General features: G+C 67.3%; 54 protein-coding genes (2 of these 54 only partly in view). 14 read left to right on the top strand and 40 right to left on the bottom strand.

Annotated features, from left to right (window positions below):
- Positions 1-203 carry the 5' portion of a hypothetical protein gene (locus tag AC1DS0_RS25650; protein WP_476817047.1) on the bottom strand. The gene continues 64 nt to the left of window position 1, outside the view, so the window shows 203 of its 267 coding nt (coding positions 1-203); it begins with the start codon at positions 201-203; its stop codon lies beyond the left edge, outside the window.
- Positions 204-339: 136 nt separating this feature from the next.
- Entirely contained in the window at positions 340-1,113 is a 774-nt protein-coding gene (locus tag AC1DS0_RS25645) for an SDR family oxidoreductase (RefSeq protein ID WP_476817046.1), read from the bottom strand.
- A 130-nt stretch (positions 1,114-1,243) separates the two neighbouring features.
- On the opposite strand from AC1DS0_RS25645, the gene AC1DS0_RS25640 reads away from it, so the two are divergent.
- Positions 1,244-2,146: a LysR family transcriptional regulator gene (locus tag AC1DS0_RS25640; protein ID WP_476817069.1), complete on the top strand. Its 903-nt coding sequence runs from the start codon at positions 1,244-1,246 to the stop codon at positions 2,144-2,146.
- On the opposite strand, the gene AC1DS0_RS25635 is transcribed toward AC1DS0_RS25640, so the two are convergent.
- From AC1DS0_RS25635 to AC1DS0_RS25620, 4 genes are all read right to left on the bottom strand, one after another.
- Positions 2,147-4,351: a 3-hydroxyacyl-CoA dehydrogenase NAD-binding domain-containing protein gene (locus AC1DS0_RS25635; protein ID WP_476817045.1), complete on the bottom strand. Its 2,205-nt coding sequence runs from the start codon at positions 4,349-4,351 to the stop codon at positions 2,147-2,149.
- 11 nt (positions 4,352-4,362) lie between these two features.
- A complete protein-coding gene (locus AC1DS0_RS25630; RefSeq protein ID WP_476817044.1) occupies positions 4,363-5,571 on the bottom strand; it encodes an acetyl-CoA C-acetyltransferase in 1,209 nt (402 codons plus the stop codon).
- A 135-nt stretch (positions 5,572-5,706) separates the two neighbouring features.
- Positions 5,707-7,503 (bottom strand): acyl-CoA dehydrogenase C-terminal domain-containing protein, encoded by a 1,797-nt coding sequence (locus tag AC1DS0_RS25625; RefSeq protein WP_476817043.1) that lies wholly within the window; start codon positions 7,501-7,503, stop codon positions 5,707-5,709.
- A 259-nt stretch (positions 7,504-7,762) separates the two neighbouring features.
- Entirely contained in the window at positions 7,763-8,224 is a 462-nt protein-coding gene (locus AC1DS0_RS25620; RefSeq protein WP_476817042.1) for a MerR family transcriptional regulator, read from the bottom strand.
- 354 nt (positions 8,225-8,578) lie between these two features.
- On the opposite strand from AC1DS0_RS25620, the gene AC1DS0_RS25615 reads away from it, so the two are divergent.
- From AC1DS0_RS25615 to AC1DS0_RS25605, 3 genes are all read left to right on the top strand, one after another.
- Entirely contained in the window at positions 8,579-12,004 is a 3,426-nt protein-coding gene (locus AC1DS0_RS25615) for a hypothetical protein (RefSeq protein WP_476817041.1), read from the top strand.
- 234 nt (positions 12,005-12,238) lie between these two features.
- The gene (locus tag AC1DS0_RS25610; protein ID WP_476817040.1) at positions 12,239-13,171 is read left to right on the top strand and encodes a sulfite exporter TauE/SafE family protein; all 933 of its coding nucleotides are present in this window, start codon (positions 12,239-12,241) and stop codon (positions 13,169-13,171) included.
- A complete protein-coding gene (locus AC1DS0_RS25605) occupies positions 13,168-13,938 on the top strand; it encodes a TIGR02186 family protein (protein WP_476817039.1) in 771 nt (256 codons plus the stop codon). The genes AC1DS0_RS25610 and AC1DS0_RS25605 overlap by 4 nt, the downstream gene beginning before the upstream one ends.
- 60 nt (positions 13,939-13,998) lie before the next feature.
- Here AC1DS0_RS25605 and AC1DS0_RS25600 read toward each other — a convergent pair whose 3' ends face one another.
- The 12 genes from AC1DS0_RS25600 to AC1DS0_RS25545 form a co-directional block, all read right to left on the bottom strand.
- Positions 13,999-15,252 (bottom strand): molybdopterin molybdotransferase MoeA, encoded by a 1,254-nt coding sequence (locus tag AC1DS0_RS25600; protein ID WP_476817038.1) that lies wholly within the window; start codon positions 15,250-15,252, stop codon positions 13,999-14,001.
- A 2-nt stretch (positions 15,253-15,254) separates the two neighbouring features.
- Positions 15,255-15,785 (bottom strand): molybdopterin-guanine dinucleotide biosynthesis protein B, encoded by a 531-nt coding sequence (mobB, locus tag AC1DS0_RS25595; RefSeq protein WP_476817037.1) that lies wholly within the window; start codon positions 15,783-15,785, stop codon positions 15,255-15,257.
- A gap of 94 nt (positions 15,786-15,879) precedes the next feature.
- Positions 15,880-16,884, bottom strand: coding sequence for a formate dehydrogenase subunit gamma (locus AC1DS0_RS25590; RefSeq protein ID WP_476817036.1), 1,005 nt, complete (start codon positions 16,882-16,884; stop codon positions 15,880-15,882).
- Positions 16,885-16,973: 89 nt separating this feature from the next.
- The gene (gene fdh3B / locus AC1DS0_RS25585; RefSeq protein ID WP_326873147.1) at positions 16,974-17,570 is read right to left on the bottom strand and encodes a formate dehydrogenase FDH3 subunit beta; all 597 of its coding nucleotides are present in this window, start codon (positions 17,568-17,570) and stop codon (positions 16,974-16,976) included.
- A gap of 14 nt (positions 17,571-17,584) precedes the next feature.
- A complete protein-coding gene (locus AC1DS0_RS25580; RefSeq protein WP_476817035.1) occupies positions 17,585-20,563 on the bottom strand; it encodes a formate dehydrogenase subunit alpha in 2,979 nt (992 codons plus the stop codon).
- Positions 20,564-20,576: 13 nt separating this feature from the next.
- A complete protein-coding gene (locus AC1DS0_RS25575) occupies positions 20,577-20,771 on the bottom strand; it encodes a formate dehydrogenase (RefSeq protein ID WP_100961909.1) in 195 nt (64 codons plus the stop codon).
- Positions 20,772-20,794: 23 nt separating this feature from the next.
- On the bottom strand, positions 20,795-21,586 hold the full coding sequence (locus AC1DS0_RS25570) for a Cro/CI family transcriptional regulator (RefSeq protein ID WP_476817034.1): 792 nt from the start codon (positions 21,584-21,586) through the stop codon (positions 20,795-20,797).
- Positions 21,587-21,691: 105 nt separating this feature from the next.
- Complete coding sequence (locus tag AC1DS0_RS25565) at positions 21,692-22,408, bottom strand: DUF3306 domain-containing protein (protein ID WP_476817033.1); 717 nt, start codon at positions 22,406-22,408, stop codon at positions 21,692-21,694.
- On the bottom strand, positions 22,408-22,914 hold the full coding sequence (locus tag AC1DS0_RS25560) for a DUF3305 domain-containing protein (RefSeq protein WP_476817032.1): 507 nt from the start codon (positions 22,912-22,914) through the stop codon (positions 22,408-22,410). The genes AC1DS0_RS25565 and AC1DS0_RS25560 overlap by 1 nt, the downstream gene beginning before the upstream one ends.
- A gap of 10 nt (positions 22,915-22,924) precedes the next feature.
- Positions 22,925-23,935, bottom strand: a complete 1,011-nt coding sequence (locus AC1DS0_RS25555; RefSeq protein WP_476817031.1) for a DUF6352 family protein — start codon at positions 23,933-23,935, stop codon at positions 22,925-22,927.
- Positions 23,932-24,483 carry a DUF6505 family protein gene (locus tag AC1DS0_RS25550; RefSeq protein ID WP_476817030.1) on the bottom strand — a complete coding sequence of 184 codons (552 nt, stop codon included), beginning with the start codon at positions 24,481-24,483 and terminating at the stop codon, positions 23,932-23,934. Before AC1DS0_RS25550 ends, AC1DS0_RS25555 begins: the two co-directional genes overlap by 4 nt.
- On the bottom strand, positions 24,480-25,223 hold the full coding sequence (locus AC1DS0_RS25545) for a biotin/lipoate--protein ligase family protein (RefSeq protein ID WP_476817029.1): 744 nt from the start codon (positions 25,221-25,223) through the stop codon (positions 24,480-24,482). Before AC1DS0_RS25545 ends, AC1DS0_RS25550 begins: the two co-directional genes overlap by 4 nt.
- Before the next feature lie 128 nt (positions 25,224-25,351).
- Here AC1DS0_RS25545 and AC1DS0_RS25540 point away from each other — a divergent pair, with 128 nt between their 5' ends.
- The gene (locus tag AC1DS0_RS25540; protein WP_476817028.1) at positions 25,352-27,391 is read left to right on the top strand and encodes a 4Fe-4S binding protein; all 2,040 of its coding nucleotides are present in this window, start codon (positions 25,352-25,354) and stop codon (positions 27,389-27,391) included.
- A 1-nt stretch (position 27,392) separates the two neighbouring features.
- Here AC1DS0_RS25540 and AC1DS0_RS25535 read toward each other — a convergent pair whose 3' ends face one another.
- Positions 27,393-28,622, bottom strand: a complete 1,230-nt coding sequence (locus AC1DS0_RS25535; RefSeq protein ID WP_476817027.1) for a c-type cytochrome — start codon at positions 28,620-28,622, stop codon at positions 27,393-27,395.
- 253 nt (positions 28,623-28,875) lie between these two features.
- Here AC1DS0_RS25535 and AC1DS0_RS25530 point away from each other — a divergent pair, with 253 nt between their 5' ends.
- A complete protein-coding gene (locus AC1DS0_RS25530; protein ID WP_476817026.1) occupies positions 28,876-29,106 on the top strand; it encodes a sulfurtransferase TusA family protein in 231 nt (76 codons plus the stop codon).
- Between the two features lie 29 nt (positions 29,107-29,135).
- Entirely contained in the window at positions 29,136-30,266 is a 1,131-nt protein-coding gene (locus tag AC1DS0_RS25525; protein ID WP_476817025.1) for an Mrp/NBP35 family ATP-binding protein, read from the top strand.
- Between the two features lie 9 nt (positions 30,267-30,275).
- Here the strand turns inward: AC1DS0_RS25525 and AC1DS0_RS25520 are convergent, their stop codons facing one another.
- Positions 30,276-30,764: a VOC family protein gene (locus AC1DS0_RS25520; protein WP_476817024.1), complete on the bottom strand. Its 489-nt coding sequence runs from the start codon at positions 30,762-30,764 to the stop codon at positions 30,276-30,278.
- 104 nt (positions 30,765-30,868) lie between these two features.
- Here AC1DS0_RS25520 and AC1DS0_RS25515 point away from each other — a divergent pair, with 104 nt between their 5' ends.
- Positions 30,869-31,327, top strand: coding sequence for an SRPBCC family protein (locus AC1DS0_RS25515; RefSeq protein WP_476817023.1), 459 nt, complete (start codon positions 30,869-30,871; stop codon positions 31,325-31,327).
- A 10-nt stretch (positions 31,328-31,337) separates the two neighbouring features.
- Here the strand turns inward: AC1DS0_RS25515 and AC1DS0_RS25510 are convergent, their stop codons facing one another.
- The 4 genes from AC1DS0_RS25510 to AC1DS0_RS25495 form a co-directional block, all read right to left on the bottom strand.
- Positions 31,338-31,460, bottom strand: coding sequence for a hypothetical protein (locus AC1DS0_RS25510; protein WP_284168445.1), 123 nt, complete (start codon positions 31,458-31,460; stop codon positions 31,338-31,340).
- Positions 31,461-31,530: 70 nt separating this feature from the next.
- A complete protein-coding gene (gene mobA, locus AC1DS0_RS25505) occupies positions 31,531-32,163 on the bottom strand; it encodes a molybdenum cofactor guanylyltransferase MobA (RefSeq protein WP_476817022.1) in 633 nt (210 codons plus the stop codon).
- Positions 32,156-33,046, bottom strand: a complete 891-nt coding sequence (locus AC1DS0_RS25500) for a formate dehydrogenase accessory sulfurtransferase FdhD (RefSeq protein ID WP_476817021.1) — start codon at positions 33,044-33,046, stop codon at positions 32,156-32,158. Before AC1DS0_RS25500 ends, mobA begins: the two co-directional genes overlap by 8 nt.
- A gap of 21 nt (positions 33,047-33,067) precedes the next feature.
- A complete protein-coding gene (locus tag AC1DS0_RS25495) occupies positions 33,068-33,586 on the bottom strand; it encodes a DUF2478 domain-containing protein (RefSeq protein ID WP_476817020.1) in 519 nt (172 codons plus the stop codon).
- Positions 33,587-33,762: 176 nt separating this feature from the next.
- On the opposite strand from AC1DS0_RS25495, the gene AC1DS0_RS25490 reads away from it, so the two are divergent.
- Positions 33,763-35,022, top strand: a complete 1,260-nt coding sequence (locus AC1DS0_RS25490) for a peptide ABC transporter permease (RefSeq protein ID WP_476817019.1) — start codon at positions 33,763-33,765, stop codon at positions 35,020-35,022.
- 74 nt (positions 35,023-35,096) lie between these two features.
- Positions 35,097-35,411, top strand: coding sequence for a hypothetical protein (locus AC1DS0_RS25485; protein ID WP_476817018.1), 315 nt, complete (start codon positions 35,097-35,099; stop codon positions 35,409-35,411).
- 73 nt (positions 35,412-35,484) lie between these two features.
- Here the strand turns inward: AC1DS0_RS25485 and AC1DS0_RS25480 are convergent, their stop codons facing one another.
- The 6 genes from AC1DS0_RS25480 to argE form a co-directional block, all read right to left on the bottom strand.
- On the bottom strand, positions 35,485-36,477 hold the full coding sequence (locus AC1DS0_RS25480) for an ABC transporter ATP-binding protein (protein WP_476817017.1): 993 nt from the start codon (positions 36,475-36,477) through the stop codon (positions 35,485-35,487).
- The gene (locus AC1DS0_RS25475) at positions 36,474-37,475 is read right to left on the bottom strand and encodes an ABC transporter ATP-binding protein (RefSeq protein ID WP_476817016.1); all 1,002 of its coding nucleotides are present in this window, start codon (positions 37,473-37,475) and stop codon (positions 36,474-36,476) included. The genes AC1DS0_RS25480 and AC1DS0_RS25475 overlap by 4 nt, the downstream gene beginning before the upstream one ends.
- 4 nt (positions 37,476-37,479) lie before the next feature.
- Positions 37,480-38,427 carry an ABC transporter permease gene (locus AC1DS0_RS25470; protein WP_476817015.1) on the bottom strand — a complete coding sequence of 316 codons (948 nt, stop codon included), beginning with the start codon at positions 38,425-38,427 and terminating at the stop codon, positions 37,480-37,482.
- Positions 38,428-38,435: 8 nt separating this feature from the next.
- Entirely contained in the window at positions 38,436-39,416 is a 981-nt protein-coding gene (locus AC1DS0_RS25465; RefSeq protein WP_091832035.1) for an ABC transporter permease, read from the bottom strand.
- Positions 39,417-39,519: 103 nt separating this feature from the next.
- The gene (locus AC1DS0_RS25460) at positions 39,520-41,109 is read right to left on the bottom strand and encodes an ABC transporter substrate-binding protein (RefSeq protein ID WP_476817014.1); all 1,590 of its coding nucleotides are present in this window, start codon (positions 41,107-41,109) and stop codon (positions 39,520-39,522) included.
- 239 nt (positions 41,110-41,348) lie between these two features.
- On the bottom strand, positions 41,349-42,497 hold the full coding sequence (gene argE / locus AC1DS0_RS25455; protein WP_476817013.1) for an acetylornithine deacetylase: 1,149 nt from the start codon (positions 42,495-42,497) through the stop codon (positions 41,349-41,351).
- 152 nt (positions 42,498-42,649) lie between these two features.
- On the opposite strand from argE, the gene AC1DS0_RS25450 reads away from it, so the two are divergent.
- The gene (locus tag AC1DS0_RS25450) at positions 42,650-43,618 is read left to right on the top strand and encodes a threonine ammonia-lyase (protein ID WP_476817012.1); all 969 of its coding nucleotides are present in this window, start codon (positions 42,650-42,652) and stop codon (positions 43,616-43,618) included.
- Positions 43,619-43,669: 51 nt separating this feature from the next.
- Here the strand turns inward: AC1DS0_RS25450 and AC1DS0_RS25445 are convergent, their stop codons facing one another.
- Positions 43,670-44,248: a hypothetical protein gene (locus AC1DS0_RS25445; RefSeq protein WP_476817011.1), complete on the bottom strand. Its 579-nt coding sequence runs from the start codon at positions 44,246-44,248 to the stop codon at positions 43,670-43,672.
- Between the two features lie 97 nt (positions 44,249-44,345).
- On the bottom strand, positions 44,346-45,296 hold the full coding sequence (locus AC1DS0_RS25440; protein WP_476817010.1) for a phosphoribosylaminoimidazolesuccinocarboxamide synthase: 951 nt from the start codon (positions 45,294-45,296) through the stop codon (positions 44,346-44,348).
- A gap of 228 nt (positions 45,297-45,524) precedes the next feature.
- Here AC1DS0_RS25440 and AC1DS0_RS25435 point away from each other — a divergent pair, with 228 nt between their 5' ends.
- Both AC1DS0_RS25435 and AC1DS0_RS25430 read left to right on the top strand, forming a co-directional pair.
- Positions 45,525-46,700 (top strand): M20 aminoacylase family protein, encoded by a 1,176-nt coding sequence (locus tag AC1DS0_RS25435; RefSeq protein WP_476817009.1) that lies wholly within the window; start codon positions 45,525-45,527, stop codon positions 46,698-46,700.
- Positions 46,697-47,800, top strand: coding sequence for an NAD(P)/FAD-dependent oxidoreductase (locus AC1DS0_RS25430; protein ID WP_476817008.1), 1,104 nt, complete (start codon positions 46,697-46,699; stop codon positions 47,798-47,800). Before AC1DS0_RS25435 ends, AC1DS0_RS25430 begins: the two co-directional genes overlap by 4 nt.
- Before the next feature lie 122 nt (positions 47,801-47,922).
- On the opposite strand, the gene AC1DS0_RS25425 is transcribed toward AC1DS0_RS25430, so the two are convergent.
- Complete coding sequence (locus AC1DS0_RS25425) at positions 47,923-48,258, bottom strand: GIY-YIG nuclease family protein (protein WP_476817007.1); 336 nt, start codon at positions 48,256-48,258, stop codon at positions 47,923-47,925.
- Between the two features lie 99 nt (positions 48,259-48,357).
- On the opposite strand from AC1DS0_RS25425, the gene AC1DS0_RS25420 reads away from it, so the two are divergent.
- Positions 48,358-48,921 carry a DUF2239 family protein gene (locus tag AC1DS0_RS25420; RefSeq protein ID WP_476817006.1) on the top strand — a complete coding sequence of 188 codons (564 nt, stop codon included), beginning with the start codon at positions 48,358-48,360 and terminating at the stop codon, positions 48,919-48,921.
- 178 nt (positions 48,922-49,099) lie between these two features.
- Here AC1DS0_RS25420 and eda read toward each other — a convergent pair whose 3' ends face one another.
- The 7 genes from eda to AC1DS0_RS25385 form a co-directional block, all read right to left on the bottom strand.
- A complete protein-coding gene (gene eda, locus AC1DS0_RS25415) occupies positions 49,100-49,744 on the bottom strand; it encodes a bifunctional 4-hydroxy-2-oxoglutarate aldolase/2-dehydro-3-deoxy-phosphogluconate aldolase (RefSeq protein ID WP_476817005.1) in 645 nt (214 codons plus the stop codon).
- A 26-nt stretch (positions 49,745-49,770) separates the two neighbouring features.
- Positions 49,771-50,460: a 6-phosphogluconolactonase gene (gene pgl / locus AC1DS0_RS25410; protein ID WP_476817004.1), complete on the bottom strand. Its 690-nt coding sequence runs from the start codon at positions 50,458-50,460 to the stop codon at positions 49,771-49,773.
- The gene (gene zwf, locus AC1DS0_RS25405) at positions 50,457-51,965 is read right to left on the bottom strand and encodes a glucose-6-phosphate dehydrogenase (protein WP_476817003.1); all 1,509 of its coding nucleotides are present in this window, start codon (positions 51,963-51,965) and stop codon (positions 50,457-50,459) included. Before zwf ends, pgl begins: the two co-directional genes overlap by 4 nt.
- A gap of 277 nt (positions 51,966-52,242) precedes the next feature.
- Positions 52,243-52,998: an ABC transporter ATP-binding protein gene (locus AC1DS0_RS25400; protein WP_476817002.1), complete on the bottom strand. Its 756-nt coding sequence runs from the start codon at positions 52,996-52,998 to the stop codon at positions 52,243-52,245.
- A 178-nt stretch (positions 52,999-53,176) separates the two neighbouring features.
- Entirely contained in the window at positions 53,177-54,016 is an 840-nt protein-coding gene (locus tag AC1DS0_RS25395) for an ABC transporter ATP-binding protein (RefSeq protein WP_476817001.1), read from the bottom strand.
- Positions 54,017-54,021: 5 nt separating this feature from the next.
- A complete protein-coding gene (gene nikC / locus AC1DS0_RS25390; protein ID WP_476817000.1) occupies positions 54,022-54,939 on the bottom strand; it encodes a nickel transporter permease in 918 nt (305 codons plus the stop codon).
- A 5-nt stretch (positions 54,940-54,944) separates the two neighbouring features.
- Positions 54,945-55,148: the end of an ABC transporter permease gene (locus AC1DS0_RS25385; RefSeq protein ID WP_476816999.1), read on the bottom strand. The gene runs 867 nt beyond the window's last position; 204 of the gene's 1,071 nt are visible here — the last part of the coding sequence; the start codon falls outside the window, past its right edge — the gene reads right to left on this strand; its stop codon occupies positions 54,945-54,947.

The following is a 55,148-nucleotide window of genomic DNA, read 5'->3' as shown; positions in this document are numbered from 1 at the left end:
AGGATCGGCAATTCCTCGCGCACCGAATAGCCGGCTTTGGTGACGCCGACCCACATGTTGACCAGCGAGATCGCAAGCCAGGCCGGCATGAAGAGCTTGGCCGCCGTCGCGAATGCCGGTTCGGCCCCGCCCCAGAGCTTGCCGAACAGCAGGAACAGCCCGAGCAGGACCACGCCGCCGCCGATCACCATCGCCATGTGCATGCGCCGTTCCTCAACTCGGGAAACCCGCTCGTGCCGTCTTGATAGCCTTGCGAGGATAGACGGGAGCTGAATGAATGCTTCAGCTTTCAGCAAGGAAAGCGGTCGGCCACCTCAGGAAGAATGGCCGACCGGTACCTCACTTCGTCGTGTAGCCGCCATTGACCAGGATGGTCTGGCCGGTCATCCACCAGCCGTCCGAGACGAGGAAGCGGATGAAGGGGACGATGTCCTTGATGTCGGTGAGCCCGGTCTTCGAGAACGCCGACAACGCCGCCGCCGTCTTGTGATAGGCGACCGCATCGGCGCCTTCCGCCGGATAGAAGAAGGGCGTGTCCATCGGGCCCGGGCCGATCGCGGTGACCGAGATGCCGCGCTCGCCGAACTCCTTGGAAGCGGCGCGGGTGAAGTGCTCGACCGGAGCCTTCATGCCAGCATAGGCGGCATAGAACGGGGTGAAGGCGCCGAGCAGCGAGGTCACCAGCGTAGTGATCTTGCCGTTGTCGTTCAGCGCCTTGCCGGCCTCCTTGAGGAAGAAGAAGGCCGATTTGGAGTTCACCGCGGCCATCTCGTCATATTCAGCCTCGCTGATCTCGGCCATCGGCTTCTTCAGCACCTTGCCGACGGTGTTGATCGCGATGTCCGGCCGGCCGACGGCGGCGATGACATCGGCGAAGAGCTTCTCGACGGCGCCGGCAGTGGTGAGATCGGCCTGGAAGGCAGCCGCCTGCGCACCCGCAGCCTTGACGGCGGCCACCGTCGTGTCGGCATCGGCCTTGGTCGCGGCGCTGTTGTAATGGATGGCGACCGCCCTGGCGCCGTGGGCGGCGAGATCGCGAGCGAGCAGTCCGCCGAGATTCTTGGCTCCGCCGGCGATGATGACGGTCTTGCCCTTGATGCTGTGGTCGGCCATGGCCTCGTCTCCTGCTGTCGCTGCGAGCCCTGCCCGCCTCGTCAGCAAGGTAATCAGCCGATTGTTCCGATAAAGCTGGATAGGCTGACATGACTTGTCAGCCAGAGCGAACAATCGCATCGTCCCGGCCATGGACCGGATCGAGCTCTTCGCCACTTTCGCCCGCGTCGTCGAATGCGCCAGCTTCACGCGGGCAGCGGCGACACTCGGCCAGCCGCGCTCCTCGGTCTCGGCGGCGATCCGGTTGCTGGAGGACCGGCTGGGGACGCGGCTGCTGCACCGCACGACCCGCCATGTCGCGCCGACGCAGGACGGGCTCGCCTTCTATGAGCGCTGCCTGAGATTGATCGCCGAGGTCGAGGAAGCCGAGACGCTGTTCCGCAGCGCTGGCGACGGGCCGGCCGGCAAGCTCCGGATCGACGTGCCCGGCCGGATCGGCCGCCTGATCATCGCCCCGGCCCTGCCCGATTTCCTGAACCGCTACCCGAATCTGGCCGTCGAACTCGGTGTCACCGATCGCGCCGTCAATCTGGTCGAAGGCAGCGTCGACTGCGTGCTGCGGGTCGGACCACTCAGCGATTCCAGCCTGATCGCGCGCAATCTCAGCGAGCTCAGGCTGATCAATGTCGCGAGCCCGGCCTATCTCGCGCGGTTTGGGGTGCCGGAAAGCCCGGAAGACCTCTCAGCGCATGAGGCAGTGCATTACGCCTCGCCCTCGACCGGCGCGGTCGAGGACTGGCAATGGCTGGAGGGCGAGCGGCCGCACAGCCGGGCGATGGCCGGCCGCGTCACCGTCAACAGCGCGGAGGCCTATATCGCCTGCTGCCTTGCCGGACTCGGGTTGATCCAGATCCCGGCCTATGACGTCGCCGTGCACCTGGCCGCAGGCGAGCTGGTCGAAGTGATGCCGGAGCACAGGGCCGAGCCGATGCCGGTCGCCCTGCTCTATCCGCACCGGCAGCATTTGTCGCGCCGCCTCAAGGTCTTCGCCGACTGGCTGGAGCCGCTCCTGAGGGAGCGGCTCTTCGCCTGATCAGGCCGCGGCCTTCTTCTCGGCGCTGCCGTAGAAGCTCTCGCCGGTCTTGGCCATGCGCTTCAACAGCCGGTTCGGCTTGAAGCGCTCGCCATGCTTCTTGGCGAGGCTCTCGCAGAGCTTCACGAAGACGGCCGCGCCCATGTTGTCGATGTAGCTCAGCGTGCCACCGCTATAGGGCGCAAAGCCGAAGCCGATGATCGAGCCGACATCGGCCTCGCGCGGATCGGTGACAACGCCTTCCTCATAGGTCTTGGCGGCTTCCAGCGCCTGCGTGACCAGCAGGCGATGCTTCAGCTCCTCCATATCGACCAGCTCGGGTTCGAGCCGGTTCTTGGTGAGCTCAGCGAGGCCGGGCCAGAGCCGCTTGGGACCAGCTTCCGGATAGTCGTAGAAGCCCTTCCTGTTCTTGCGGCCGAGGCGGCCATGCTTCTCGACCATCTCGTTGAGAAGCTTCTCCTGCGCCGGATCCACTGAAGCCTCGCCGAGCTGCGCCTTGGTCGCCTTCAGCACCTTGTAGGCGAGATCGACCGCGACCTCGTCATTGAGCGAGAGCGGGCCGACGGGCATGCCGGCCTGCTTGCCGGCGGCCTCGATCATCGCCGGCGGCACGCCCTCCATCAGCATGAGGTGGCCCTCGCGGATGTAGTTGCCGACGCAGCGATTGGCGTAGAAGCCTCTGACGTCGTTGACGACGATCGGCGTCTTCTTGATGGCCCGGACGAAGTCGAGCGCCATGGCGAGCGCCTTCTTGCCGGTCTTCTTGGCCATGATGATCTCGACCAGCAGCATCTTCTCGACCGGCGAGAAGAAGTGGATGCCGATGAAATTCTTCGGGCGCTCGCTGTGTTCGGCGAGGCCGGTGATCGGCAGCGTCGAGGTGTTGGAGCCGAAGATGGTCTTGGGACCGACCACGGCCTCGACCTTGGCGATGACCTCGGCCTTGACCTTGGGATCCTCGAACACCGCCTCGACGATGAGGTCGCAGCCCTTGAGGTCGGCATAGTCGGCCGAGGCCTTGATCCGGCCGAGCAGCGCGTCGCGATCGGCGGTCTTGGCGCGGCCCTTGGTGATCTGGTCGGTGACCAGCTTGTGCGAATAGGCCTTGCCCTTCTCGGCCGCCTCGATGTCACGATCGACCAGCACGACCTCCAGGCCCGCCAACGCCGTGACATAGGCGACGCCGGCACCCATGAAGCCGGCGCCGACGACGCCGACCTTCTTCAGCTTGCTCGGCGGCACATCGGCCGGGCGACGGGCGCCCTTGTTCAGCTCCTGCATCGAGACGAAGAGCGAGCGGATCATCGAGGCCGCCTCCTTCGTCCGCAGGATCTTGGCGAAGTAGCGGCTCTCGACCTTGAGGGCGAGGTCCATCGGCAGCTGCAGGCCCTCATAGACCGCGCTGAGGATGGCGCGGGCGGCCGGGTAGTTGTCGTTGGTCTCGCGGCGATAGATCGCGCTGGCCGGCGGCCAGATCTGCATGCCGGCCGGCGAATGGACCTTGTTGGAGGGCAGCTTGAACTTCGGGTCCTCCCAGGGCTGCTTGGCCTGCGGGTTGGCTTTCAACCATTCCTTGGCGGCGGCAACGATCTGGTCGCGCGGCAGGACAGCATGGACGAGGCCGGAATTGCGGGCCGGCAGCGCCTTGATCTGGTCGCCCTTGAACATCATCTGCAGCGCGTCGCCGGTCTGCATCAGGCGCGAGACGCGCTGCGTGCCACCGGCGCCGGGGAACAGGCCAACCTTGATCTCGGGCAGACCGACGCGGGTCGAGGCATCATCCGAGACGACGCGGAGCTGGCAGGAGAGCGCGAGCTCGAAGGCTCCGCCGAGGCAGACGCCATGGATCGCCGCCGCAAACGGCTTCCCGCAGGTTTCGAGCTTGCGATAGAGTTGGCTGAGCTTGCGGCTCTCGTCGAAGAAGCGTTGCATCGCGATCTGCTCGCCCTGCTCCTTGGCGAGCTTGACGTAGAGGTCGCGCAAGCCCTGCAGCATGGTGAGGTCGGCGCCGCCGGAGAAGGCTTCCTTGCCGGAGACGATGACGCAGCCCTTGATGGCTTCATCGCCCGCGACCTTGTCGACGACCTGGTTGAGCTCTTCCATCACCTGCGGGGTGATGACGTTCATCGAGCGCTCGGGCATGTCCCAGGTCAGGGTGGCGATGCCGTCGGCGTCGGTCTCGAAGCGGAAATTGACGAGGTTCATCGGCTCTCTCCTCAAACCCGTTCGATGATGGTGGCGACGCCCATGCCGACGGCGACGCAGAGCGTGACCAGCGCGGTCTGCTTGTTGGTGCGCTCGAGCTCGTCGAGCACGGTGCCCAAAATCATCGCGCCGGTGGCACCAAGCGGGTGGCCCATGGCGATGGCGCCGCCATTGACGTTGAGCACGGCGTCATCGATGTCGAAGGCCTGCTGGTAGCGCAGCACGACCGAGGAGAAGGCCTCGTTCAGCTCGAACAGGTCGATGTCCTTGACACTCATCCCGGCCTTTTTCAGCACCAGCTCGGTGACGTCGACCGGGCCGGTCAGCATCAGCGCGAGGTCGGAGCCAGTGGTGGCGAAGGCTTTGATGCGGGCGCGGGGCTTCAGACCCGCGGCCTTGCCGGCCTTCTTCGAGCCGACGAGCACGGCAGCGGCGCCGTCGACGATGCCGGAGGAATTGCCGGCATGGTGGACGTGGTTGACGAACTCGACATCCGGATGCGCCGCGGTCGCGACGGCATCGAAGCCGCCCATCTCGCCCATCTGGACGAAGGAGGCCTTGAGCGAAGCCAGTGCCTGCATGTCGGTGTTCGGGCGGATGGTCTCGTCGCGGTTGAGGATGATCAGGCCGTTGACGTCGGTGACCGGGATCACCGAGTTCTTGAATCGGCCCTCTTCCCAGGCCTTGGCGGCGCGCTTGTGCGAGCGCACGGCATAGGCGTCGACGTCGTCGCGCGAGAAGCCGTACTTCGTCGCGATCAGGTCGGCCGAGACGCCCTGCGGCATGAAATAGGTGTCGATGGCGACGGACGGGTCGACCGCGATGCCGAAGCCCGAGGCGCCCATGCCGATGCGGGACATGCTCTCGACGCCGCCGCCGATCGTCATCTCCTTCTGACCGGACATGACCTGCGCCGCGGCGAGGTTCACCGCATCGAGGCCCGAGGCGCAGAAGCGGTTGATCTGCACGCCCGGCACTTCCTTGCCGTAGCCGGCCTTGAGCGCGACGGTGCGGGCGATGTCGGCGCCGGCCTCGCCGACCGGGTCGACGCAGCCGAAGACAACGTCCTCGACCAGCTTGGTGTCGAGAGTGTTGCGCTCCTTGATGGCGCGCAGGGTCTGCGTGCCCAATTCGATCGCGGTGACTTCGTGGAGCGAACCGTCCGTCTTGCCCTTGCCGCGCGGTGTCCGGACGTGATCGTAGATGAAGGCTTCAGCCATCAAGGCCTCCCGGGCTGGCCGCAATTGCGGCTCGTTTCGGTCCCCGCCGTCATGGCCGGGCTTGGCCCGACCATTTCACGACGAGGCAATTCTGCAAGAGATGCCCGGGCCAAGGCCCGGGCATGAGGTTCACGTTCAGAACTGCTCGGCGCTCAGCGCCATCGTGGTGTCGGAGCCGGAGGTGATCCGCGCCAGATGCGCAGCGGTCTCGGGGAGCGAGCGCTCCATGAAGAAGCGGGCGGTGACGAGCTTGGCGTTCATGCGCTCGGTCGCGCCATTGGCACCGGCCTTGAGCTTGTCCTGCGCGACCTTGGCCATCTTGGCCCACATATAGCCGAGCGAGACCAGGCCGAGCAGATGCATGTAGTCATGCGCGCCGGCGCCGGCATTGTCCGGCTTGGCAAGCGCGTTCTGCATGAACCACATCGTCGCCTGCTGGAGATGGCCGAGCGAGGCGGCGAGCGAAACCAGGAGCGGCTTCAGCGCCTCGTCGCCCTCGTTCTCCTTCACGAAGGCGCCGACCTCGTTGAAGAAGGCCATGATGGCGCGGCCACCATCGCGGCCGAGCTTGCGGCCGACCAGGTCCATCGCCTGCACGCCGTTGGCGCCCTCGTAGATCATGGCGATGCGGGCATCGCGGACGAACTGCTCCATGCCGTGCTCGGCGATGTAGCCATGGCCGCCATACATCTGCTGGGCCTTCACCGCATTGTCGAAGCCGACATCGGTGAGCACGCCCTTGAGTACCGGCGTCATCAGGCCGAGCTGGTCGTCGGCGGCCTGGCGCTCGGCGTCATCGCCGGAGCGGTGAGCGACGTCGGACTTGATCGCGTTCCAGATGACGAAGGCGCGGGCAGCTTCGTTGAAGGCCTTGATCGACATCAGCGTACGGCGCACGTCCGGATGGACGAACAGCGGATCGGCCGGCTTGTCGGGGTTCTTGGAACCGGTCAGCGCCCGTCCCTGCAGGCGGTCCTTGGCGTAGGCGACAGCGTTCTGATAGGCGACCTCGGACTGGGCCAGCCCCTGGATCGCGACGCCGAGGCGAGCCTCGTTCATCATCACGAACATGGCGTTGAGGCCCTTGTTCTCGGTCCCGATCAGCCAGCCCCTGGCCCCGTCATAGTTCATGACGCAGGTCGAATTGCCGTGAATGCCCATCTTGTGCTCGATCGAGCCGCAGGAGACATGGTTGTTCGCGCCGACCGATCCGTCGGAACCGACCTCGTTGCGCGGCACGACGAAGAGCGAGATGCCCTTGACGCCCTGGGGGGCGCCCTCGATGCGGGCGAGCACGAGATGGATGATGTTCTCGGTGATGTCCTGCTCGCCGGCCGAGATGAAGATCTTGGTGCCGGTGATGGCATAGGAGCCGTCGCCGTTCGGCACGGCCTTGGTCTTGATCAGGCCGAGATCGGTGCCGCAATGCGGCTCGGTCAGGTTCATCGTGCCCGACCAGGTACCCTCGGCCATCTTTGGCAGATAGGTGCGCTTCTGCTCGTCGGAGCCGTGGACATAGAGCGCGGCCATCGCGCCCATCGTCAGGCCTGGATACATGGCGAAAGCCATGTTCGCCGACGAAGAGAACTCGTTCATGATGGCGCCGAGCGTGTACGGCAGGCCCTGGCCGCCGTATTCGGGATCCATCGCGAGCCCGACCCAGCCGCCGGCGGCGTAGGCTTCATAGGCCTGCTTGAAGCCCTTCGGCGTCGTCACCGAGCCGTCGGCATTGCGCTTGCAGCCTTCCTGATCGCCGGAATGGTTGATCGGCTGCAGCACCTCCTCGCAGAGCTTGGCGCCTTCGCCGAGCACGGCCTCGACCAGGTCCGGCGTCGCCTCGGCAAAGCCCGGGAGGTTGTTGTAGCGCTCGAACTGGAAGACGTCGTTGAGCAGGAACAGCGTGTCCTCGACAGGCGCCTTGTAGACCGGCATCGCATCCCTCCCTGGCGTTTCGTGCAGTCTTTGTGACGAAGCTTGCCGGCTCGATATGACAGCGGCGCTTCGAGATAGTTCATATATAAACTATCTAGTCACAGCTTGCCAAGGGGCCAGCCCACTTTTTCTTCCGGACAGCGTCGTCGGGTGAGATTGGCGCGCCGCACGCGGTACGTGCAAACGAAAAATGCCCCGAACCGGCGAGGGTTCAGGGCATCGTGATCGTAGCGGGTGCCGGTCTCAGGACCGGGCGGCGTCAGGCGTCGAGGCTCGCGAGCGTGGCCTCGAGCTCGGCGATAGCGGTCTCGATCTCGGTACGCTGGCTGCGCAGCAATTCGAGTTGCTCGGCGATCTGGCTGCGGCTGAGCTGCAGGCCCCCGACCGAGGCGGACGGTTCCTTGCCCTTGATCTCCTTGCCTTCCTCGTTGGCGAGCATGGCGCGGATCTCGACCAGGGTGAAGCCGAGCTGCTTGCCCTTGAGGATGAGGGCGAGCCGGGCGCGGTCGCGGCCGGAATAGATCCGGGTCAGGCCGGAACGGGCTGGCGCGAGCAGGCCGCGCGATTCGTAGAAGCGCAGCGTGCGCAGGGTGACGCCGAATTCGCGGGCGAGGTCGCTGATGGTGAAGCCATCGGCTTCGGCGGGATTCGTGGTCTGCGGGGAGGCGGAGCGGCCGTCGTGACTTGGTGTGGCCGCCAGAGCTGAGCTTTGGCGCGGCATGTCTGATCCTTAAGGTTGCGGAGCGGGGACGGCTACCCATTGGAGGGCGCCCCTGCGTTGCCGGCAATGTACGCGCGACGGCTCCCTTACGTCACGTCGTTAGCCGCCGGCCGGGGGTAAGTTACCGTTATGCCCGGCCCGGGCAACCTGCCTCGGCAGGCGTTTCCGGAAAATTAACGTCCAGCCCCTCGATCTTAACGCTCTATTTACCGTGACGGCGAAAAGTCAGTGCCGCGGTCTCCAGTATCGTTCGCATCAACCCGATGTTCATGATTGCCGAGATCGCAAGGGCGCCGCCGCCTGAGGGGGTTGCGAGCGCCTTTGGTCGAGATTGCCCCTCGAGGCGAGCGTGACATGGCGACCAGCCTGCCCTGGAGCGTCAAGGGCGTCGATCCGCGCACACGCGACGCGGCGAAGGCGGCCGCGCGTCGCGCCGGGATGACGCTCGGCGAGTGGCTCGACAACAAGATTCGCGAAGAGGCCGGAGAGCCGGAGATCGTCGCACAGGACGCCGAGGAGCAGGACATCGCCGCGCTCTCCGAGCGCCTTGCCCGCCTCTCCCAGGGCGGCATGCAGACGGCTGCGGCCCCGCAGGCCGCCCCAGCCAGACCCGAGTTCACGCGCGACCGCATGGACGCGTTCATAACCCAGGCCGCCATGGCCGAGCGCCTGACGCGCGACAGCAATGCGCGCACCGCAAGCGCTCTCGACTCGATCGCACAATGGATGGAGCGCACCGAGGGCCGCCTGTCGCATGGCGAGCGCGCCACGGTCGAGCGCCAGGAGCGCGCCACCGCCGTGATCGCCGACGCGATCAAGACGATGGGCACCCGTCTCAGCGACATCGAACGCCGGGCCGAGGAGGTGAGCCGCAGGCCGGCTGCGCCACCCCCGCCCCCGCCGCAAGCCACGCGCCCGGTCGTGCTCAGCCGCGACGGCCTCGCCGCCGCCGTGTCCGACATCCGTTCGCGCCAGCGCGCCCTCGACGGCGATGCGCGCGCCGCCGCCTTCGAGCGGCCTGTCGCTGCCGCGCCGACGCTCGCGAGCCTGCGCGAGGATCTGCGCCAGCTGAACGATCGCATCGCCCCGGCCCAGCCGGCGATGCGGCTCGAGGAGCAGCGCGCCGCCTACAAGCCGCTCGAACGGGCGATCGGCGAGCTCGGAGCCAGGCTCGACCGTCTCGACGGGCGTGAGCGACTCGACCCCGTCCTGAAGCCGCTGGCGCGGATCGAGGCCGAGATCGGCCGCCTGTCCGACGGGCGCTCACAGGAAAGCTACAACCGCTTCGAGCTCGAAGTCGCCCATCTCGCCGCCAAGGTCGATGCGCTCGCCGCACGCGGCGGCGACCGCCAGACGATCGCTCCGATCCTGAGCGAACTGGCCGAGTTGCGAGAGATCGTCTCCACTCCGGACGGCCGGCGCTTCGACGACCTGTCGCTGCAGCTCAACGCGCTGACCTCGGATGTCGGGCGCCTGCGCGACGACACCCGCGACCTGCGCAGCCTGTCGCTGGCGATCGAGGATGTGCGCGAGAGCCTGCACACCGATCGCCTGCGCGAGCGTACCGGTGACAGCGCCCCGCTGCTGGCCCTGTCGCGCCAGGTCGAATCGCTCGCCCAGAAGCTCGACTCGCTGCCGACGATGAAGACCTCGGTGATCGACGGGCAGGTCGACCAGCTCGTCGCCCGCCTCGGCGAACTCGACGCCATCGGCCGCCCGGCCTCCAACGAGCTCGCCGGGCGCATCGAATCGCTGGTGATCAAGCTCGAAGACCTGGCCGACCGGCCGCCAAGCCGGCTCGAAGACCGGATCGAGACGCTGACCGATCGCGTCGAGCAGCTCGCCGCGTCGGGCAGGCTCGCCCAGATGGTGGACGATGGCGGCGCGCCCCTCGCTCGGGTCGATATGCGCCCGGTCGAGGACATGCTGCGCGGCCTCGCCGCCAAGATCGACGAGGCCGGCCGGCCCGGCGCCGGCTCCGATTCCTTCGATGCGCTCGAACGCCAGATCGCCGGCCTGACCCAGCGGCTGGACCAGCAGGCCGCGACCCGCTCGGCCGAAAACGGCATCGAGCGGACGCTGCAGGACCTCGTCGTCCATCTCCAGGGCATGCGCGAGGACACCACGGCAGCGGCCGAGCGCGCGGCGCGCGCCGCCATGGCCGACCTGCCGCCGTCTCGCGGCGCCAGCCTGTCAGAGCTCAGCGACCTGATGAGCGGCCTGCGCGAGACCCATGTCTCGACCGGACGCGAGACCCAGGATGCGATCGGCGCCGTGCACCGGACGCTGGAGACCATCATCGGTCGCCTCGGCGATCTCGAAGCCGAGCTGGGCGACGACCGGCGCGGCGGCGCACCCACGCCGCGCGTGCGCACGCCTGCTGCGGCCGACGAGATCAAGGCGGTGGCTCCCGCCGTCCCGATGGCCGAGCGCTTCGCCGCCGAGACGCGCCTGCCGCGCACCGGCGGGCTCGACCTGCCGCTGGAGCCGGGCTCCGGCAGGCCGCGCCCCGAGGCACCAGCCCCGCAGGGCAATGATCCGCAGGCCGTCCGCCAGAGCCTGATCGCCGCGGCGCGTCGCTCGGCCAAGGCCGCCAGCGACGCTGCGGCTACCAACCCGGCCGCGACCGAGACGACCAAGCCCGGCAAGGCGGCCAAGTCCGCCTCCGGCAGCGGGCGCCTCAAGGAGATTCTCGAAAAGCGCCGGCGGCCGCTGCTGCTCGGCCTCGCCGCGCTGGTTCTCGCGATCGGCGCCGCCCAGGTCTTCTCCAGCAGCCAGCAGGGCAGCGCCAAGAAGCAGGTGGTGAACGAGAGCAGCAGCCGGACCGAAACGGCCCGGCCCGGCCCCGCCGAAGTTCCTGCAGCCAAGACAGCCCCGCAAGGGGCCCCGACTGAGCCGGCGGCACCGCCGGTGAAGGACCAGAGCTCGGCCCTGCCGCCGTTGCAGATCGGCACGACGCCGGCGCAAGCCGCTATTCCCGCGCCGGCCCAGACGGCGAGTGCCGAGTCGCCGCCGCCGGCAGCCTCCGTGCCCTCCATGGTGGCCTCGCTGCCGCTGCAGAGCCCGTCCGAAGCGGTCGAGACCGTCACCGGCATCGGCGAGCTGCCCCCGACTGCGGGCACCACCGGCCTGCGCAAGGCGGCGCTCGCGGGCGATGCCCGCGCCGTCTACCAGATCGCAGCCCAGGCGGCCGACGGCCCCGGCAACCGCGACCCGAAGCTGGCGCTGCGCCTGTTCGAGCGCGCCGCCGTCGCCGGTCTCGGGCCCGCGCAGTTCCGCCTCGGCAACATGTTCGAGAAGGGCATCGGTACCAACCGCGACCCGGCGCTGGCCAAGGTCTGGTATGGGCGCGCCGCCGAACGCGGCAACGCCAAGGCGATGCACAATCTCGCAGTGCTCTACGCCGAAGGCGCCGGCGGCAAGCCGGACTACGCCACGGCGACCGACTGGTTCCGCCGCGCCGCCGAGCATGGCGTGCGCGACAGCCAGTACAACCTCGCCATCCTGCTCGGCCGTGGGCTCGGCGCTCCGGCCGATCTTGGCCAGTCCTATCGCTGGTTCGCCATCGCGGCAGCCCAGGGCGACGAGGATGCCGGCCGCAAGCGCGACGAGGTGGCGAGCCGGCTGCCGGCCGGTGATCTCGCCGCCGCCAAGGCGGCGGCGGAGAGCTGGAAGCCGAAGCCGCTGGAAGCGAATGCCAACGAGGTCACGCAGCCGGCCAAGGGCTGGGACGAGCCGCCGGTCGCCGCCAAAAAGCCGGCCAAGCCGAGCCGCGGCTGAGCTTTCGGTGCAGGCCGGACCTGCACCGAAAGCCACTCAAAACTGCACAAATTGAAAAGGTTTCCGCTGTAGCGTCACCGCTACGGCGTGATTTCCGTTTGGCCGGTCTCGGCTGAGCAGCAGAAATTCGTGCCGGCTCAGCACGTCGGGCATGTTCTCGTCGCAAAAGTCGTATCCACTTTTGCGGCCATGCTCGACATGGGGTGGCATCGACGGCCGGCAAGGTTTGGAAGCGTGCAGATCTATCTCCCGATCGCGGAACTGCCGATCAGCATTTTCCTGGTGCTCGGGCTGAGCGGCGCGGTCGGCTTCATCTCCGGCTTGTTCGGCGTCGGCGGCGGCTTCCTGCTGACGCCCCTGCTGATCTTCCTCGACATCCCCCCGGCCGTCGCGGTCGCGACCGTCGCCGCGCAGGTCGCCGGCTCCTCGATGACCGGCGTGCTGACCTACTGGCGACGCAACGCGCTCGACTTCAAGCTCGGCGGCGTCCTGGTCACCGGCGGCATAGTCGGCACGATTATGGGCGTGCTGTTCTTCAACTCGATGCGGCGACTCGGCCAGCTCGAGCTGGTGATCACCCTGGCCTATGTCACGCTCTTCACCTGCATCGGCGGGTTGATGCTGTTCGACGCGGTGCGTGCCGCGCTGCGCGACCGCAGGGGCAAGCCGGCCCGTCGCCTGCGCGAAGCCGGCTCGCACCCGCCCTGGATGGGCCTGCCGCTGCGCATGCGCTTCCCGCGCTCCCAGCTCTATGCCAGCGTGATCCCGATCGCGGCGCTCGCCGTGATCATCGGCTTCATCGGCGCCGTGCTCGGCGTCGGCGGCGGTTTCATGCTCGTGCCGGCGCTGATCTATTTCTTCCGCATCCCGCCGGCCGTCGTGGTCGGCACCTCGCTGTTCCAGATCCTGGTCACCATGACCGGCGCGACGGTGCTGCACGCCGTCACCAACCAATCGGTCGACATCATCCTGGCGATGCTGCTGCTGGTCGGCGGCGTCATCGGCGCGCAGTTCGGCGGCCGGGCAGCGCGCAATCTCAACGTCTCCTCGTTCCGGCTGCTGCTGGCGCTGCTGATCCTCTCGGTCGGCCTGCGCTTCGCGGTCGAGCTCTTCCTGCCTCCGAGCGAGCCCTATTCGGTGGTCGTGCCGGAAGGAGCGCAGCGATGAGACATGCGGCGCTCGCCCTCATAGCGGCCTGCCTCGCGGCCCTCGCTTCCCTCCCCGCGAAGGCCGAGGCGCTGATCGCGGCACTGTCGACCCACCGGATCGCGATCGCCTCCAACTTCACCGGCGACCAGCTCGCGGTATTCGGCCTGGTCGAGCGCGATGGCCGTTCCGTCGCGCGAGCCGACCCCTACGACATCGTCGTCACCGTCCGCGGCCCGCGGCGCATGCTGATCGTGCGCGAGAAGGAGCGCGTCGGCCCGCTCTGGATCAACCGCACCCAGCGCCGCTTCCCGGACCGCTCGATCTATCTCTCGGTCGCGACCAACCGGCCGATCAAGGAGATCCTGTCGGAAGAGGCAGCGCGGCGCGACAAGATCGGCCTGGCCAATGCGCAGCGCACACCGACGGGCTTCGACTTCGAACTCGATATCGCCCGCTTTCGCGAAGCGCTGATCCGGACGCTCGAAGGCAAGCAACTCTATGCGCTGGACGAACGAGGCGTGACCTTCCTGTCACCGGCCCTGTTCAGCTCGCAGATCAAGATCCCCGCGATCGCGCCAACCGGGCCCTATGAGGTCGAGGTCCTGCTCTATGCCGGCGGCTCGATCCTGGCGCGCCAGACCACCAATTTCGAGGTGGTGAAAACCGGCGCAGAACAGCGCATGACCTCGGCCGCACATGACCGGCCGCTTCTCTACGGCCTGGCGACCGTCACGGTGGCGCTGCTGCTGGGCTGGCTGGCGACGGTGATCTTCCGGCGCGACTGAGCTTTGGATTGCACATCGGATTGCTTCGAATAAGTGGATACGACTTTTCGGTCCGATGCTTCAGCCCGACAGCATCTCATAGGCGAGGAAGGGCGCGATCGTGCCTTCCGCTACGCTCGTCAGCTCGTCGGCGAGCTCAACCAGCCCGTCAGTCTCGGTCAGCGAGGTCAGCACGCCGGCGCCATCGCGTGGGTGCTTGCGCGCCACGGCGATGCCGTCCGGCCCGCGAGCCAGCGAGACACGGACGTATTCGCGTCGACCCGCCTTCTTCTTATAGGGAAAGCCGAGCCTGACCGGCAGTCCATGCAGCCTGATCGGTTGCGTGCCTGAGAGCAACGCGATCACGGTGCGGGCAACGAAGGCGAAGGTGACGAAGACCGCGACGGGATTGCCGGGCAGGCCGATGAAGGGCGTGCCGGCGACGAGCCCCATCGCGACCGGCCGGCCGGGCTTGATCGCGACCCGCCAGAAGGCGAGTTCGCCGGCGCGCTCGACCGCCGCCTTGACGTGGTCCTCCTCGCCGGTGGAGACGCCGCCCGAGGTCAGGATCAGGTCGCAGCTTTCCGCAGCCTGGAGCAGTCGTGCGGCGAGGCTCTCCGGCTCATCCTTGAGGATGCCGAGATCGACGACCTCCGCTCCGGCGCGGGCGACGAGCGCGCGCAACAAGCTGCGATTGGCATCATAGATTCCGGCCGGCGGCAGTGCCGTGCCAGGCTCGTTAAGCTCATCCCCGGTCGAGAAGATCGCCACGCGGACGCGGCGGCGCACAACGACTTCCGTCAGGCCGAGCGCGGCGAGCAGCGCCAGATCCTGAGGGCGCAGGCGCCGGCCGGCGGCCAGCGCGACCTGGCCGCGCGGCAGGTCTTCGCCCGCCGGCCGGGCGTTGGCGCCACGCTTCAGCCCTGGCGGCAGGATGACCGCGCCAGCCTCCAGCGTGACGTCCTCCTGCATGAAGACGGTATCGGCACCCGCCGGCATCGGCGCGCCGGTAAAAACGCGCACGGCCATCCCCGCCGTCGCGACGCCGGCGGCGTCGGCGCCGGCAGCAACCCGGCCCGAGAGCGGCAGCTTGGTCTCACCAGCTGTGGCAAGGTCGGCGAAACGCACCGCATAACCGTCGACGGCAGAATTGGTGAAAGGCGGCAGATCGAGCGGCGCGACGACATCCTGCGCCAGCACGCGCCCATCTGCCGCGGGGAGCGGGATCGTCTCGATGCCGGTCACCGCTGCGATGCGCTCGGCGGCATGTTCGGCCGCCTGCTCGATCGTCAGCATCGGCCCGAAGGCGTCGGCATCCGCGCTGAGCTGCGCCATCGTCAGAGTTCCTCTTTCGCCCGGGCCAGCACCGTGTCGAGCTGCTGTGCATTGGCGAAGAGACAATCGGCGATGGCGGCGACGTCGTCGAGCCCGATCACCGGGCGACCGGCATCCGGAAAGGCGGTGTCGCTGGCGATCGCGACGATGCTCGAATCGTCCGGATGCAAGGGCGGCTTATCGTTGGCGGCGCGATAGATCTCGAGCTTGGCGTGCGGATCGCGCTTGAAGCCCTCGACGATGACAAGATCGACCGGCGACAGCCGCGCCAGCAGCTCCGGCAGCGCCGCTTCCGGCTCGTCGCGCAATTCGCGCAGCAGCGCCCAGCGCTTGACCGATGAGATCAGCACCTCGGAGGCCCCGGCCTGCCGGTGCGCCCACGAATCCTTGCCGGGCGTGTCGAGATCGAAGGCGTGATGGGCGTGCTTGATCGTCGAGACCCTGACGCCGCGGCGATTGAACTCCGGGATCAGCTTTGTGAGGAGCGTCGTCTTGCCGGCTCCGCTCCAGCCCGCCAGTCCGATCACGCGCATCGACAACGACATCCTCAAAAAGACAAAGCCGGGCGCGAGACGCGCCCGGCTGTCATCGTGCAAATGCCGTCAGCCGGTCAAGCGCGGCAAAAGTTCACTCTGCCGGCTGCAGCTTGCCGTCATGGACGTGCCCCTTCTTCATCTCCTCGGCGACCCAGAGCGAATGGTGCTCCCTGGCCCAGTTGAGATCGACCTCGCCGGAGCCCATCGCGTCGAAGGCGCCCTCCATGCCGACCGTGCCGATATAGATGTGGGCGAGGATGGCGGCGACCATCAGCACGCCGACGATGCCGTGGACCACGTTCCAGAATTGCAGGTTGAGCACGCCGCCGGCCGTCGCGGGGAAGAGCAGATAGACGCCCGAGACCCCGAGTGCAGCGCCGCCGATGACTACGGTCCAGAACACGATCTTCTGGCCGCCATTGAAGCGCTTGGCCGGCGGGTGGCCCTTGCCGACGATGCCGCCGCCGGCCGCGAACCAGCGGACGTCGACCATGCCGGGAATGTTGTCCTTGATCCAGATCAGGAACATCAGCGCGATGCCGAGCATGAACGGCCAGGCGAGATAGTTGTGCGCCCATTTCGCCACGATCGAGACGTTGGTGAACGCCTCCGGCCCAACCAGCGGCAGCAGCAGCGCCTTGCCGAAGGTGACGTTCAAGCCCGACAGCGCCAGCACGATGAAGCAGGCGGCAGTGAGCCAGTGGACGAAGCGCTCGAAGCCGTTGAAGCGCGTCAGCGTCTGCCCGGAGGGACCGCCCTCGATCCGGATGCGGCCGCGAATGAGATAGAAGGCGATCAGCGCAATCAGCATGCCGAGCACCGCGACCGCGCCGATCCTGGTCATGGTGTTCTGGTGGAAGGCGCGCCATTCGCGACCGGCGGGGCGCTCCAGCGTCGCGGCCTTGGTGTCGGGGATGGTGATGCGGCCCTGCAACTCGGCCGAAGGGTTACCCTTCAGCGCATCGAGGAACTGCTTCTCCCTGACCGAATCGGCGGTCGGGTTGATCTGCTGGGCGGAGCCCGGCTGGGCGAAGCCGACCGCGATGGCGAGCAGCAGCGCCGTGACGAGGAAGCGGAGATGAGCGCGCAGCGACATTGCGGCATCCTTTTCGCGAAGGCAGCGTCAACCTGGGGAAGAACGCACCCGACCTTTTGCCAGGCCGTGATGCGCCCCCCTCCCCCAGCTCAGATCGTGATGGTTTCCCGATAGGCGGTCTGCCAGCCCCAGGCTCCCGAGCCGTAGCCGCGCTTGACCACGCGTTCCTTGTAGATCTGCGCGATCACCTCGCCGTCGCCGGCGAGCAGCGACTTGGTCGAGCACATCTCGGCGCAAAGCGGCAGCTTGCCCTCGGCGAGACGGTTCGAGCCGTATTTCTGGTACTCGGCCGGTGACAGGTCGACCTCCGGGCCGCCGGAGCAATAGGTGCACTTGTCCATCTTGCCGCGCGAGCCGAAATTGCTGACCTTTGGATATTGCGGGGCGCCGAACGGGCAGGCGTAGAAGCAGTAGCCGCAGCCGATGCACAGGTCCTTGTTGTGCAGCACGACACCGTCGGCGGTGTTGTAGAAGCAGTCGACCGGACAGACAGCCATGCAGGGTGCGTCCGTGCAATGCATGCAGGCCATCGAGACCGAGCGCTCGCCGGGCTTGCCGTCATTGATGGTGACGACGCGCCGGCGGTTGATGCCCCAGGGCACGTCGTTCTCGTTCTTGCAGGCGGTGACGCAGGCGTTGCATTCGATGCAGCGGTCGGCGTCGCAGAGGAATTTCATCCGGGCCATGGTTCAGTTCCTCCTCACGCCGCCGCGATCTGGCAGAGCGTGACCTTGCCTTCGTGCATGGCGGTCACAGGGTCGTAGCCGTAGGTGGTGATGGTGTTGACGGATTCGCCGAGCACGATCGGGTCCAGCCCCTTGGGGTAGTTGCCGCGCTGGTCGACGCCCTGGAAGAAGCCGCCGAAATGGAAGGGCATGAAAGCCGCCCCCTTGCCGACCCGCTCGGTCACCAGCGCCTTGACCCTGGCCTTCGAGTTGTTCTCCGGGCCGGTAACCCAGACCATGGCGCCGTCCCGGATGCCGCGCTCGGCCGCATCCGCCGTGTTGATCTCGACGAACATGTCCTGCTGCAGCTCCGCCAGCCACTTGTTTGAGCGCGTCTCCTCACCGCCGCCCTCGTATTCGACGAGGCGGCCGGAGGTCAGCACGATCGGGAACGACTTGGCGATGCCCTTCTCGACCGCCGCCTTCTGCACGGAGGTGTGCAGGTTGGGGATGCGCAGCGTGCGCTCGTCCGGCCTGGCCGGCCATTTCGCCACGAGGTCGACGCGCGGTGAATAGATCGGCTCGCGGTGGACCGGCACCGGGTCCGGCAGGTTCCAGGCATTGGCCCTGGCCTTGCCGTTGCCATAGGGCACGCAGCCATGCTCCATCGCGACGCGCTGGATGCCGCCCGACAGGTCGGTCGACCAGGAGACGTTGTCGATCGTGTTGCCGCCGATCCAGGAAATCGTCGCCAGCTCCGCCGGCGTCAGGTCCTTGTCCCAGCCGAGCTTCTTCAGCACACCCATGGTGAACTCGGGGTAGCCATCCTTGATGTCCGAGTTCAGCGAGTAGGAGCCGCCCTCGGCGAGCAGGGTGTCCTCAACCTTGCTGCCATCGGGCAGCGTGCGCTCGCGGGTGAGGCCGAAGCGCGGACGGAAGGTGCCGCCGCCATCCTTGGCCGCAAGCGAGGTGTTGTAGAGGATGTGCGTGCCCGGGTGCTTGTATTCGGGCGTGCCCCAGCACGGCCAGGGCAGGCCGTAGAAATCATTCTCGACCGGCGAGCCTTTGGCGCCGCGCAGCGTCACGATGTCGAACTTGTCCTGGTTCGCCATGTGCAGCTTCAGGCGCTCGGGCGACTGGCCGGTATAGCCGGTCGACCAGCCGCCGCGGTTGATCTCCCTGAGGATCGATTCCGCCGTCGGCTCCAGGCCAATCTTGCCCTGGACCATCTCATAGGGCCGGAACATCTCGGTGGCGAAGCCGAGCTTCTGCGAGAATTTGTAGATGACCGCGTAGTCGCTGGCGGATTCGAAGATCGGTTCGACGACCTTCTCGCCCCATTGCACCGAGCGGTTGGAGCAGGTGCGCGAGCCAGAGGTCTCGAACTGGGTGCAGATCGGCAGGATGTAAGTGCCGTTCTTGCGCCCACCGAGCGAAACGAAATTGGTCGGGTGCGGATCGCAGACGACGAGGAGCTCGAGCTTCTCGAGCCCCTTCACCGCATCGGGCATGCGCGGGATGGTGTTGCCGCCATGGCCCATGACGAACATGGCCTTGAGGTTGTCCTTCTGGTCGACCTGCTCGGCCGGCAGGTTGGCCGCGTCGAACCAGCGGGTCGAGGTGTGGCCCGAGGTCTCCATGTTCTGCTTGCGGGTGCGCGCAGCGCGGCCGCCCTTGGCCGGCACCTCGTCGAAGCGCGAGACGAAATAGTCGTAGTCGACGCCCCAGACGCGGGCCCAATGGCGCCAGGCGCCTTCGACCAGGCCGTAATAGCAAGGCAGGTTCGAGATATCCAAGCCGAAGTCGGTCGCGCCCTGGACGTTGCAGTGGCCGCGGAAGATGTTGGCGCCGGTGCCACGCGCGCCGACATTGCCGGTCGCCAGCAGCAGCGTGCAGATGGCGCGGACATTGGCCGTGCCGACCGAGTGCTGGGTCACGCCCATGCACCAGACGAAGGTCGCCGGCTTCACCGTGGCGAAGGTCTGGGCGACGCGCTTCATCTGCTCGCCGGGGACGCCGGTGATGTCCTCGACCGTCTTGGGATCGTATTTCTCGACCTCCTTGCGGACGTCGTCCATGCCGTGGACGCGCGCGGCGATGAAGGCCTTGTCCTCCCAGCCGTTCTTGAAGATGTGCCACATCAGGCCCCAGATCACCGCGATGTCGGTGCCGGAGCGGAAGCGGACATAATCGGTGGCGTGCGCCGCGGTGCGGGTCAGGCGCGGATCGAAGACGATGACGTTGGCGCGCTGCTGCTCCTTGCCGGTCAGGATATGCTGCATCGAGACCGGATGCGCCTCGGCCGCGTTCGAGCCCATGAACAGCACGGTCTTCGAATTGCGGATGTCGTTGTACGAGTTCGTCATGGCGCCGTAGCCCCAGACGTTCGCGACGCCCGCGACCGTGGTCGAGTGGCAGATGCGGGCCTGGTGATCGACGTTGTTGGTGCCCCAGAAGGCCGCGAACTTGCGGAACAGGTAGGAGCCTTCGTTGGAGAACTTGGCCGAGCCGAGCAGATAGACCGAATCCGCGCCGGACTTGGCCCGGATCTCCATCATCTTGTCGCCGATCTCGTTGACCGCCTGGTCCCAGGACAGGCGCTGCCATTGCCCGTCGACCAGCTTCATCGGGTACTTGATGCGGCGATCACCATGGACAAGCTCGCGCACCGAAGCGCCCTTGGCGCAATGGCTGCCGCGATTGATCGGGCTCTCCCAGGCCGGCTCCTGGCCGACCCAGACGCCGTTGTTGACCTCGGCGCGGACGGTGCAGCCCACCGAGCAATGCGTGCAGATGTTCTTGACGACCTTGGTCCCGGTAGCCGGGCCGAGCTCGGCTGCCTCCGCCTTGCGGACGGCGCCGATCTGCAGGGCGCCGGCGGCCGCGACGCCACCGGCGACGAGGCCGGAGCGGCGCAGGAAGGAGCGGCGGTCCATCACGCCTGAGGCCAGGCCTCCAAGGGCGCTCTGCAGGCGGCCGCGCTGGACGTCGGCGGATTTGCGCTTGATCAGCATGACGCCGGCCTCCTCAATAACGGTTGACGCGGTAGAAGTCTTTGACGTGCTCGCTCTCGCGATAGCGCGCCTTCGTCTCGTCCTTGCCGGGATCGACGGCGGCGGCAGGCGTGACCGCGACTGGAGCGACGGCCACCGTCGCGCCGGCGCCGAGCGCCTTGAAGAAGTTGCGGCGGTCGAGAGCCGTCTCCTTGCTCTTCTGCGACATCGTCGTCTCCTCCGTGCCGTACGTCATGCGGGCAGGCTCGCGGCCTGCGTCTCGATCGAAAGGTAGAGGCTGCCGACCCGGCCGACAGCGCGGTAGAAGCGCGCCGTCTCGGCGGTTTCGAGATCGGCGAAGAACCGGTCGGCCCAGGGCCGGATATGGCGGGCGAAGAAGGAGGCCTCGTCGACCCCCTCGCCCGAGACCTCGCCGCGGATCAGCTTGGCCTCGATGTCCATCAGCACTGCGATATGGTCCTCGGGCTCGCCGACGCGCTCGGCGCGGGCGAGACCGAGCTTGCCCATGTCCTCGCGCACCAGAGCGAGCGGGCGCTCGTGCAGGAAGCCGGTGAGGTAGTAGGAGGCGTAAGGCAGGAGCTCGCCGCGGCCGACGCCGATGAAGAGCTGGAAGAATTCGTCGCGGACCTGCTCGGGGCTCGCCTCGGCGGCCGCCTCGGCCAGCGCGAAATGGGCCATGCCGAGCGGCGAGGCGTCGCCGCGCAGGCCCTGCAGGGCAGCCAGCGTCTCGGCTGTGGGGGCGCGCCAGAGCAGCGCACCGATCAATTCGAACTCCTCGGCGCGGGCGGCGTCGATCTCGTCGATCGCAGGCGCAGGGGCCTCGATGATGATCGGCTCGTGCGGATAGAGGTCAGGTCGAAGGTCGCTTCGCGAGACCCCGGTCAGGGCTTCCACTGAAAGCACGCGATCAGCCGGGACACGCTTCCAGGTCGAGATCGCCGGCTGCGAGACGCCGACCGCCCGCGCCAGCGCACGCACGCCGCCGGCCGCTTCGATCGCCCGTTCCAGAGCCTGGTCCCGCATGAACGAAGGCGTCTCCAATCCCGCATCGGCACGCGCGAGCGCGCCGAAACACGGCATGATAATGAGACCTTATCGCCCTAGATTGCAATTGTTCTGAACTGAAGCTCAGAGCGGTGTCGCACCGCCGCCGCGTCGCCTCGAGCGTTGCTGGGACGGTGGAATTTCGGGTGTTTTTTGCGCTGCAACAGAATTGCCGCCTGAAGAACCACCTGTTTCAGCGGCATTTTCAGTAGATTTTCGGGAAACACCCCCGTCGCTCAACCGCACCGGCTGGGGATCGTCAGCCGCCATTGCCAAACCCTGCTGCGCCGCAGCAGAATCAGACCCGCTCTCGTCATTAGACGAAGGTCGAACAACTGCGACGTCGTTACGCACCGCCTCGGTCGGGTCGGCAACCGGCTCGGGCGGCTTGCCGAAGATGTTGGCCAGCATCTCCTCGACATTGTCCGACTCGCTGAGCGGCCCATAGCCCGGCGCGCCACCCGGCGTGTTCCAGTCGAGCGCGTAGTCACGGGCCGGGTCGAGATAGCTGGAGATCATCGGATCGCTCTCCCAGGCGCGCCGCAGCGCCTTGAGCTTCCACTCCTCGGGTACGTTCTGCTTCAGCCAATGAGCGAGGTCGAAATCCTTGTCGATGAGATCGAGCGAAGGCGGCTCGACCATCTCGGGCTCTGGTGCAGGCGCAGCGGGGTCAGCCGAGACAACCGGTTGAACTGGCGACTCTGTGACAACCGGCACAGCCGGCTGCTGCGCCTCTTTCTTGCGGCGCGCCCAGCGGCCGAGAAACCCTTCGCCCTGATCCTCGTCATCGGGGCGTGACATCAATCCTCTCCGCGATCGAGACCGGGCCGCGGCCGCATTCCGCCCTTGCGCGGATCATGTTCGGTCCGCTTGCGCTTGACGAATTCGCGCTCGACATGATGCGCCTCGAAGAAGGCGAGCACGGCCTCAGCAATCGCGACCGGCATCGGCACGGCCTCGACGATATCATCGACATTCTCAAGGAAGACCTCGCCCTCGGACGGATCGGCCGTGACGCCGACCAGCTCCAGCGCCGGCTCGATCCCGGTCGGCCTGACGGAGACCCAGAGCCTGGCCCGGCCTGTTGCGAAGTTCTCGCGAAAATGGGCGGTGTCGACCGAATGCAAGGTCAGCACGGCCGAGCCGAGATAGAACTGCTCGCGCCTGTCATCGCCGGCGAGCCGGCTCCAGGGCGCGAGCGGCGGCGGCTCGGGTAGCACCGCGATCGGCGCCCAGGCATGGTCGGCCCAGGGCGAGTCGAGCTTGCGCCGCTCGACCACGACACCGACCTCGTGATGTTGCTGCATGGCCTCGTCCTCAGTTCGCCATCTCGTGCACGGCGAGTGGCAGGCCGGTCACCAGGTTCTGCGGCTTCATCCTGACGATCCGGTCGCCATCCATTGCCAGCATCAGATAGATAGGTGCTCCCTTGGCCGCCGGCAGCACCGGCACCTCCGGTGGCAGCGTCAGACGATAGAGCGCGATCAGGCGCGAGGTCTTGTCCTCGTCAAGCGTATCGCCGTTCCAGAGCGCATTGCCGATCGCCGTCGCCTGCGCGTCGAGGCCGACGAACCAGCGCCAATTTGCATCCCGGATATTCTCGACGGCTTCGATCGCGACCTCGAAACCATGGATCTGCCGGATCCAGTGCACGATCGCCTTGCCGAGCGCGACGCGGCCCGAAGGTTTGCCGCCCAAATCGAGCACCATGTCGAAAGCGTCCGAGCGCTGCCAGTAGCGGTCGGCATCCGCCTGCTTGAGGATATCGAGCGAGGTCACGGCTGGGCCGCCCAGCATGGCGAGCAGCGGCGAGGCATGCCGGTCGGTCTCGTGCCCCTCGATCATCTCGGCATCGGCGAGCAGGATGGTATTCTCGTGCAGGGTGACGCGCTGCGGCCGGAACAGGCATTCGGCGGCGCGCACCACGAAGGGATCGCTCTCCTCGTCGAGCCCGGCCCGCAGGATGACGTGGACGAGCTGGTCGAGGAATACAGGCGGAATGCCGGAGACGCCGCGGCGGATGATCCCGGCATAGGCGCCCTGCAAGGTCGGCGCCGCCAGCAGGCGCTCGCGCCAGCCGAGCAGGAAGCGCCAGTTCTCGCGCGCATCGGCATCGGCGATGGCCGCGACCTCGCGTTCTGCGACCTCCGCCTGCGGCTCCGCCATCAGCTTGCCGTGCAGCGCCCGCTCGGCTGCGCAGGCCTCCTCCGGCGGCAGCACCTCCGGCCGCGCCAGATAGGCCTTCAGGAAATCATCGGTGACGACGAGCCCGCCGCCCTCCTCGCGGTCGAGCAGGAGATGACCGGAGCTCGCCCAGAAATGGGTCATCGCGGCGCGTCCTTGATCAACTGCATCAGGTCGACATGCTCCTGAGGCTCGTCCTCTCCATCGGTCTCAACGAACTCGAAGGCGCGGAACGCATCCTTCGGCGTATCGCCGCGCGGCATCAAGGTCCGAAAGCGCTCGCGGATCTCGCCATCCTCGAGCGTGCGATGCAGAGCGAGCAAGGTCTGCGCCGGATGATCGCAGAGCGAGGCGGCAAACGCGATCTCCTCCTCCGCGGCAGCCCGCGCGGCCGCGAGATCGGGCGCGCCGAGTTTGTCGACGAGTTGCGTCGCAAGCTGGGCAACCGCTTCCTGGCGTTCCTCCACCGTCACTTCGGTGACGACTGCGAGCGTGCTCCAGCCGAAGCTGTCGATGCCGAGGAAGCCGGATCGGAAGGCGACGCGGCCCTTGGTGTCGAGCCCGGCGACGCTTTCCGGCGTGAACAGGAAGGAGCCAGTGACGAGCCATTCGCCGGGCTCCGCGGCCTTGCGGAAAACGAAACCATCCGACGGGTCGAGCCGAATGGCGCGCGGGAGCTTGAGGGCGCTCACAGCTTCGGCGCTCCGCTTTCGCGGTCGAGCCAGTCGACGCCGGCCAGTGCCTCGACCATGCTCTTGCGCTCGGTTCCGTGCTGCGAGGTCGCAATCAAATCGCCATTCGGCTCGATGCCGTGGCGGACGCCGACCACCTTTTCCAGCCTATCGAGCCAGCGCCGCGCCGCCGCTTTGGCGCCCTCCTCCTGCCAGTGGCTGACACCGAGCATGAGATGGCGGCAGAAGGCCTCGATCAGGTCGACGGCGTCGACCTCCTCGAAGCCCTCCTCGGCCATGCCGACGCCGGTCTGGCCAAGCTCGAAGGGCGACATCGTCGTCGCCCTGACCATAGCGCCGAAGACGAGCCAATCCGGCACCTGCCCTTCCGGGCAACCAGCCGGCCAGCCGAGGCGCCCGCCGCCGATCAGGCCGAGATCATAGGTCAGCGCATCCGGCCAGCGGAACAGCACCGGCCGCTCCGGCGGCGAATGCACGGCAAGCGCGTCGGCCAGCGCGTTCATGGCGAGGTAGTGGGCGAGCCGGGCCTCGGCGAGGATGGCATCGGGCTCCAGCACCACCGCGAACTCGACGATGTCGAAACGTCGCACCCAGACCAAAGTCGCGGCGCCAGCCTCGCCTGCAATGGCTTGCGCATGGGCGAAGGCGTCGCCGGATTCGCGCAGGGTGACGAGCGAAAAGCCCGGCGGCAGCACCGGCTCGCGCCTGAGATCGTCCTGCCTGATCGGCCCTGCCGCCATCATCCGCCGCCTAACGTCTCATCCCAAGGGAGAGGCTTGCTTCTTTGGAGCCATTCCAATTCCATATAAGATGAGATTATCGCAAGCGCGACCAAAGACGCTGCTGCGACCTTGAGGATGCCTGCCCGATGACCGATGTCGCCCGCACGCTGATGGTCTGCTCGTGCGAAGACACGATGCCGCTCGACGGCGCGGCGATCCGGCGCGGCTGCAGCGGTGCTGCGGTCAGCGAGCATCGCCATCTCTGCCGCAGCCAGGTCGAACGCTTCCACGCCATGCTGGCTAAGAGCGATGCCATCACCGTCGCCTGCACGCAGGAGGCACCGCTGTTCGAGGAGATCGCTGCAGACCTCGATTACATCGGCGATCTCACCTTCACCAACATCCGCGAACAGGCCGGCTGGTCTGACGAGGCCAAGGCCGCCGGCCCGAAGATGGCCGCCCTGCTCGCCGCGGCGAGCGAGCCCATGCCGCCGGCATCCTTCACCACCCTGACCAGCAAGGGCATCGCGCTGATCTATGGCCGCGACGAGATCGCGATCACGCTGGCGCACCGGCTCGCCGAGCATCTCGACGTCACCGTGCTGCTGTCGCGCCCAAGCGAGATCGCGCCACCGCGCAGCGACGAATTCCCGGTGCTGAAGGGCACGATCGCGCAGGCAAGCGGCTGGCTCGGCGCCTTCGAGCTCACCGTCAACGACTATGCCGCGCCGAGCCCGTCCTCGCGTGGCAAGCTCGTCTTCGAGGCGCCGCGCAATGGCGCGGTCTCGCAATGCGATGTCGTGATCGACGTCTCCGGCGGCACGCCGCTCTTCCCGGCCGGTGACCTCCGCGCCGGCTATCTGCGCGCCGATCCACGCGATGCGGCCGCGGTCGAGCGGCTCGCCTTCCAGGCGAGCGGACTCCTCGGCGAGTTCGACAAGCCGGCCTATGTCGCCCTGAACGAAGGCCTCTGCGCCCATGCGCGCTCGCAGAAAACCGGTTGCACGCGCTGCCTCGAGCTTTGCCCGACCGGCGCGATCACCCCGGCGGGCGATCATGTCGCTATCTCGGCCGAGATCTGCGCCGGCTGCGGCGCCTGCGCCGCCGTCTGCCCGACCGGCGCGGTGACCTACACGCTGCCGCCGGCCGATGCGCTGCTGCGCAAGCTGCGGACGCTGCTGGTGACCTACGCCGAGGCCGGCGGGCGCGAGCCGGTCGTGCTGCTGCAGGACAGCGACCATGGCGAGCCGTTGATCGAGGCGCTCGCGCGCCATGGCGCCGGCCTGCCCGCGCGGGTGCTGCCCCTGCGCGTCAACGAGATCACCCAGACCGGCCTGGAAACCTTCGCTGCCGCGCTTGCCTTCGGCGCCTCCGCCATCCGCGTGCTCGGCCGCGCCAAGCCGAAGCACGACCTCTCCGGCCTCACCCGCAATCTCGACTATGCCAACGCGCTCGCCGGTGCGCTCGGCTATGGCGAAGCCCGCGCCGCGCTGATCGAGGCCGACGATCCCGACGCCCTCAACGCCGCCTTGTCGAAGATCACGCCCGGCCCCAATGTCGCGCAGCCAGCGCGCTTCCGGCCGATGGGAGCCGGACGCCCGCTGCTGCGCCAGGCGATCGGCGAACTGCACGCCGCCGCGCCGGTGCCGGTCGCCCACGTCGCGATGCCGCCACTCGCGCCCTTCGGGACGATCCATGTCGACGCGGATGGCTGCACGCTCTGCCTCGCCTGCGTCTCCGCCTGCCCGGTCAGCGCGCTCGGCGACAACCCGGAGCGGCCGACGCTGACCTTCCAGGAGGACCTTTGCGTGCAGTGCGGGCTCTGTTCCGCCACCTGCCCGGAAAAGGTGATCACGCTGGAGCCGCGCGTCGATTTCGACGCCTGGAAAGGCGGCCGCCGGATCGTCAAGCAGGAGGAGCCGTTCCACTGCATCGCCTGCGCCAAGCCGTTCGGCGTCCGCAGCACGATCGAAAAGATCGCAGCCAAGCTCGAGAACAAGCACTGGATGTTCACCGGCGAAGGGGCAAAGCGCGCCTCGATCCTGCGCATGTGCGAGGATTGCCGGGTCGAGGCTGTGGTCAACGAGAGCTTCGACCCGCACCTCTCGCCGCAGCGCCCACCGGTGCGCACCACCGACGACTATCTGCGCGAGCGGGCGGAACGGGGCGAGGATCCGCTGAGCTAGTTCAGCGCGTCACCTTTTCCAGCCAGTCGACCAGCGCCTGCCGATCCTGCGCCGAGCCGATCGTCTGTTCCGGCATCTTGGTGCCGGGCGTATAGGCGTTCGGGCCGACCTCGAACAGCTTCGCCACGCTCTCCTTGCTCCAGACGATGTCCATGCCCTTGAGCGCGTCGGAATAGACATAAGCTGGCGCGGTGGCGATGCGGCGGCCGAAGATGCCGTGCAGGGTCGGACCAGCGCGGTTGCCATCCGCCGGCGTCAAGGTGTGACAAGCCGCGCAGGCGCGGAAGATCTGGGCACCCCGCTCGCCCTGGAAGGCGGCGAGCGCATCCTCGCCGGCACGCGGCACCACCGCCCCGACATGCTCGCCAGTGACGGCGTTCCAGCGTCGGACCAGCCGGTCGGCGCCCCCGGAAAGCAATTGCCTGCCGTCGGGCAGAAAGGCGAGCGACCAGACCGGCAGGCCGGGGCCGACAAGCGTGGCGCGGATCGTGCGCGCCTTGCGGTCGATCAGCGCGACCTGGCCGCGCAGGCCGCCGGCCGCGATCGTCGCGCCATCGGGAGAGATTGCGAGCGCGATCAATGGCGTCTCGCCGACGGCAATCTCGGCACGCTGCGTTCCATCCGGCCCGAACAGGCGCAGGCGACCATCGGCAGCAGCGACTGCGATCTCACCATCGGGCGCAACGACGACGCCGTTGAGCGGAGCGGGCGTGGTGACGATCAACGGCGCCCCGCGATCCGCCGGCCAAAGCCGCAAGCTCGCGTCATAGCCGGAGGAGACGATCATGCCGCCCGGAGCGAAGGCGACGCCGTTGACTGGTCCCTGATGGCCTTCGAGCACACGGGCCGCGCCGTCGGCCAGGGCGGTGACGCGGACCGTCCCGTCCCAGGAGGCGGAGGCGAGGTGCTGCCCTTCCGGCGAGATCGCCAGCGCCGCGACCGGCCCCTTATGCCCTTCGATGACCTTCGCCGGCTCGGGCGCATCGCCGCGCCAGAGCGCGATCCTGCCGTCCTCGCCGCCGGTGGCGAAGCCCAGATCGTTGATCGAGACCGCCGCGTTGACCGCCCCCTGATGGAAACGCAGGACCTTGATCGCGCTGCCGCGCGAAAGGTCCCAGAGGATCGCCGACTGATCGAAGGAGCCGGTCAGTGCGGTCGCGCCATCGGCCGAGACCGCGGCGGCACGCACCGGCCCGCCATGGCCGCGCAGTTCCTGGGCAGAGGCCGGCAACGCTGCGATGAAAAGCGCGAGAAGCGCAGCGCCTATCCTTCTCCCCTCGGGGGAGAAGGTGGCAGCGCGCAGCGCTGACGGATGAGGGCCGCGCCGCCGCGCCCACCTTCCCTCATTGCCCTGAGCCATCCTTCCCTCATCCGTCTGTTTCGCAGACACCTTCTCCCCCGAGGGAAGAAGGGTAAAGGCCTCTGTTGCTCCCTCGCGAAAAGCCATCATATGAAGCGCAACATCGTTTGATTGGCCTTCGCCCATGTCTTCCATTCCGCTCAATCTGCGCGGCCTGAAGTGCCCCCTCCCCGCTTTGCGCGTGCGCAAGGCGCTGAAAAGCGCGGCTCCAGGCGATCTGTTCCTGGTCGAATGCACCGATCCGATGGCGGCGATCGACATCCCGAATCTGACGCGCGAGACCGGCGACGCGATCGAACTCAGCAGCAGCGAGGGCGAGTTGCTGGTCTTCCACATCCGCAAGGCCGCGGCCTAGCGTCACGCCAGCTCAACGGAGGCCAGATCGTGGCCCTTTCGCAAAACGACATCCTGCGCGCGCTCGAACTGGTGAAGCTGCCGGCGAGCGGGCAATCGCTGGCGGCATCCGGCCGCATCGGCGACATCCTGATCGACGGCGGCAAGGTGATCTTCGCGATCGGCATCGACGCGACCGAGGCCAATGCGATGGAGCCGGTGCGCAAGGCGGCCGAGAGCGCAGTCGGCGGCATTCCCGGCGTGACGCAGGTCTTGGTCGGCCTTACTGCCGACAAGGCGCCGGGGCGAGCCCCCTCGCAGGCGGCGGAGGCACGCCGGCAGGCACATGGCCAGCCTGCGCCCGGCGGCCCGGTGCCGAAGGCAGCCGGCATTCCCGGCGTCAAGCAGATCATCGCGGTAGCGAGCGGCAAGGGCGGCGTCGGCAAATCGACCACCACCGCCAATCTCGCTGTCGGCCTGGCGACACTCGGCCTCAAGGTCGGCGTTCTCGATGCCGACATTTACGGCCCGTCCGTACCCAAGATCTTCGGCATCACCGGCAAGCCGCGGCTGGTCTCGGGCCGCACGCTTGCGCCAATGGAAGCCTATGGCCTCAAGATCATGTCGATCGGCTTCCTGATCGACGAGGAAACGCCGATGATCTGGCGCGGGCCGATGGTGATCTCGGCGATCACCCAGATGTTGCGCGAGGTCGCCTGGGGCGAACTCGACGTGCTCGTGGTCGACATGCCGCCCGGCACCGGCGACGCCCAGCTCACCATGGCGCAGCAGACCCCGCTCGCCGGCGCCGTGATCGTCTCGACGCCGCAGGATCTCGCGCTGCTTGATGCCCGCCGCGGCGTCGCCATGTTCAGGAAGGTCGAGGTGCCGATCCTCGGCATCGTCGAGAACATGAGCTATTTCATCTGCCCGGAATGCGGCCACCGCTCCGACATCTTCGCCCATGGCGGGGCCCGGCATGAGGCGGAGCGGCAGGGTGTGCCGTTCCTCGGCGAAATCCCGCTCGCCATGCCGATCCGCGAGACCTCCGATGGCGGTCGCCCGATCGTGGCGAGCGACCCGGACAGCCCCCATGCCAAGGCCTATGTCGCCCTAGCGCGGCAGGTGAAGGCCGGCCTCGCCGGGCCGGCGCGGGCCGCACCGCGGATCGTGATCGAGTAAGGCCAACCGCTAGGCCCGAAGCGCCGAAATACCAGGCCTATCGGCCTGCGCCACGAGCTGGTCGGAAGACGCTCTCTCCGCTTCCGCCTGTCGCTCCATCAGCATCCAGATATGGCCGAACGGATCGAAGAGCGAGGCGACCCGCCTGCCTTCGGTATCGGTCTGGACGCGGTCACGCAGCGCGGCACCAGCGACGATCGCTTGCGCGAAACAGGTCTCGATATCGGGAACCGTCAGCAGGATCGTCATGCTGACCGCCCCGGCCGCCTTGGGGAAGAACGGGCCGCCATAGGACGGCTCCTCCTCGCGGCGCGGATTGGAACCGGCGACGGAAACACGGGTTCCACCGATGAGCATCTCGACCCCGGCGAGCTCGCCGTCGACCCTATGTGTCTTGAATTGCCGCGCCTCGAAGGCCTCGCTGTAGAAATCCGCGGCCTCCTGCTCACGCCCGTGCTGCACGAAAATCGCCAAGCCCAAGCCGATGGTCTGCTTCATGTCGAATCTCCTGATCCGTCGCCGCTGGAATAGAGGGCGGGCGAAACCGGCGGATTCTTGATCGATCCGCGGCGAGCTCGCGCACGGCCCATCACCGATCGGCGATGACAAAGAATTTTGTTCATGTTATGTTCTATCATGAAAATGATGGAGACGCGACCATGCCCGTCCTGCCAACGCGCCATATCAGCATCACGATCGACCGGCCGATCGAGGAGGTTTACGGCTTCCTCGCCGATCCCATGAACTTCCCGAAATGGGCGGAGGGGCTCGGGGCTGAGTTCAGCCATGTCGAGGGCATGACCTATCGCGCGAAGACACCTATGGGGCCGATGCGCGTGATGTTCAGTGAGCCCAACCGCTACGGCGTGCTCGACCACGCCGTGGTGCCCGACAACGGCGCGCCGATGCACAACCCGATGCGTGCGCTGGCGAATGGCAGCGGCAGCGAGGTGGTGTTCACGCTGTTTCGGCGGCCGGAGATGACGGAGGACGCGTTCGCGCGTGATGCCGAATGGGTGGCCGCCGATCTCGCGCGCTTGAAAGCGCTACTGGAAAGCTAAGCCAGACGCCTCAGAGCCTAACGCTGCTGGTCGCATAGGCAACATCGACCGGGCGCTGATAGGTCGCCAGCACCAGGCTCGCCCCATAGGCGGCAATGGCGGCAAAGGCGACGGCGATGACAAAGGACTTCATGCGACTTCCCCCAGAGGCAGGCGAATAAGCTTCGCTTATCAGTTGAATCTAGGGGCGGTGCTGCGCCCGATCAAGCATCACCCAGCGCGGCATGGAGCCGCTCGGCCTCGGCAAGATCATCAGGCCGGTTGGCGTTGAAGAAGGGATCGACCGGCTCGACCGGCCATTCGACCGAGACGACGCCATGGCGCGCTGTCCAGCGGTCGATCTTGCGCTCGTCCTCGACAGTGAGCGCATGGCGCAACTCCTCGCGCAGCGCGATCGGCCAGAGCCCGATCACCGGATGGGTCCAGCCGCCCGAGGCGGCGCAGGCGAGCGGGACATTCCCCGCCACGCGCGCTGCATGCAGCCGCATCACCAGATCGCGCGGGATGAAGGGCGTGTCGGCGGCGACGCTGACCAGCCACTCCGCGCCCGGCCGGTTCGCAGCGAGCCAGTCGAGCCCGGCGAGGATGCCGGCGAGCGGCCCGGCGAAATCCGGGACGCTGTCGGCCACCACAGGCAGGCCGTATTCGGCAAAGCGAGCGGGGTCGCCATTGGCGTTGAGCAGCAGCCCGTCGCATTGCGACGCCAGCCGCTCGATCACATGGGCGAGGATCGTACGGCCGGCGATCGTACGCAGCGGCTTGTCGCCGCCGCCCATGCGCCGGGCGAGCCCGCCGGCAAGCAGGAGGCCGAGGGTCGGCGGGCCGGGATCAGTCATCGCCGGATCCCTTGCGACGATGCTTGCCGCCTTCGTCCTCGACGCTGTCCGGGTCCTGGTCGAAGACGATGCGGTCCTCACCGGCCAGCGCCAGGAAGCGCTTGCCGCGGGCGCGGCCGATCAGGGTCAGGCCTGCCTTGCGGGCGAGCTCGACGCCCCATTCGGTAAAGCCCGAGCGCGAGACCAGGATCGGGATGCCCATGCGCACCGTCTTGATCACCATCTCCGAGGTCAGCCGGCCGGTGGTGTAGAAGATCATCTTGCCGGGATCGACATCGTGGCGGAAGAGCCAGCCGGCGACCTTGTCGACGGCGTTGTGGCGGCCGACATCCTCCATGTAGACCAGCGGCTTGTCACGCTCGCAGAGCACGCAGCCATGGATCGCGCCGGCTTCCAGATAGAGCGAGGGCGTAGTGTTGATCTTGCGGGTCAGGGCATAGAGCCAACTGGTGCGCAGTTCCGCCCTGGGCAGGACGATCTCGTCGATCGCCTCCATCAGGTCGCCGAAGGCGGTGCCTTGCGCGCAGCCGGAGGTCAGCGTCTTCTTCTTCAGCTTCTGCTCGAAATCGGTGCGCTCGGGCGTGCGCACCACCACGACCTCGAGCTCCTCGTCATAATCGACCGCCTCGACCGGGTCGCCGCGCCTCAGCATGTTCTGGTTGAGGAGATAGCCAAGCGCGAGATACTCGGGATGGTCGCCGATCGTCATCATCGTGACGATCTCCTGGCTGTTCAGGTAGAGCGTCAGCGCCCGCTCGGTGACGACGCGGGTCTCGACGCGGGCGCCGCTATGGTCGATGCCGACAACCGTCGCGCCAAGGCGAGTTGCGGCCGGGTCGGGCCGGATCAGGTAGTCGTCGAGGAAGTCGCTGCCAACAGGCACGGGTTAGCTCCTTGCGGGCCGTCAGGCCGGCTGGCGCAGCGCCGCCATCGCCCAATCCGTCACGGCGGCAGATTCGGGCGGCAGTCGCTGCCAATCCTCGCCGGCGAACTCGGACCAGGCGGCGAGCATGTCGTCGCGCACGGCGGTCAAGAGCGGCAGGCCGGCGACGACGCCGGCGGCGATCTCGGCGCGGAGCCCCTGGCCCAGCACCTCCTGCTTGCCGAACTTGTTGACGATGACGAGGTCGACCGGCCCGGACAGCGCGCCCGAGACGGCGGCGCCAGCGGCAGCAAGTCCGGCCGCGTCGAGCCGGCAGCCGGCCGAACCGGCACCGCGATCCTCGCTGATCGGGAAAAGCTGGCCGGAGGCAAGGTCCTCGAGCGCCATGCTGGCGCAACCGCTCATGCAGTCGCCATTATTGTGCTGGACGACGCCGCCAAGCCGGACGGCCTCGCGCTTCAGGGTATCGGCGACCTCCGCCATCAGTTCGTCGATGGGGAAGCCCGAGGAATAGACGATCGCGGCAAGCGGAGCAGTCATCGTCTGCCTTCATCCCACGGAACGGGGTTCACGGCCAGTGAACTTTAGGTGTTCCAATCTGCATGAGATGCTTCGCCAGTGTTGCAGCGCACCTACAGTCGAAGCCGGCAACGGGCGCTAGGGTGGGCTGGGCTGTTCCCGGCATCCTGGCCGGGCGCGGCTCGCCGAGTACCTGCTTGCCCATGATCCGCCCCAACGCCCAGACGCCCCTCGACCCTGCGACCGACGCCGCGCTGCTGCTGCGCCGCATCGGCTTTGCGACGCTGGCGCTCGCCCTGCCATTGGCCTCGCTGGTCTCACGCCGCGCCGCCGTCGTGCTGGTGCCGATCGGGGTGATCCTTTTGTCGATCGCTGCGCTGATCGAGGCGCCGCGCTGGTTCGCCGGCAACATCCGGGCTTCGATCTTCAGCCGTGCCGGCCTGACGCTGTGGGCGCTGGTCGGCTGGGCCGTGCTCTCGCTGATCTGGAGCCCCTATACCGGCTCGGCCACCGAAAAGGCGGCCAACCTGTTTCTTGCCGTGGCACTCGGCTTCGCCGGCGCCGCGGCGCTGCCCGAGCGCATGCGCGCCTCGAATCTCAACCTCGCCGCGCTCGGCGCCGGCGCCGCTGCGATCTTCGCGCTCGGGCTGCTTCTGACCGAAGCGCTTGGCCCGGTCGACTCACGCGCCGCCGACGCCGCCGGCAGCGTCGAGCGCGGCATCAGCGTCGTGCTGATCATGTCCTGGCCGGCGCTCGCCTGGCTCCTGTCGCGCGAGCGCGGGCTGACAGCGCTGGGACTGGCGCTGGTCGTCGGGCTGCTTGCGCTCTCGCGCATCGAAGACGGCGAAGCGATGGCGATGCTGTGCGGCGCGATTGCCTTCGGCGCGGTCAGCGCCAACCGCATCGTCGGCGCGCGGCTGATGGGCGGGATCATGGCTGGGCTGATGCTGCTCGCCCCGCTGCTGCCCTTCCTGCTGCTGCCGTTCTTCCGGCTCTCGCCGGCGGTGTTCAGCACGGTCGGCGTCGGCCTCGACATCTGGGCCGACATCATATCGAGCCGGCCAGTGCAACTGATCACCGGTCATGGACTCGATACCGTGCTGCGCGGACGCACCACCGGGGCGCTGCCGCTGGAGGTGCCGACCACCATCCTGTTCGAGACCTGGTACGAGCTCGGCCTGGTCGGCGCGGCGACGGCGGCCCTCTGCCTCTATTTCGCGGTCAGCGCCGCTGGCCGCATGCCGGGCGCGCTCGCCGCCGGCGGTGTCGCGGCTTATGTCACCGCCTTCGCGCTGGCGGCGCTCGGCTTCGCCTCGTTCCAGACCTGGTGGCTGATGACTCTGACCGCCGTAGCGCTGCTGTTCACCGCGATCGCGCGCGGCCAGTACCGCACCGAGCGGCCGGTGGCGCCGCTCGGCCGGCGACCGAAGGCGCCGAACGTTCCGGTTGGAGAGTGAGCGGGCGCGGCTTTTCCCGCCCGCTGCGGAGCGCTATCGTTGCGCGTCCGTCCCGATCGGAAAGCGAGGCCGCGATGCTTGCCGCAGACGATCCGCTCATCCTCGATCTCGTCGAATGGGTCGCGCGCGAGGAGCGCAGCCATGCCGATCTCATGGAAAGCTGGCGCACATCCTGCCCGCGCCTGACGGTCTGGGAGGACGCGGTCGAGCATGGCTATCTCGCACGGCAGGGCAGGCTGATCACGGTGACGCGCAAGGGCCGGGAATTACTGGCTGAGCGGCGGCCGTTCCTCCCTTCTCCCCTTGCGGGAGAAGGTGGCCCGGAGGGCCGGATGAGGGGTCGCGCTGCCCTATCCGACGACGGCGTATTCCAGGCGCGAAGACCGTAATCGTCGCGCGACCCCTCATCCGTCTCGGCTTCGCCGAGCCACCTTCTCCCGCAAGGGGAGAAGGGGTACGTCCCTACGCCGCTTCCCGCCCGGCATTCACCGCATGGCAGGCGACACCATCGATCGCCGGCGGGTTCTCGATGCGGCAGCGGTCGAAGACCAGCGGGCAGCGCGGATGGAAGGTGCAGCCCGATGGCGGGTTGATCGGGTTCGGAATCTCGCCCTTCACGCCCTCATGCGGCTTGCCGATCATGGCAAGGTCGGGCACCGCGTCGAGCAGCATCCTGGTGTAGGGGTGGCGCGGCGCGGCGAAGAGCTGCTTGCCGTCGGAGACCTCGACCAGGCGGCCGAGATACATCACGCCGATCCGCGTCGCCATGTGCCGGACGACCGCGAGGTTATGGCTGATGAAGAGATAGGTCAGCCCGAACTTCTCCTGCAGGTCGCGCATCAGGTTGAGGATCTGCGCCTGGACGGAGACGTCGAGCGCCGAGGTCGGCTCGTCGCAGACGATGAACTCGGCATTGGAGGCGAGCGCACGGGCGATCGCGATGCGCTGGCGCTGGCCGCCGGAGAATTCGTGGGGAAACTTCTTAGCGTCGTCCGGATGCAGGCCGACCAGCGAGAGCAGTTCGCCAACGCGCTCTGCGACCGCCGCATCGCCCTGGATGATGCCGAAGGCGTGGATCGGCTCGGCGATGATCCGCCCGACACGCCAGCGCGGATTGAGCGAGGCGTAAGGGTCCTGGAAGATCATCTGGATGCGCTTGCGCAGGCGCTGGCGCTCCTGGGCGACGTTGACGTCGTTCATCGAGACGCCGTCGATCGAGACCGTGCCGCCGGACGGGTTCAGGAGGCCGACGACCATGCGCGCCACGGTCGACTTGCCCGAGCCGGACTCGCCGACGAGCGCGAAGGTCTCGCCCTTGCGGATGTCGAAGGAGACGCCGTCGACGGCCTTGAGGAATTGCCTGTCCTGGCGCTCCAGCACCCGGTTGAGCCAGGGCCTGGAGACGTCGAAGACGCGCTTGAGGTCACGGACCTGGACGAAGGCTTTGTCGCTCACGCCGCGATCTCCGTCTTGCCGGCCGGCGCCTTGGCCTTGTCGTAGAGATGGCAGGCGACCTGGTGGCCGCCGACATCGATGAGTTCCGGCCGGTCGATCCGGCAGCGGTCGAACACCTTGGCGCAGCGCGGATTGAAGGCGCAGCCCTGGGGGATGCTGGAGAGCCTGGGCATCGAGCCCGGGATCTGCACGAGGCGTTCGGCATCGCCAGTGATCGACGGAATCGCGCCCATCAACCCCTGTGTATAGGGGTGGAGCGGCTGCTTGATCACGTCGCGCACCGGGCCGATCTCGGCGACGCGGCCGGCATACATCACCGCGACCCGGTCGGCCGTCTCGGCGATCACGCCCATGTCGTGGGTGACCAGCATCACCGAGGTCCCGCGTTCCTTGCAGAGCCGCTTGATCAAGCCGATGATCTGCGCCTGCACCGAAACGTCGAGCGCGGTCGTCGGCTCGTCGGCGATGATGAATTCGGGCTCGGCGCAGAGCGCGAGCGCGATGACGACGCGCTGGCGCATGCCGCCGGAGAATTCGTGCGGATAACCGTCGATGCGCCGCTCAGGCGCGGGGATGCCGACCTCGTCGAGCAAGGCGATGGCGCGCTTGCGCGCATCGGCGGCGTTGAGATCGGTGTGAGTCTGGATCGTCTCGATCAGTTGCTCGCCGACCCGGTAGAGCGGGTTGAGGCTGGTCAGTGGGTCCTGGAAGATCATGCCGATGCGCTTGCCGCGAACGCGGCGCATCTGCTCCGGCGGCAGGTGATCAACCCGCTCTCCGGAGAGCACGACCTTGCCATCGGCGATGCGACCGGGCGGATCGATCAGGCCGATGATGGCCGAGCCGGTGACCGACTTGCCGGCGCCGGATTCGCCGACCACGCCGAGCACCTCGCCGCGGGCGATGTCGAAGGAGATCTTGTCGAGCGCGCGCAAAGTGCCGCGGCGGGTGACGAACTCGACAGTGAGATCCTGGACGGAGAGGACGGTCTCGCTCATCGGCTCACCTCAACCGCGGGTTCAAGGCGTCGCGCAGCCAGTCGCCGAGCAGGTTCACCGCCAGCACCAGAATGGCGAGCGTCACGCCGGGGAAGGTGACGATCCACCAGTCGCCGGAGAACAGGTAGCGATTGCCGATCGAGATCAGCGTTCCCAATGAGGGCTGGGTCGGCGGCAGGCCGACGCCGAGGAAGGAGAGCGTCGCCTCGGTGATGACGGCGAGCGCGAGGTTGATGGTCAGGATGACCAGCACCGGGCCGATGACGTTGGGCAGCACATGGCGCAGCATGATGAGCGGCGCCGGCAGGCCGACGAGGCGGGCCGCCTGGACATAGTCCTTGTTGCGCTCGACCAGGGTCGAGCCGCGGATGGTGCGGGCGTACTGCACCCAGAACGAGAGCCCGATCGAGATCACCAGCACGTAGAGCGCGGTGTCCTCGCGGTTGGCGTGCTTGAAGATGCCGCGGACGACGCCGTCGATCAAAAGCGCGATCAGGATCGCCGGGAAGGTCAATTGCACGTCGGCGATGCGCATGATCAGCGAATCGACGCGGCCGCCGAGATAGCCGGCGAGCAGGCCGAGCGTGATCCCGATCGTCGCCGCCAAAGCGACGCCGAGCAGGCCGACGATCAGCGAGACGCGCAGTCCATAGAGAATCGCCGAATAGAGATCACGGCCCTGGTCGTCGGTGCCGAGGATGAACTTGGGATCGCCGCCCTGCTGCCAGGCCGGCGGGATGTTCGCATCGGAGAGGAAGACGGTCGCCGGGTCGAACGGGTTGGTCGGCGCGATCCAGGGCGAGAAGAAGGCGCCGATGAACAGCGCCAGCACGATCACGGCGGCGACCATGGTCACCTTCGAGCGCAGGAAGCTCGCGAGGATGTCGCTGTCGAGGATGCGGGCCCAGAGCGAGGGCGGCTGTTTCGAAGGGGAAGCGGGTTGCGCGCTCATGACCGGCCTCAATGCGCCCCGATCGTCGCGCGCAGGCGCGGATCGACCAATGCGTAGAGCAGGTCGACGATCAGGTTGATGCTGACGAACAGGAAGGAAATCAACATGAGGTAGGCGGCCATGATCGGGATATCGACCTGCTGCACCGCCTTGAGGAAGAGCAGGCCCATCCCCGGCCACTGGAACACCGTCTCGGTGATGATGGCGAAAGCGATGATCGAGCCGAGCTGCAGGCCGGCGATGGTGATGACCGGCACCAGCGTGTTCTTCAGCGCATGGCCGAAATGGATGGCGCGCGTCTTGAGGCCGCGGGCGCGGGCGAACTTGATGTAGTCGGTGCGCAGCACCTCGAGCATCTCGGCCCGGACGAGGCGCATGATCAGCGTCATCTGGAACAGGCCGAGCGTGATCGACGGCAGGATCAGCGCCTTCCAGCCCGAAGCCGTCAAAAGCCCGGTCGTCCACCAGTTGCCGAGCTTGACGACCTCGCCGCGCCCGAAGGAGGGCAGCCAGCCGAGCGTGACCGAGAACAGGTAGATCAGCAGGATGCCGATCAGGAAGGTCGGCAGGCTGATGCCGACCAGCGAGACCGTCTGGAAGATCTTCGCCAGCCAGCTGTCGCGGCGCAGCGCCGTGTAGACGCCCATGGGTATGCCGACCAAGAGCGAGAACAGCGCCGACATGAAGGCGAGCTCCAGCGTCGCCGGTGCGCGCTCGCCGAGCAGCGAGATCACCGGCAGGCGGAACTGGTAGGAGACGCCGAATTCGAGCCGCGCGGCGTTGTAGATGTAGCGCGCGAACTGGACGACCACCGGCTCGTCGAGGCCGAGCGTCTGGCGCAATTGTGCGACCTGCTCCTGGGGCGTGTCGACGCCGACCATCTGGTTCACCGGATCGCCGACGAAGCGGAACATGGCGAAGGCGATGAGCGCGACCGCGAGCATCACGATCAACGACTGGAACAGGCGGCGCAGGACAAATGCGAGCATGGTCGCCCTTACAAGGAAAACGAGACCACCCCGTGCGGGACGGCGTCTGTGCTGCAGATGGAGAAAGGGCGCGTGAGCTCTTCGCCTACGCGCCCTTCAAGCCTCACTGCTCCTTGGTGGCGTAGTAGAGCAGCACCGAATTGTCGGCGCGCTGGGCGAGCTTCACCTTCTTCGACACCCCCCAGGCTAGGGCTTGCTGATGCAGCGGGATGTAGGAGAACTCGTCGACGGTCATCTTGAAGGCCTCGCCGATCATGGCGTTGCGCTTGGCGGTATCCGACTCGACCAGGATCTTGTCGGTCAGCTCGTCGACCTTCTTGTTGCAGTAGTTGCCGAGGTTCGACTCGCCGCGGGAGGAGCCTGCAACGTCACGGCAGCCGAGAATGTCATAGAGGACATTGTGGCTGTCGAAGGTGCCGGGGGTCCAGCCGAGCAGGTAGAACGAGGTCTTGTAGCCGCCCGGCTTCAGCACCTTGGCGAAATACTGCGCCTTGGGCTGGGCGTTGAGGTTCACCTTGACGCCGATGCGGGCGAGCATGCCGACCACGGCCTGGCAGATCTGGCCGTCATTGACGTAGCGATCGTTCGGGCAGTCCATGCCGAGCTCGAAGCCGTTCGGATAGCCGGCCTCGGCGAGCAGCTTCTTGGCGGCCTCGGTGTCGAACTTGGCGCGGATGAAGCCGGCGGTCGAGAACAGCTCGGGGGCGATCATCAGCGGCGAGGGCGTCGAGAGCCCACGCATGACGCGGCTCTTGATCGTCTCGATGTCGATCGCCTGGAAGAAGGCCTGGCGGACCTTGACGTCCTTGAACGGGTTCTTGCCCTTGACGCTCGATTCCAGCAGCTCGTCACGAGTCTGGTCGAAGCCGAGGAAGATGGTGCGCAGCTCGGGGCCGGTCAGCACCTGGGCGTTGCCGGAGGCGTTGACGCGCTGGATGTCCTGGATCGGAACCGGCTCGATCACATCGACCTCGCCGGAGAGCAGCGCGGCAACGCGGGTCGCATCCGAGGAGATCGGCGTGAAGATGATCTCCTTGATGTTCCCTTCGATCTTCTTCCAGTAGCCCTCGTTGAGCTTGAAGACCGTCTTCACGCCCGGCTGGTGGCTCTCGATCTTGTAGGGACCGGTGCCGTTGGCGTTGAGCGAGGCGTGGCTCGGGGTGGTCGCGGCCGCAGGCGTCGGGGCGACGGCGTTGTTCGCCTCCGCCCACTTCTTCGACATGATGTACCAGGTGTCCCACTGCGCGTTCAGGATCGGGTTCGGCGTGGTCAGGATCACGTCGACCGTGTGGTCGTCGACCTTGACGAACTTGGCGCTGGTCGGGATGCGGGTGGTGAAGTTCGAGCCCGTGGCGCGGACACGTTCGGCCGAGAAGAGCACGTCATCGGCGGTGAAATCCGAGCCGTCATGGAACTTGACGCCCTTGCGCAGGAAGAAGCGCCATTTCAGGCCGTCGTCGGACACTTCCCACTTCTCGGCGAGGGCCGGCTCGATCTTGAGGTCCTTGCCGCGCGCGGTCAGGCCCTCATAGGGGTGGCCGAGATGGGCGTTGGTGGTGGTCTCGTTGACGGTATAGGGGTCGAGCGACTTCAGCTCGCCCTGGTTGGCGTATCGCAAGGTCTGGGCTTGCACAGCCCCGCACATCAAGGCCAGGGCGGCAACGGCTGCCAGGCAATGGGTCTTGAACGACATGTGAGACTGCTCCCGTTTGGTTAGAAACCACTCCTCCCCAGGAGCGGTGCCGGCTGCCTGCTTATTTTGGCGGCGGACCGACGAAGGCGGCAGATTAATGACGGTTCGAAGCCCGCGTCCAGTGCGGTCGATCGACTTCGTTCCAGATCGAACTTTGTTGCGAATCCAACTAATGCAACGCACGAAGCTGCGAAGGGCGGGGCAGAAGCCTGCAATGAAGCATCCCCCGCCCTGCGCGCTCAGCGGGCCAGCTCCACGATCAGCGCGCGGACGAAACTCGTCCCGGCGTCGAGCTGGGCCACGGTGAGGAACTCATCTGGCTGGTGCGCCTGGGCGATGTCGCCGGGGCCGCAGACCACGGTCGACCAGCCTGCCGCCTGGAACAGACCACCCTCGGTGCCGTAGGCAACGACGTGGTTGGCATTGTCGCCAGTGACACGCCGGGACAGCGTCTCGGCCATCCCGTCTTTCTCCGGCGCCAGCGGCGGCGTCTGCGAGGTGATCTCCATGGTGATGCCGGTTTCGGGGGCGATCGCCTTCATCGGCGCCTCGAGCTCGACGATCTTCGCCCGATAGCGCGCGACATAGTCGGCATTGTCGCCAGGCATGACGCGAACCTCATGGCTGAAGCTGGCGTGCTCGGCGGTGATGTTGACCGCCGTGCCGCCGGCGACGACACCGACATGCAGCGTCGAATAGGGCGGCTCGAACGCGATGCCAGGCTGCGCCTTCGCCTTGTTCTCCTGCATGACGTCATCGTGCCAGGCGATCAGCTTGCCGGCGACCATCACCGCCGGCACGCCGATGTCAACGCGGCTCGAATGCACGGCGTGGCCGCGCACCGTCGTCTTCATGCGGGTGCCACCCTTGTGGCCGGTGACGACCTGCATCATCGAAGGCTCGCCGACGATCACCGCCGAGGGCTTCAACCCCGCCGCCGCCATCGCGTCGATCATGATCGCGGCGCCGATGCAGCCGACCTCCTCGTCATAGGAGAGCGCAATGTGGAAGGGCCGCTTCAAGCCCGCTTCCAGCATCTCCGGCACCAGCGCCAACGCGATCGCATCGAACCCCTTCATATCGCAGGAGCCGCGGCCATAGAGCTTGCCGTCGCGTTCGGTCAGCGTCCATGGATCGGAACTCCAGTCCTGGCCCTCGACCGGCACGACATCGGTATGGCCGGAGAGGACGATGCCGCCGGCGACTTTGGGGCCCACAGTCGCGTAGAGATTGGCCTTCTCGCCGTCCGGGCTCGGCACGATCGTGCTCTCGATGCCATGCGAAGCCAGATAGTCGCGGCAGAAATGGATCAGCTCGAGATTGCTGCGCCAGGACTCGGTATTGAACGACACCAGCTTGGCCAGCATCTCCTTGGGGGAATATCGCACGGGTAAAAATCTCCAGAAATCGGCCGAGAGGCATGAACCGTGCCGGCAGGCTACGCTGGCATTGCCTGTCGTCAATCGCTTCTGCGCGCTTGACCGGGCTGCACCCGGCGCGCTCATGTGCCGGCCAAGCAAAGCTTCCCTGTGAGTCCGCCATGTCCTTCGACGTCACCCTCGCCGACATCCAGGCCGCCGCCACCCGCATCGCCGGCAAGGTCCGGCGTACGCCGACCTTCATGAGCGCCGGCCTGTCGGCCCGGCTCGGCGTCGAGACCGTGGTCAAGGTCGAGAGCCTGCAGCTCGCCGGCTCGTTCAAGGTCCGCGGCTGCTACAACAAGCTGCTCGGCCTGTCCGAAGCCGAAAGGGGGCGCGGCGTCGTCACCGTCTCCGGCGGCAACCACGCGATCGCGGTCTCGCTGGTCGCCAGCATGCTCGGCATCAAGGCGCTGGTGCTGATGCCGAAGAACGTCGCACCGCTCAACATCCGCCTGACGCAGGAGGCGGGCGGCGAGGTCGAGCTCTGCGAGGACGCGCTCGCCGCCTTCTCCAAGGCCGAGGAATACGAGGGCAAGGGCATGACCCATGTCCATTCCTATGACGACCCGGCGATCATCGCCGGGCACGGCACGGTCGGCCTCGAGCTCGCGGCCGATGCCGGCGGGCGGATCGACCATGTCTTCATCTCGATCGGCGGCGGCGGCTTCTCGGCCGGCGTCGGTGCGGCGCTGAAGGGGCTGGACCCGGCCGTGCGCATCCATGGCGTCGAGACCGAAGGCGCGACGACAATGACCCAAGCGCTGGAGGCCGGAAAGCCCGTGCCGATCCGCCCGACCTCGATCGCGCGCACGCTCGGCGCGCCCTTCGCGACCGAGCGGACCATGGCGGCGGCGCGCCAGTTCCTCGAGGAGATCGTGGTCGTGCCGGATGCGGAAGCGGTGCGCGAGCTGGTCTGGGTGCTGCAGAACGGCCGCGTCCTGCTCGAACCGGCGGCGTCCTGCACAGTAGCCGCAGCGATGGCGCGCAAGGATCAGTTCAAGCCGGGCGAACGCATCGCACTGGTGCTGTGCGGCTCGAACGTTTCGCTCGATGACATCGAGCGCTGGCGGCAGGAATTCGGCGTCTGAGGCGAACAAAAGCGCGCAGCTTGCGGCGCGCGCTCGTTTCGTGTGCAGCTCCTAAGGAACGACGCTGCCGCGAGCCCGCCCGCCGGCGACGCGACAGGAACAGCTCGCGCCGAGCTCGGCCGGATTGATCAGCTGGCAGGTCCGGACCGGCGTCCGGCAGTAGTCGCCAATGCCTGACGACACCGGAGCGGCGTAATAGGGCCTGCGGTAATAATAATAGGCCGGCTCGTCGTAATACGGCGCGCCATAGTAATAGGGATAGGCTGCAGCGCTCCCGAGAATGGCACCGGCGGCCAAGGCCCCGCCGCCCCATCCCCAGTCACCGCCATAATAGCCGCGCCGCCCATAATAGCCGCCGCCATACCAGCGGTTAGGGCGATAGCCCCAGTTGCCGCCACCACCGCGGTAGTAACCGCCGCGATAGCCGTAACCTGCGCCGCCCAAGGCGGCACGATTGCCACCGCCGAAGCCGCCACCGGACAAGGCCCGGCCTCCGCCGCTGAGAGCACCACTCACGCGGGGACCGCCGCCTGGAAAGGCACCGCCGCTCAGGGCCTGCGCGGAGACGTCGTTGGCGGAGAAGGCGAGCAGGGGAACAAGCGAAGCGGCAAGAACGATCAGGCGGCGCATGGCAGCCTCCCTCGGCGACAAGGACGGTCAACCATTAACGCGCGCGCACTGCGGCTGTTCCGTGGCGCCGGCCCGGACAGCCGAGCCGCGACCCGCCTCAGAAATAACGCGCCAGATTCCGCCTGATCCGCTCCAGCGGCGGCACATCGACCGCCGGCGGCACGAAGGCCCTGCCGGTGATCGTCTCGAAGGCCCGGATGTAGACCTGCGAAGTCTGCTCGATCAGCTCGTCCGGGATCGCGGGGATCGGCTCGTTATAGGGGTCGCAACGCGCCGCGACCCAGTTGCGTACGAAATCCTTGTCGAAGCTCTCTGGCTTCTCCCCCTTCGCAAAGCGCTCGGGATAACTGCTGGCGAACCAGTAGCGGCTCGAATCGGGCGTGTGGATCTCGTCGGCTAGGATGATCCTACCCTCGGCATCGGTGCCAAACTCGTATTTGGTGTCGGCGAGGATGAGGCCGCGCTCGGCGGCGAGCTTCTGGCCGCGGGCGAAGAGTTTCAGCGCATAGTCCGACAATGTTTCCCACTGCGCCTGGGTCAGCAGGCTCTGTTCCAGGATCTGCGCCGGCGAGAGCGGCTCGTCATGGCCGCCGTCGAAGGCCTTGCTGGTCGGGGTGATGATCGCCTGCGGCAGCGCCTCGTTGTCCCGCAGACCGTCGGGGAAGCGGGCGCCATACATCTCCCGCTGGCCCTGCTTGTACATGGTCAGGATCGAGGTGCCGGTGGTGCCGGCGAGATAGCCGCGCACCACGATCTCCACAGGGAGGATGTCGAGCCGCTGGCCGACCACGACATTCGGGTCGGGGTATTCGAGGACATGGTTGGGGCAGATGTCTGCGGTCTGCTCGAAGCAGAAGCGCGCCGTCTGCGTCAGCACCTGGCCTTTGTAGGGGATGCAGGCGATGGCGCGGTCGAAGGCGCTGAGCCGGTCGGTGGCGATGATGATCCGGCGCCCGTCCGGCAGGTCGTAATTCTCGCGGACCTTGCCGCGATAATGGTTCGGCAGCTCCGGGATCGTGACATCGCGGATCGTGTTCGCCTCGGACATGGCAGTGCTCGTCAGCTCGGGATCGCCCGGAGCGACACTCTCCGGTTGCGTGGCTCTTAACGCTTTCGCAGCGATGTGGACAGCGGGGCGCCACGCATTCGCCAGCCTCCCACCCCTCATGCCGCATTCGGCTTGGACAGGACATATGGCTCCGGGCTAGCGTGCGCGCTTGGCAACCCGTTTTCTGCCGACCTGCTTTCCGCAGGGCCGCGACCTGTCGAGGACACCATGCCCAAATCCGATCTCATCGCCGCGATCGAACCCGAGATCAGCGCGATCCGCCGCGACTTCCACCGCCATCCCGAGCTGCTCTTCGACGTCGAGCGCACCGCCGGCATCGTCGCCGACAAGTTGAGGGAATGGGGCGTCGATGAGGTCGTCACCGGGATCGGGCGCACCGGCGTCGTCGGCGTGATCAAGGGCAAGGGCCAGGATTCCGGCAAGGTCATCGGCCTGCGCGCCGACATGGACGCATTGCCGATCCATGAGGAAACCAATCTCGAGCATCGCTCGACCGTAGCGGGCAAGATGCACGCCTGCGGCCATGACGGGCACACCGCCATGCTGCTGGGCGCCGCCAAGTATCTGGCGCAGACCCGCGATTTCGACGGCACCGCGATCGTGATCTTCCAGCCGGCCGAGGAAGGCGGTGGCGGCGGCCGCGAGATGTGCGCCGACGGCATGATGGAGCGCTTCGGCGTGCAGGAGGTCTACGGTCTGCACAACATGCCGGGGCTGCCGATCGGCCAGTTCGCCATCCGCAAGGGGCCGATGATGGCGGCGGCCGACAAGTTCCTGCTCAAGCTCGAAGGCCGCGGTGGCCATGCCGCCAAGCCGAACGAGACGATCGATCCGCTGGTCGCCGCCTGCCAGCTTGTCACCTCGCTGCAGACGATCGCCTCGCGCAATGCCGATCCGCTCGATTCCCTCGTCGTCTCGGTGACGGCACTGCAGGCGGGCACGGCCTTCAACGTCATTCCGCAGCATGTCGAGATCAAGGGTACGGTCCGCACGCTTTCGCCAGAAATGCGCGACCTCGCCGAGAAGCGCCTGCGCGAGATCGTCACCGGAACCTGCCAGGCCTTCGGCCTCAGCGTCACCATCGAATATGATCGCGGCTACCCGGTCACCTTCAACCATGCCGGCCAGACCGACTTCGTCACCAGCGCGACGAAGAGCGCCTTCGGCAAGGAGGCGATCGACACCGCGGTGCCGCCGACCATGGGCTCGGAAGACTTCTCCTTCATGCTCGAAGAGCGGCCGGGCGCCTATATCTTCATGGGCAATGGCGAGTCCGCCGGGCTGCACCACCCCGCCTATGAGTTCAACGACAAGGCGATTCCCGTGGGCATGACCTACTGGGCGAGCCTGGTCGAAATGGCGATGCCGCAGCGCGCGGCATGAGCGACATCGACTGCCTGGTGATCGGGGCCGGCGTCGTCGGCCTCGCGACGGCGCGTGCGCTCGCGCTCGCCGGCCGCGAGGTCGTGATCGCCGAGGCCGCGGACGGGATCGGCACCCAGACCTCGGCCCGCAACAGCGAGGTCATCCATGCCGGCATCTACTATCCGCCGGGCTCGCTGAAGGCGCGGGTCTGCGTCGAGGGGCGCAAGCTCCTCTACGCCTATCTGCGTGAGCGCGGCCTGCCGCACAAAGCCTGCGGCAAGCTGATCGTCGGCACCCATGCCGGCCAGCGGCCGGCGCTAGAGACTATCGCGGCACGGGCCGAGGCTTCTGGCGTGACCTCCCTGCGCTGGCTCGATGGTGCTGAGGCCAAGGCGCTGGAACCGGAAGTGACGTGCGAGGTTGCCCTGCTCTCGCCTGAGACCGGCGTGGTCGACAGCCATGCGCTCATGCTGTCGCTGCTCGGCGAGTGCGAAGCGGCCGACGGCTCGCTGGCTCTCAATACGCCGATCCTGGCCTGGCGCCGCGAGGCCGATGGCTTCAGCGTCGATTTCGGCGGCGAGGACCCGGCAACCTACAGCGCGAATACGGTGGTCAATTCGGCCGGCCATCGCGCACCGCGCCTGCTCGGCAAGCTCGACGGCTTCCCGGCCGAGCATGTGCCCAAGCAGTCCTTCGCCAAGGGCAACTACTTCTCGCTGCTCGGCAAGCAGCCGTTCTCGCATCTGGTCTATCCGGTGCCGGAAGCGGCGGGCCTGGGTATCCACGCCACCATCGACATGGCCGGCCGCGTCAAGTTCGGCCCCGATGTCGAATGGGTCGAGGACGACCAGGACCTCATCGTCGACCCCACCCGCGCCGAAAAATTCTACGCGGCGATCCGAACCTACTGGCCTGCCCTGCCGGACAATGCGCTCGTCGCCGACTATGCCGGCATCCGGCCGAAGCTGCACGGGCCGACCGAGCCGATGCCGGATTTCCGCATCGACGGGCCGGCGGTGCATGGCGTGCCGGGGCTGGTCAACCTGCTCGGCATCGAGAGCCCCGGCCTGACGAGCTCGCTCGCGATCGCGGAGCTGGTGGTGGAGCGGTTGCGCTAGGCGCGACTGGTTGCACGTCATGGTCGGGCTTGACCCGACCATCTCAGGACGGAGGGGCGCCCTATCCTGCCTGAGATTCCCGGGTCTGCGCTTCGCTCCGCCCGGGAATGACGTCTACCGCATCACGCCACTTCCGCCCCCAACTGCGCGCACCAATGCGCCAGCCGCGCCTTCATGACGCGCTCGCGGCCGGCCTCCAGCGCCTTCTCGTCGAGCCGCTCGATCTCCTCGAAGGCGAAAGCGACTTCGCCATACGCGTTCCAGGCGGCCTGCAGGCTGCGTCCGCGATGGCTGCCATGGCGCAGCGTGAACCAGATGCGGTTCTGGATCGTCGAGAGATCGGGCGCATGCCCGGCCCAGCGCTCGCCGGTCACAAGGCAGCGCACCAGATAGATGCCGGCCACGACCTTGCGCTCCCTATAGGCCGCGACGGCGACCTTCCTGTCCTCGTGACGCATCGCATCCTCCATGTTTGAAGTTGCGGAAAATATCACCCGGGCAATATTGACTCAAGTATTTTTATCCGGGTATTTAATGACATCACTCAGGAACCGACCATGTCCGACGCCGACCGCCTTTCGACCGCCTTCGACGGCAACAGCATCCTGGCTCGTGGCCGCCTGGCCGAGGTCGCCCTCGCCGTGCGGCAACGCCTGAGTGAGCGTCCGGAGGCAGCGCTGCTGACCTTCGACGATACGAGTGGGCGGGTGATCGATCTCGATCTGCGCGGCACGCCGGCCGAGGTCGTCGCGAGACTGGGCGACGAGCCCCGCGGCCGCGGCCGGCCCAAGCTCGGCGTGGTCGCGCGCGAGGTGACGTTGCTGCCGCGGCATTGGGAGTGGCTGTCGGCGCAGCCGGGCGGTGCTTCGCAGGCCTTGCGGCGCCTGATCGACGAGGCGCGGCGTGGCGATCGCGGCGAGACGCAAGGACGCATCGCCCGCGAGGCGGCCTACTGTTTCATGAGCGCGCTTGCCGGCAACCTGCCCGCCTTCGAGGAGGCGACGCGCGCACTCTTCGCCAATGACGAGATCGGCTTCTTCCGGCAGGCGGCGGGCTGGCCGGCCGACATTCGCACCTATGCGCAGGAGCTCGCCTGGAGCGCGATGCGGAGCGAGGACTGAAGATTTGGCGGGTTTGCGCGGACCCGCGCCGTCATTCCGGGGCTTCGCGTCAGCGAAGAGCCCGGAACCCAGAACCAATGCGCCTACACACCAAGGCGCGCTGGCTGCAATCTTTCCGGAACCGACATCGGTTCTGGATTCCGGGCTCAGGCTTTCGGCCTGCCCCGGAAAGACGGCATCAGCCGCGCAGCTCCGCGACCCTCTCGCGCGCTTCCCGCGAGAGCTTCGTCACCTGCGCCCAGTCGCGATTCTTCACCGCATCGGCCGGGACGAGCCAGGAGCCGCCGACGCAGATCACCTGCGGCAAAGCGAGATAGTTGCCGAGATTGGCGAGCGAGACGCCGCCGGTCGGGCAGAACTGCATCTGCGGGAACGGCCCCGACAGCGCCTTCAGGCCGGCGACACCGCCAGCCTGCTCGGCCGGGAAGAACTTGCAGGTCAGGCGACCCGCCGAGACGGCGCGCATGCAGTCCGAGGCGGTGGCGACGCCCGGCAACCAGGGTAAACCGGTCTTGCGCATGGCCTCGTCGACGCTTTCGGTGAAGCCGGGGCTGACCACGGCGAGCGCGCCGGCATTGTGGACCTCGGCCGCCTGGGCCGGCGTCACCACCGTACCGGCGACAGGCAGGATGCCGGGCACCTTCTTCGCCACGATCTCGAGCGCCGCCATCGCAGCCGGGCGGCGCAGCGTGATCTCGATCACGTCGATACCGCCAGCGAGCAGGGCTTCCGCCAGCGGAACGGCGATCTCGGCCTCGTCGATGACGACGACAGGGACGACGCCACAGGCCTTGAGGCGGGCGATCTCGGGGGCAATCGACATCGGCAGAACTTCCTTTCGCGCCTCGCTTACGCCTTGGCCCAGTAGACGTCGAGCCCCTGCGGGCGGGCAAGCAGCAGGCCGACCGGGAAGGCCGCCGGCAATTCGACCGCCGAGGCCAGGATCTCGTCCTTCTCGTGGCCGGAAATCAGCAACGCGACATGGCCGGCGCCCTGCAGTCTGGCCGGCGACAGCGAGAGCCGCGGCGGAAGGTCGGGCGGACTCGCCGCAACGGCATGCACGGAAGCCGGCGCGGTCAGCGCCGCCGTCTCGCCCGGGAAGAGCGAGGCAATGTGTCCGTCGGCGCCCATACCGCTGACGACGATGTCGAGCGGCGGCAAGGTCTTCAGCACGCGGTCGAGGCTGGCGGCAGCAGCGGACAGGTCATCGCCGGCATTGTGGAAGGAAACGAACGGGGTTCGTCCTTCGCGCAAGGGAGCGAAGGTCGCCCGGATCATGCGCTCGTTCGACGCCTGGTCGCCGGGCGCGACGAAGCGCTCATCGGTCGGCATCAGCGTGATGCTCTCCCAAGGCAGGTCATGCGCGCCGAGCGCGACAAGAAAGCGCGCCGGCGTCGTGCCGCCCGGCACAGCGACGAACGCCCTGCCCTGCTCCACCACAAGTGCGCGCAACCGGACCGCGACCGCCTCGGCCAGCGCCTCAGAGGCATCGGCCAGCGTCTCGAAGCGGTGGCGGATCAGCGGTCCGGCCGCGCTCACTCGCCGAACTCCGGATCGGCCCAGGAGCGGCCCTCGCGCTCGATCAGCCCGATCGCCTGCGACGGCCCCCAGGAGCCGGCGGCATAGCGATGCGGCAGGGGATAGTATTCCTGCCAGCCGGCGAGGATCGGGTCGATCCAGGTCCAGGCCTGCTCGACCTCGTCGCGCCGCATGAACAGGGTCTGGTCGCCGCGGATCACGTCGGTGAGCAGGCGCTCATAGGCATCGGGCGTGCGCACGTCGAAGGCGGTCTCGTAGCGCAGGTCGAGCTGGCGCGGCACGACCTTGAGCTTGCCGGAACCGGGCACCTTCATCATCAGCTGGAGCTGGACGCCGTCATTGGGCTGGAGCCGGATCACCAGGCGGTTGGCGTAGAGTTCCTCGCAGCCGGGGGCACGGCCGAAGATCGAATGCGGCACCGGCTTGAAGGTGACGGCAATCTCGGAATAGCGCTGCGCCATGCGCTTGCCAGTGCGCAGATAGATCGGCACGCCGGCCCAGCGCCAGGTATCGAGCTCGCAGCGGATCGCAACGAAGGTCTCGGTGCCGCTGCCATGGCCGAGTTCCTCGGCATAGCCCTTGACGCGCTGGCCGTCGATCGCGCCCGGCCCGTACTGGCCGCGCACGGTGTAGCGTTGGACATCGGGCCCGACGATCGGCCTCAGCGCCTTGAGCACCCTCACCTTCTCGTCACGGACCGCATCGGCCTCAAGCTGGTTCGGCGGCTCGATCGCGAACAGGCAGAGCAGCTGCAGCACATGGTTCTGGACCATGTCGCGCAGATGGCCGGCCTTGTCGTAATAGCCGGCGCGGGATTCGAGCCCGACCGTCTCGGCCACGGTGATCTGGACATTGTCGATGTCGCGGCTCGACCAGGAACGCTCGAACAGCGTGTTGGCGAAGCGCAGCACCAGCAGGTTCTGCACCGTCTCCTTGCCGAGATAATGATCGATCCGGTAGGTCCGGCTCTCCGGCAGGATGCGGGCGACGGCGTCGTTGATCTCGCGCGCCGAGGCAAGATCGCGCCCGAGCGGCTTCTCCAGGATGACGCGCGAGGTCGGCGTCAGGATGCCTGAGCTCGCGAGGTTCTCGCAGATCGGTATGAACAGATCCGGCGGCGTCGAGAGATAGAAGGAGCGCACGCGCTGGGAGTCGCCGAGCGCTTCCTTGAGTGCGCCATAGGTCTCGGGCTTGACCGCATCGAGCAGCACCATGGTGAGGCGGCGGCGGAAGGCGGCGATGCGGTCCTGCGACAGGCCGGCGGCGGCGAGCTTGCTGGCGATCTCGTTGGGGATGCCCTCGACATCCTCCTGCCTGCGGACGATGCCGAGGATGCGGCTCTCCTCCGGCAGCACGCCTTCCTCGTTGCGCTGGGCCAGCGCCGGAAAGAGCTTGCGCAAGGCGAGGTCGCCGCCGGCGCCGAAGATCACCAGATCGAAGGGCGGGACCGGCGTGCGCTCCGGCGCAGCCTCCGGCTTCAGCAGGCGTTCAGCGATGGCGTCCATGGCGGCATACTCCTGATCGGGCCGACATGCGGTCGGCGCGAAGTCTCGTCGATCGATCCGTCCCGGTCGATCGGAAAGCGCGCCAGTCGAACCGAATCCTGCGACGACAATGCGACCAAGCACACGGCTTGCCAAACGATTTAGGTAGTAGGGCCGCCATGCCGTTATTCTCGGGCGGAGCGAAGCGCAGACCCGAGAATCTCATAGCGATAGAGCGCCAGGCAGAGCCCCTTCCGGCCTGAGATGCTCGGGTCAAGCCCGAGCATGACGGCCTTCCCTAACCCGCCCGCCGAAACCCCTCGCTCGCAGTCAGCAATTGCTGGGCATAGGCCGTCTGCGGGGCGCGGGCGGCAAGCGTCGCGGCGGTCATCTCCTCGACGCCGCGGCCGAACTGCATGACCAGCAGCCGCTCGCACATATGGCCGACCACGGCGAGGTCATGGCTGACCAGGATATAGGTCAGCTTGCGCTCATGGCGCAGCGCCTGCAGCAGGTTCAGCACCTCGGCCTGGATCGAGACGTCGAGAGCCGAGGTCGGCTCGTCGAGCAGCAGGATCGTCGGCTCCAGCACGAGGGCGCGGGCGATGGCGACGCGCTGGCGCTGACCGCCGGAGAGCTGGTGCGGGTAGCGGAAGCGGAAGAAGGTCGGCAGGCCGACATCCTGCATGGCGCGGCTGATCTTGGCCTCGGCGTCGCGGATGCCGTGGATGGCGAGCGGCTCAGCCAGGGTGTCGTCGACGGTCTTCTTCGGATGCAGCGAGCCGTAAGGATCCTGGAAGACCATCTGGGCGGCGCGATAGAAGGCCTTGTCGCGGATCTTGGGCTGGCGCTTGCCGAGGATGTCGACATCGCCGCTCCAATCGCGATTGAGGCCGGCGAGCACGCGCAGCACGGTCGACTTGCCCGAGCCGGATTCGCCGACAATGCCGTAGCTCTCGCCCGGCGCGACCGCGAAGGAGAGATCCTTCACGACATGCGAGTCGCCGAAGGAGACGTTGAGCTTGTCGATGTTGATCGCGGAGTTCGTGCTCATGCCAGCGCCTCCCCGTCTTTCCGGGGCGGGCCGAAGGGCCGAACCCGGAATCCATGAACACTGTCTTCAAAGAACCAGCTGCACCGCTCGCGCATCATTCTGACATCGCAGTGGTTATGGATTCCGGGCTCGTCGCTACGCGACGCCCCGGAAAGACGGCAGAGCTTCAAGCGCAACATCATGCCAGCCATGCCGGATCGCGAGTGAGGGTGGCGAGCTTTTCGCGCGGATGGTCGAGATCGGGCAGGCAGCCGAGCAGGCCGCGGGTATAGGGATGCTGGGCCCGGTCGAGCTCGCTCGCTGCAAGCGTCTCCAGCGCCTTGCCGCCATACATGACGATGACGCGGTCGCAGAACGACTTCACCAGATGCAGGTCGTGGCTGATGAAGATCAACCCCATGCCGCGGCTGGTGACGAGGTCGTCGAGGATCTTCAGCACCTGCAATTGCACGGTGACGTCGAGCGCCGAGGTCGGCTCGTCGGCGATCAGGATCTCCGGCTCGGCGATCAGCATCATCGCGATCATCACGCGCTGGCCCATGCCGCCCGAGACCTCGTGCGGATAGAGATCGTAGACGCGCCCGGGCTCGCGGATCTGCACCGCCTCCAGCATCGACAGGCTGCGCTCCTTGGCCTGCCGCGCGCTCGCCTTGTGGTGGACGCGATAGGCCTCGGCGATCTGGTCGCCGACGGTCTGGACCGGGTTCAGCGAGAACTTCGGGTCCTGCATCACCATGGAGATGTGGCGGCCGCGCAATTTGCGGCGGCTCGCCCTGTCCATCGTCGTGAGGTCCTTGCCGCGGAACTCCATGCGTTTGGCCGTCACCACACCGGGGTGCGGGATCAGGTCGAGAATGGCGCGGCCGGTCATCGACTTGCCGGAGCCGGATTCGCCGACGATGCCGAGCCGCTCGCGGCCAAGCGTGAAGGAGAGTCCGCGCACCGCGTTGACGATGCCGGTCGGGGTGTGGAAGTCGACGCGCAGATCGTCGAGCGTCAGCAAAGCTTGATCAGACATGCGGCTCACCTCGCATCCAGCACGTCGCGCAGCCCGTCGCCGAGCAGGTTGAAGCCGAGCGCGACGATGCAGATGGCGATGCCCGGGAAGGTCGCGACCCACCACTGGTCGAAGATCTGCTCACGGCCGGTCGAGATCATCGCGCCCCATTCCGGGATCGGCGGCTGGGCGCCAAGGCCGAGGAAGCCGAGGCCGGCGGCGATGATGATGATGCCTGCCATGTCGTAGGTGGTGCGCACGATCAGCGAGGGCACGCACATCGGCACGACATGCTTCAGCACGATCCGCATCTGGCTGGCGCCCTGCAGGCGCATCGCCGAGATGTAGTCGGCATTGCGGATGATCATGGTCTCGGCGCGGGCGACACGGGCGTAAGGCGGCCAGGCGGTGAAGGCGATGGCGATGACAGCGTTTTCCAGGCCCGGCCCCAGCGCCGCGACGAAGGCGAGTGCCAGCACGAGCCGTGGGAAGGCGAGGAAGACGTCGGTGATGCGCATCAGCACGGTGTCGACCCAGCCGCCGAAATAGCCGGCGGCACAGCCGATCAGGAGGCCGAGCGGCCCGACGGTGATGACGACGAGCATGACGATGACCAGCGTGACGCGGGTGCCGTAGACGATACGGCTGAAGATGTCGCGGCCGAGCGCATCGGTGCCGAACCAGTGCTTGGCCGAGGGCGCCAACAAGCGCTGGTCGAGCGCCTGGGCGAGCGGATCATGCTGAGCGATCAGCGGCGCGAAGGCAGCCATCAGCAACAGCGCCAGCACGATCACCAGGCCGACCACGGCGGCCGGGTTCTTCCTGAAGGCGAGCCATTGCCGGTAGAGCTGGCCGAGCTTGGCCTGCCGGCGCGATTCCGGCGAGGTCGTGGTCAACCAGGCGTGCCAGGTGACGGGTGAGGAGGCGTGATCAGTCATGGCCATCCTCCTCAGCGCGCCCGCGGATCGGCCAGCCGGCCGAGGATATCGGAGAACAGGTTCACCGCGATGAAGACGGCGCCGACCACCAGTGTGCCCCCGAGCACCGCATTCATGTCGGCGTTGAGCAGCGCATTGGTGAGATAACGGCCGAGACCCGGCCAGGCGAAGATCGTCTCGGTCAGCACCGAGCCTTCGAGCAGGTGCATATAGGA

It is taken from the genome of Allobosea sp. P4_H5 (assembly GCF_056400825.1).
Note: the sequence above shows the minus strand (reverse complement) of the source record. Positions and strands in the feature narration are given on the sequence as shown.

What these genes read in the sequence shown, in the direction of transcription:
- AC1DS0_RS25615 (WP_476817041.1), top strand. Translation starts at nt 8,579, where the DNA reads ATGGCGACCAGCCTGCCCTGGAGCGTCAAGGGCGTCGATCCGCGCACA.
- AC1DS0_RS25540 (WP_476817028.1), top strand. Translation starts at nt 25,352, where the DNA reads ATGACCGATGTCGCCCGCACGCTGATGGTCTGCTCGTGCGAAGACACG.
- AC1DS0_RS25580 (WP_476817035.1), bottom strand. Translation starts at nt 20,563, where the DNA reads ATGCTGATCAAGCGCAAATCCGCCGACGTCCAGCGCGGCCGCCTGCAG.
- AC1DS0_RS25545 (WP_476817029.1), bottom strand. Translation starts at nt 25,223, where the DNA reads ATGGCGGCAGGGCCGATCAGGCAGGACGATCTCAGGCGCGAGCCGGTG.
- AC1DS0_RS25645 (WP_476817046.1), bottom strand. Translation starts at nt 1,113, where the DNA reads ATGGCCGACCACAGCATCAAGGGCAAGACCGTCATCATCGCCGGCGGA.
- AC1DS0_RS25450 (WP_476817012.1), top strand. Translation starts at nt 42,650, where the DNA reads ATGTCCTTCGACGTCACCCTCGCCGACATCCAGGCCGCCGCCACCCGC.
- AC1DS0_RS25395 (WP_476817001.1), bottom strand. Translation starts at nt 54,016, where the DNA reads ATGTCTGATCAAGCTTTGCTGACGCTCGACGATCTGCGCGTCGACTTC.
- AC1DS0_RS25560 (WP_476817032.1), bottom strand. Translation starts at nt 22,914, where the DNA reads ATGCAGCAACATCACGAGGTCGGTGTCGTGGTCGAGCGGCGCAAGCTC.
- AC1DS0_RS25635 (WP_476817045.1), bottom strand. Translation starts at nt 4,351, where the DNA reads ATGAACCTCGTCAATTTCCGCTTCGAGACCGACGCCGACGGCATCGCC.
- AC1DS0_RS25625 (WP_476817043.1), bottom strand. Translation starts at nt 7,503, where the DNA reads ATGCCGGTCTACAAGGCGCCTGTCGAGGACACGCTGTTCCTGCTCAAC.
- AC1DS0_RS25555 (WP_476817031.1), bottom strand. Translation starts at nt 23,935, where the DNA reads ATGACCCATTTCTGGGCGAGCTCCGGTCATCTCCTGCTCGACCGCGAG.
- AC1DS0_RS25515 (WP_476817023.1), top strand. Translation starts at nt 30,869, where the DNA reads ATGACAAAGAATTTTGTTCATGTTATGTTCTATCATGAAAATGATGGA.
- AC1DS0_RS25445 (WP_476817011.1), bottom strand. Translation starts at nt 44,248, where the DNA reads ATGCGCCGCCTGATCGTTCTTGCCGCTTCGCTTGTTCCCCTGCTCGCC.
- mobB (WP_476817037.1), bottom strand. Translation starts at nt 15,785, where the DNA reads ATGCGCGTGATCGGACTGGCGGGCTGGAGCGGAGCCGGCAAGACGACG.
- AC1DS0_RS25495 (WP_476817020.1), bottom strand. Translation starts at nt 33,586, where the DNA reads ATGACTGCTCCGCTTGCCGCGATCGTCTATTCCTCGGGCTTCCCCATC.
- AC1DS0_RS25510 (WP_284168445.1), bottom strand. Translation starts at nt 31,460, where the DNA reads ATGAAGTCCTTTGTCATCGCCGTCGCCTTTGCCGCCATTGCCGCCTAT.
- AC1DS0_RS25530 (WP_476817026.1), top strand. Translation starts at nt 28,876, where the DNA reads ATGTCTTCCATTCCGCTCAATCTGCGCGGCCTGAAGTGCCCCCTCCCC.
- AC1DS0_RS25430 (WP_476817008.1), top strand. Translation starts at nt 46,697, where the DNA reads ATGAGCGACATCGACTGCCTGGTGATCGGGGCCGGCGTCGTCGGCCTC.
- AC1DS0_RS25475 (WP_476817016.1), bottom strand. Translation starts at nt 37,475, where the DNA reads ATGAGCGAGACCGTCCTCTCCGTCCAGGATCTCACTGTCGAGTTCGTC.
- AC1DS0_RS25640 (WP_476817069.1), top strand. Translation starts at nt 1,244, where the DNA reads ATGGACCGGATCGAGCTCTTCGCCACTTTCGCCCGCGTCGTCGAATGC.
- fdh3B (WP_326873147.1), bottom strand. Translation starts at nt 17,570, where the DNA reads ATGGCCCGGATGAAATTCCTCTGCGACGCCGACCGCTGCATCGAATGC.
- mobA (WP_476817022.1), bottom strand. Translation starts at nt 32,163, where the DNA reads ATGACTGATCCCGGCCCGCCGACCCTCGGCCTCCTGCTTGCCGGCGGG.
- AC1DS0_RS25590 (WP_476817036.1), bottom strand. Translation starts at nt 16,884, where the DNA reads ATGTCGCTGCGCGCTCATCTCCGCTTCCTCGTCACGGCGCTGCTGCTC.
- zwf (WP_476817003.1), bottom strand. Translation starts at nt 51,965, where the DNA reads ATGGACGCCATCGCTGAACGCCTGCTGAAGCCGGAGGCTGCGCCGGAG.
- AC1DS0_RS25470 (WP_476817015.1), bottom strand. Translation starts at nt 38,427, where the DNA reads ATGAGCGCGCAACCCGCTTCCCCTTCGAAACAGCCGCCCTCGCTCTGG.
- AC1DS0_RS25435 (WP_476817009.1), top strand. Translation starts at nt 45,525, where the DNA reads ATGCCCAAATCCGATCTCATCGCCGCGATCGAACCCGAGATCAGCGCG.
- AC1DS0_RS25605 (WP_476817039.1), top strand. Translation starts at nt 13,168, where the DNA reads ATGAGACATGCGGCGCTCGCCCTCATAGCGGCCTGCCTCGCGGCCCTC.
- AC1DS0_RS25420 (WP_476817006.1), top strand. Translation starts at nt 48,358, where the DNA reads ATGTCCGACGCCGACCGCCTTTCGACCGCCTTCGACGGCAACAGCATC.
- AC1DS0_RS25600 (WP_476817038.1), bottom strand. Translation starts at nt 15,252, where the DNA reads ATGGCGCAGCTCAGCGCGGATGCCGACGCCTTCGGGCCGATGCTGACG.
- AC1DS0_RS25570 (WP_476817034.1), bottom strand. Translation starts at nt 21,586, where the DNA reads ATGCGGGACCAGGCTCTGGAACGGGCGATCGAAGCGGCCGGCGGCGTG.
- AC1DS0_RS25485 (WP_476817018.1), top strand. Translation starts at nt 35,097, where the DNA reads ATGCTTGCCGCAGACGATCCGCTCATCCTCGATCTCGTCGAATGGGTC.
- AC1DS0_RS25620 (WP_476817042.1), bottom strand. Translation starts at nt 8,224, where the DNA reads ATGCCGCGCCAAAGCTCAGCTCTGGCGGCCACACCAAGTCACGACGGC.
- AC1DS0_RS25575 (WP_100961909.1), bottom strand. Translation starts at nt 20,771, where the DNA reads ATGTCGCAGAAGAGCAAGGAGACGGCTCTCGACCGCCGCAACTTCTTC.
- AC1DS0_RS25465 (WP_091832035.1), bottom strand. Translation starts at nt 39,416, where the DNA reads ATGCTCGCATTTGTCCTGCGCCGCCTGTTCCAGTCGTTGATCGTGATG.
- AC1DS0_RS25425 (WP_476817007.1), bottom strand. Translation starts at nt 48,258, where the DNA reads ATGCGTCACGAGGACAGGAAGGTCGCCGTCGCGGCCTATAGGGAGCGC.
- nikC (WP_476817000.1), bottom strand. Translation starts at nt 54,939, where the DNA reads ATGGCCATGACTGATCACGCCTCCTCACCCGTCACCTGGCACGCCTGG.
- AC1DS0_RS25520 (WP_476817024.1), bottom strand. Translation starts at nt 30,764, where the DNA reads ATGAAGCAGACCATCGGCTTGGGCTTGGCGATTTTCGTGCAGCACGGG.
- AC1DS0_RS25460 (WP_476817014.1), bottom strand. Translation starts at nt 41,109, where the DNA reads ATGTCGTTCAAGACCCATTGCCTGGCAGCCGTTGCCGCCCTGGCCTTG.
- AC1DS0_RS25565 (WP_476817033.1), bottom strand. Translation starts at nt 22,408, where the DNA reads ATGTCACGCCCCGATGACGAGGATCAGGGCGAAGGGTTTCTCGGCCGC.
- AC1DS0_RS25400 (WP_476817002.1), bottom strand. Translation starts at nt 52,998, where the DNA reads ATGAGCACGAACTCCGCGATCAACATCGACAAGCTCAACGTCTCCTTC.
- eda (WP_476817005.1), bottom strand. Translation starts at nt 49,744, where the DNA reads ATGTCGATTGCCCCCGAGATCGCCCGCCTCAAGGCCTGTGGCGTCGTC.
- AC1DS0_RS25630 (WP_476817044.1), bottom strand. Translation starts at nt 5,571, where the DNA reads ATGGCTGAAGCCTTCATCTACGATCACGTCCGGACACCGCGCGGCAAG.
- AC1DS0_RS25440 (WP_476817010.1), bottom strand. Translation starts at nt 45,296, where the DNA reads ATGTCCGAGGCGAACACGATCCGCGATGTCACGATCCCGGAGCTGCCG.